At 46.0% G+C, this 56,841-nt stretch carries 48 protein-coding genes and 1 riboswitch; of the genes, 4 read left to right on the top strand and 44 right to left on the bottom strand.

Features of this window, described 5'->3' with window-relative positions; all coding sequences use genetic code 11:
• Positions 1–100 precede the first annotated feature (100 nt).
• From MMY95_RS09370 to dnaE, 31 genes are all read right to left on the bottom strand, one after another.
• Entirely contained in the window at positions 101–1,579 is a 1,479-nt protein-coding gene (locus MMY95_RS09370) for a S41 family peptidase (RefSeq protein WP_003640573.1), read from the bottom strand.
• Between the two features lie 29 nt (positions 1,580–1,608).
• A complete protein-coding gene (locus MMY95_RS09365) occupies positions 1,609–1,830 on the bottom strand; it encodes a YozE family protein (protein ID WP_003640574.1) in 222 nt (73 codons plus the stop codon).
• Positions 1,831–1,841: 11 nt separating this feature from the next.
• Positions 1,842–2,486 carry a YpmS family protein gene (locus tag MMY95_RS09360; RefSeq protein ID WP_085439335.1) on the bottom strand — a complete coding sequence of 215 codons (645 nt, stop codon included), beginning with the start codon at positions 2,484–2,486 and terminating at the stop codon, positions 1,842–1,844.
• Positions 2,487–2,498: 12 nt separating this feature from the next.
• Positions 2,499–3,464, bottom strand: a complete 966-nt coding sequence (locus MMY95_RS09355) for an SGNH/GDSL hydrolase family protein (RefSeq protein ID WP_241277616.1) — start codon at positions 3,462–3,464, stop codon at positions 2,499–2,501.
• A 128-nt stretch (positions 3,465–3,592) separates the two neighbouring features.
• The gene (locus tag MMY95_RS09350) at positions 3,593–4,444 is read right to left on the bottom strand and encodes a DegV family protein (protein WP_003640577.1); all 852 of its coding nucleotides are present in this window, start codon (positions 4,442–4,444) and stop codon (positions 3,593–3,595) included.
• Positions 4,445–4,550: 106 nt separating this feature from the next.
• Entirely contained in the window at positions 4,551–5,042 is a 492-nt protein-coding gene (locus MMY95_RS09345; RefSeq protein ID WP_003640578.1) for a dihydrofolate reductase, read from the bottom strand.
• Between the two features lie 9 nt (positions 5,043–5,051).
• Positions 5,052–6,002, bottom strand: a complete 951-nt coding sequence (locus MMY95_RS09340; protein WP_013355564.1) for a thymidylate synthase — start codon at positions 6,000–6,002, stop codon at positions 5,052–5,054.
• A 12-nt stretch (positions 6,003–6,014) separates the two neighbouring features.
• Positions 6,015–7,925 carry an ABC-F family ATP-binding cassette domain-containing protein gene (locus MMY95_RS09335; protein ID WP_024002767.1) on the bottom strand — a complete coding sequence of 637 codons (1,911 nt, stop codon included), beginning with the start codon at positions 7,923–7,925 and terminating at the stop codon, positions 6,015–6,017.
• Positions 7,926–8,110: 185 nt separating this feature from the next.
• On the bottom strand, positions 8,111–8,563 hold the full coding sequence (locus MMY95_RS09330) for a hypothetical protein (RefSeq protein ID WP_003640581.1): 453 nt from the start codon (positions 8,561–8,563) through the stop codon (positions 8,111–8,113).
• Between the two features lie 56 nt (positions 8,564–8,619).
• Positions 8,620–9,843, bottom strand: a complete 1,224-nt coding sequence (locus MMY95_RS09325) for a CCA tRNA nucleotidyltransferase (protein WP_053267883.1) — start codon at positions 9,841–9,843, stop codon at positions 8,620–8,622.
• Positions 9,840–10,625: a 4-hydroxy-tetrahydrodipicolinate reductase gene (gene dapB, locus MMY95_RS09320; RefSeq protein ID WP_003640583.1), complete on the bottom strand. Its 786-nt coding sequence runs from the start codon at positions 10,623–10,625 to the stop codon at positions 9,840–9,842. The genes MMY95_RS09325 and dapB overlap by 4 nt, the downstream gene beginning before the upstream one ends.
• A gap of 285 nt (positions 10,626–10,910) precedes the next feature.
• Positions 10,911–11,708, bottom strand: coding sequence for a Cof-type HAD-IIB family hydrolase (locus tag MMY95_RS09315; protein WP_011101579.1), 798 nt, complete (start codon positions 11,706–11,708; stop codon positions 10,911–10,913).
• A gap of 110 nt (positions 11,709–11,818) precedes the next feature.
• Positions 11,819–13,087 (bottom strand): tetratricopeptide repeat protein, encoded by a 1,269-nt coding sequence (locus MMY95_RS09310; RefSeq protein ID WP_003644434.1) that lies wholly within the window; start codon positions 13,085–13,087, stop codon positions 11,819–11,821.
• 211 nt (positions 13,088–13,298) lie between these two features.
• On the bottom strand, positions 13,299–13,574 hold the full coding sequence (locus MMY95_RS09305; RefSeq protein WP_003640587.1) for an HU family DNA-binding protein: 276 nt from the start codon (positions 13,572–13,574) through the stop codon (positions 13,299–13,301).
• A 250-nt stretch (positions 13,575–13,824) separates the two neighbouring features.
• Complete coding sequence (gene der, locus MMY95_RS09300) at positions 13,825–15,135, bottom strand: ribosome biogenesis GTPase Der (protein WP_016511644.1); 1,311 nt, start codon at positions 15,133–15,135, stop codon at positions 13,825–13,827.
• 134 nt (positions 15,136–15,269) lie between these two features.
• Positions 15,270–16,559 carry a 30S ribosomal protein S1 gene (rpsA, locus tag MMY95_RS09295; RefSeq protein WP_104795723.1) on the bottom strand — a complete coding sequence of 430 codons (1,290 nt, stop codon included), beginning with the start codon at positions 16,557–16,559 and terminating at the stop codon, positions 15,270–15,272.
• A gap of 89 nt (positions 16,560–16,648) precedes the next feature.
• Positions 16,649–17,335 carry a (d)CMP kinase gene (gene cmk, locus MMY95_RS09290; RefSeq protein ID WP_241277615.1) on the bottom strand — a complete coding sequence of 229 codons (687 nt, stop codon included), beginning with the start codon at positions 17,333–17,335 and terminating at the stop codon, positions 16,649–16,651.
• 34 nt (positions 17,336–17,369) lie between these two features.
• Entirely contained in the window at positions 17,370–18,002 is a 633-nt protein-coding gene (locus tag MMY95_RS09285; protein WP_053267881.1) for a LysM domain-containing protein, read from the bottom strand.
• 61 nt (positions 18,003–18,063) lie between these two features.
• Positions 18,064–19,503, bottom strand: coding sequence for a RecQ family ATP-dependent DNA helicase (locus tag MMY95_RS09280; RefSeq protein WP_053267880.1), 1,440 nt, complete (start codon positions 19,501–19,503; stop codon positions 18,064–18,066).
• Positions 19,490–20,533, bottom strand: a complete 1,044-nt coding sequence (locus MMY95_RS09275) for a helix-turn-helix domain-containing protein (protein ID WP_053267879.1) — start codon at positions 20,531–20,533, stop codon at positions 19,490–19,492. The genes MMY95_RS09280 and MMY95_RS09275 overlap by 14 nt, the downstream gene beginning before the upstream one ends.
• Positions 20,534–20,868: 335 nt before the next feature.
• Complete coding sequence (locus tag MMY95_RS09270) at positions 20,869–21,453, bottom strand: Gx transporter family protein (protein WP_003644438.1); 585 nt, start codon at positions 21,451–21,453, stop codon at positions 20,869–20,871.
• Positions 21,454–21,577: 124 nt separating this feature from the next.
• Positions 21,578–21,699: riboswitch (FMN riboswitch) on the bottom strand.
• Positions 21,700–21,753: 54 nt separating this feature from the next.
• Positions 21,754–22,470 carry a pseudouridine synthase gene (locus tag MMY95_RS09265; protein WP_003640595.1) on the bottom strand — a complete coding sequence of 239 codons (717 nt, stop codon included), beginning with the start codon at positions 22,468–22,470 and terminating at the stop codon, positions 21,754–21,756.
• Complete coding sequence (gene scpB, locus MMY95_RS09260) at positions 22,470–23,069, bottom strand: SMC-Scp complex subunit ScpB (protein ID WP_003640596.1); 600 nt, start codon at positions 23,067–23,069, stop codon at positions 22,470–22,472. Before scpB ends, MMY95_RS09265 begins: the two co-directional genes overlap by 1 nt.
• Positions 23,056–23,823 carry a segregation/condensation protein A gene (locus MMY95_RS09255; protein WP_003640597.1) on the bottom strand — a complete coding sequence of 256 codons (768 nt, stop codon included), beginning with the start codon at positions 23,821–23,823 and terminating at the stop codon, positions 23,056–23,058. Before MMY95_RS09255 ends, scpB begins: the two co-directional genes overlap by 14 nt.
• A complete protein-coding gene (locus tag MMY95_RS09250) occupies positions 23,789–24,172 on the bottom strand; it encodes a hypothetical protein (protein ID WP_003644440.1) in 384 nt (127 codons plus the stop codon). The genes MMY95_RS09255 and MMY95_RS09250 overlap by 35 nt, the downstream gene beginning before the upstream one ends.
• A 38-nt stretch (positions 24,173–24,210) precedes the next feature.
• The gene (gene xerD, locus MMY95_RS09245) at positions 24,211–25,101 is read right to left on the bottom strand and encodes a site-specific tyrosine recombinase XerD (RefSeq protein WP_241277618.1); all 891 of its coding nucleotides are present in this window, start codon (positions 25,099–25,101) and stop codon (positions 24,211–24,213) included.
• 7 nt (positions 25,102–25,108) lie between these two features.
• Positions 25,109–25,996, bottom strand: a complete 888-nt coding sequence (locus MMY95_RS09240) for a S1-like domain-containing RNA-binding protein (protein ID WP_003640600.1) — start codon at positions 25,994–25,996, stop codon at positions 25,109–25,111.
• Positions 25,997–26,051: 55 nt separating this feature from the next.
• Complete coding sequence (locus tag MMY95_RS09235) at positions 26,052–26,510, bottom strand: DUF441 domain-containing protein (RefSeq protein WP_003640601.1); 459 nt, start codon at positions 26,508–26,510, stop codon at positions 26,052–26,054.
• Positions 26,511–27,480: 970 nt separating this feature from the next.
• Positions 27,481–29,241 (bottom strand): pyruvate kinase, encoded by a 1,761-nt coding sequence (gene pyk, locus MMY95_RS09230; protein WP_003640603.1) that lies wholly within the window; start codon positions 29,239–29,241, stop codon positions 27,481–27,483.
• 85 nt (positions 29,242–29,326) lie between these two features.
• Positions 29,327–30,289 carry a 6-phosphofructokinase gene (pfkA, locus tag MMY95_RS09225; protein ID WP_003640604.1) on the bottom strand — a complete coding sequence of 321 codons (963 nt, stop codon included), beginning with the start codon at positions 30,287–30,289 and terminating at the stop codon, positions 29,327–29,329.
• Between the two features lie 113 nt (positions 30,290–30,402).
• On the bottom strand, positions 30,403–33,753 hold the full coding sequence (gene dnaE, locus MMY95_RS09220; RefSeq protein ID WP_053267877.1) for a DNA polymerase III subunit alpha: 3,351 nt from the start codon (positions 33,751–33,753) through the stop codon (positions 30,403–30,405).
• A gap of 369 nt (positions 33,754–34,122) precedes the next feature.
• On the opposite strand from dnaE, the gene MMY95_RS09215 reads away from it, so the two are divergent.
• Complete coding sequence (locus tag MMY95_RS09215; RefSeq protein WP_013355569.1) at positions 34,123–34,323, top strand: YjzD family protein; 201 nt, start codon at positions 34,123–34,125, stop codon at positions 34,321–34,323.
• 650 nt (positions 34,324–34,973) lie between these two features.
• Here MMY95_RS09215 and clpB read toward each other — a convergent pair.
• From clpB to MMY95_RS09195, 4 genes are all read right to left on the bottom strand, one after another.
• Positions 34,974–37,577 carry an ATP-dependent chaperone ClpB gene (gene clpB / locus MMY95_RS09210; RefSeq protein ID WP_013355570.1) on the bottom strand — a complete coding sequence of 868 codons (2,604 nt, stop codon included), beginning with the start codon at positions 37,575–37,577 and terminating at the stop codon, positions 34,974–34,976.
• Between the two features lie 113 nt (positions 37,578–37,690).
• Positions 37,691–38,929 carry a peptidase T gene (pepT, locus tag MMY95_RS09205; RefSeq protein ID WP_003644443.1) on the bottom strand — a complete coding sequence of 413 codons (1,239 nt, stop codon included), beginning with the start codon at positions 38,927–38,929 and terminating at the stop codon, positions 37,691–37,693.
• Between the two features lie 38 nt (positions 38,930–38,967).
• A complete protein-coding gene (locus MMY95_RS09200) occupies positions 38,968–39,990 on the bottom strand; it encodes a Nif3-like dinuclear metal center hexameric protein (RefSeq protein ID WP_053267876.1) in 1,023 nt (340 codons plus the stop codon).
• The gene (locus MMY95_RS09195; RefSeq protein ID WP_087509461.1) at positions 39,977–40,684 is read right to left on the bottom strand and encodes a tRNA (adenine(22)-N(1))-methyltransferase TrmK; all 708 of its coding nucleotides are present in this window, start codon (positions 40,682–40,684) and stop codon (positions 39,977–39,979) included. The genes MMY95_RS09200 and MMY95_RS09195 overlap by 14 nt, the downstream gene beginning before the upstream one ends.
• A 553-nt stretch (positions 40,685–41,237) precedes the next feature.
• Between MMY95_RS09195 and MMY95_RS09190 the strand changes: the two genes are divergently transcribed.
• On the top strand, positions 41,238–42,443 hold the full coding sequence (locus MMY95_RS09190) for an O-antigen ligase family protein (protein WP_053267874.1): 1,206 nt from the start codon (positions 41,238–41,240) through the stop codon (positions 42,441–42,443).
• 105 nt (positions 42,444–42,548) lie between these two features.
• Here the strand turns inward: MMY95_RS09190 and MMY95_RS09185 are convergent, their stop codons facing one another.
• Both MMY95_RS09185 and MMY95_RS09180 read right to left on the bottom strand, forming a co-directional pair.
• The gene (locus tag MMY95_RS09185) at positions 42,549–43,319 is read right to left on the bottom strand and encodes an ABC transporter permease (protein ID WP_053267873.1); all 771 of its coding nucleotides are present in this window, start codon (positions 43,317–43,319) and stop codon (positions 42,549–42,551) included.
• A gap of 14 nt (positions 43,320–43,333) precedes the next feature.
• Positions 43,334–44,275 carry an ATP-binding cassette domain-containing protein gene (locus MMY95_RS09180; RefSeq protein WP_053267872.1) on the bottom strand — a complete coding sequence of 314 codons (942 nt, stop codon included), beginning with the start codon at positions 44,273–44,275 and terminating at the stop codon, positions 43,334–43,336.
• Positions 44,276–44,449: 174 nt separating this feature from the next.
• Here MMY95_RS09180 and MMY95_RS09175 point away from each other — a divergent pair, with 174 nt between their 5' ends.
• Entirely contained in the window at positions 44,450–44,956 is a 507-nt protein-coding gene (locus MMY95_RS09175; protein WP_053267871.1) for a MarR family winged helix-turn-helix transcriptional regulator, read from the top strand.
• 154 nt (positions 44,957–45,110) lie between these two features.
• Here MMY95_RS09175 and ppsA read toward each other — a convergent pair whose 3' ends face one another.
• From ppsA to MMY95_RS09160, 3 genes are all read right to left on the bottom strand, one after another.
• A complete protein-coding gene (gene ppsA, locus MMY95_RS09170; RefSeq protein WP_053267870.1) occupies positions 45,111–47,507 on the bottom strand; it encodes a phosphoenolpyruvate synthase in 2,397 nt (798 codons plus the stop codon).
• A gap of 429 nt (positions 47,508–47,936) precedes the next feature.
• Positions 47,937–48,305, bottom strand: coding sequence for a rhodanese-like domain-containing protein (locus MMY95_RS09165; RefSeq protein WP_003646027.1), 369 nt, complete (start codon positions 48,303–48,305; stop codon positions 47,937–47,939).
• The gene (locus MMY95_RS09160) at positions 48,298–48,831 is read right to left on the bottom strand and encodes a MarR family transcriptional regulator (RefSeq protein WP_003640618.1); all 534 of its coding nucleotides are present in this window, start codon (positions 48,829–48,831) and stop codon (positions 48,298–48,300) included. Before MMY95_RS09160 ends, MMY95_RS09165 begins: the two co-directional genes overlap by 8 nt.
• 342 nt (positions 48,832–49,173) lie before the next feature.
• Between MMY95_RS09160 and MMY95_RS09155 the strand changes: the two genes are divergently transcribed.
• Positions 49,174–50,319, top strand: coding sequence for a hypothetical protein (locus MMY95_RS09155; protein ID WP_053267869.1), 1,146 nt, complete (start codon positions 49,174–49,176; stop codon positions 50,317–50,319).
• Positions 50,320–50,652: 333 nt separating this feature from the next.
• On the opposite strand, the gene MMY95_RS09150 is transcribed toward MMY95_RS09155, so the two are convergent.
• The 4 genes from MMY95_RS09150 to eno form a co-directional block, all read right to left on the bottom strand.
• Complete coding sequence (locus MMY95_RS09150) at positions 50,653–51,753, bottom strand: acyltransferase family protein (protein WP_033099039.1); 1,101 nt, start codon at positions 51,751–51,753, stop codon at positions 50,653–50,655.
• Positions 51,754–52,089: 336 nt separating this feature from the next.
• Positions 52,090–53,064 carry a zinc-binding alcohol dehydrogenase family protein gene (locus MMY95_RS09145; RefSeq protein WP_053267868.1) on the bottom strand — a complete coding sequence of 325 codons (975 nt, stop codon included), beginning with the start codon at positions 53,062–53,064 and terminating at the stop codon, positions 52,090–52,092.
• Between the two features lie 110 nt (positions 53,065–53,174).
• A complete protein-coding gene (locus tag MMY95_RS09140; protein ID WP_241277614.1) occupies positions 53,175–55,442 on the bottom strand; it encodes an HAD-IC family P-type ATPase in 2,268 nt (755 codons plus the stop codon).
• 67 nt (positions 55,443–55,509) lie between these two features.
• The gene (gene eno / locus MMY95_RS09135; RefSeq protein WP_241277617.1) at positions 55,510–56,799 is read right to left on the bottom strand and encodes a phosphopyruvate hydratase; all 1,290 of its coding nucleotides are present in this window, start codon (positions 56,797–56,799) and stop codon (positions 55,510–55,512) included.
• Positions 56,800–56,841: the final 42 nt, after the last annotated feature.

The following is a 56,841-nucleotide window of genomic DNA, read 5'->3' as shown; positions in this document are numbered from 1 at the left end:
TTGCCAATCAGTTAGCAGCTTAATTTAGTTGTCCAAACTTGTGGGTTCACTTCATGCGGATTTCGGTTACGCCTTTTAAAATATACGAATCAGCTTTGAACTAATTTGTCTTTTCAATCAATTTCATTGCTGCATCGTAAGCCCGATCATTATCACTGATCTTATTAGCTAATTCAGTCTCGATCTTAGTCAGTGTCTGTTTATCGACCTTGCCATTGACCGTTAACTTGGCATGCTTTTGATACTGCTTGACCGCACTGGTGGTTGAATCACCAAAGTAGCCATTAACGGTTCCTTTAAAGTAACCTAAGGCTTGCAAGTACTTCTGGAACGTCTTGACATTGCTATTGACCTTGTCAGCTTGTAAATCACTGACCTTGCTAATAACCGTCAAGCTTGCATAACTCGGCTCATCAGCTTTAACATCAGGTGTCAAGCCCTTCTTGTTGATCCAAGTGCCGTTTGGTGTCAGCCACTTCGCGACCGTGATCTTCATCTCAGTCTTATCATTAAAAGTCGTCACCGTTTGAACGGTCCCCTTACCATATGACTGTGACCCGACCAGTTTAACACCTGCCGATTGATGCAAGGCTGCGGAGAAGATTTCAGCTGCCGAAGCACTCCCACCATCAATTAAGACGGTCGTTGGCTTCGTTTCTTTAAAGCCACCATCATACTTCTTGGACGCCGTGTATTTTTCGGTCGAACCATCGCGTGCTTGGACCTGCATGATCGTCTTACCATTCTTCAAGAAGATTGAGGCCATCTTCAAGGCAGCCGTCATCAACCCGCCAGGATTACCACGCATATCGATGACTAACTTCTTGGCCCCCTTCTTATCGAGTGCCTTCAACGCCGTCTTAAATTCCTTAGCAGTATTCGTCGAGAAGGTCGATACCGTAATATAACCGATCTTCTTATCGCCACCGACTAACTTATAATCAACGGTCGTCACTGGAATCTTAGCCCGCTTCAAACTTACGGTAAAGGTTTGACCACTGCGTTCAATCGTCAATTTGACCGTCGTACCGATCTTACCACGCATCATGCTAACGGCTTGTGTCAAGGTCTTACCGGCCACTGACTTGCCATTGACCGCCTTAATAATGTCCTTCGGTTTCAAACCAGCTTTCTTAGCTGGCGTACCAGCAATTGGTGAAATAATTTGAACATAGTTGCCAGATTTTTGAACCTGGGCACCAATTCCAGAAAACGAACTGTCGATCGTGTCATTCAAGCTTTCCGTCTCGCTCTTGTCCATGTACTCGGAAAATTTATCACCTAACGAATTGACCATGCCGTTAATGGCACCGTTGGCCAACTTATTCGCATTGACCGGTTTGTAGTAATTCTCATTGATCGTTTCATAAACTGATTCGATCTTTTTCATTGCTTTACTAGTCTGCTGCATACTGCTGAGCTGGGCATTGACTTGCCGACCAATCAGCCAGTACGTCCCACCAACCCCAATGCCTAATGCGACGACAATGGAAATAATATAGGTCCATAGACCAACGCGTCGCTTGGGCCGGGGCACTTTTTTTATGTGCGGATTAGTTTGTTTGGGTTCCTCTGGCATACCGAACGTCCTCTTTCCTACAAATTAATTTAAGCTTCACTTGCCAAATAGGCTTGCCACGCGTCATCAAAGACCGTCATCGTTGGCAAATAACCAGCGTTCAATTCCAAATATTGTGAGAGTTCGTGAAAATCTTTACTCTGCTTTGGAAACGATTGATCCAAAAACGCATTATTGGCAAATTCGGCAATGGCATCGGTACTGTCTGGGTTCCGTTGCGTCATCAAGAATGTATAAAATGTTTTATGCATGAATTCACTCCTTAGTCACTAGTTTTTGGAATATGCATTTCGAACTTGAACTGATTATTCTTCAAATCAAGCTTATCTACACTATAACGAACATCATGTTTACCAACTAATTTATTCAAGTAGAGGTCGATTGTCTTCTTCTTGGCATTCAACTTGACCCACTTAGGTGTCTTGTAATTATTATTAATATAATTAATCACAAAGCTGATTGGCAAGGACATCGTCCCGACCGATAAATTGGTTGCTTTCAACGAAATATTGCCGTTATCGATGACACTTGGTTGCATCGTGATCACAAACGACACGTTCTGACCCAGTACCTGCGTCGTTCCGAGCAAATAAGCGCCGGTAGACCGGACCACGAAGCGATATTTCATGTCTTGGCCCTTTTGTAGATTATTCAAATAATAACTCGCAAGGGCGTTTAATTGTTTTCGATTCATTGTAATCGGCACACTAGCCGCATCCGTATTGCTTGCAGCCGTCAAACTAGTGCTTTCGCTAGGCGATCGTAAGACCTGGGTGCCGACGTAAGCACCGGTGCCGACAATCAACGCAATCAAGACAACGGCGACCCATTTCCAAACATTGATTGGACCATTTGTCTTCGGATTTTTAGGTGCTGATGCCTGCTTGTTTCGTTGTGCTTCCCGCATCTCATTAACTCCCTATTTTTTGATTAACCACGCATCATGGGCCATCATGGTCTGATACAGTTTGGTTGTAAACACACGATACCCCCGCTTATTGGGATGGAAATTATCAGCAGTCGAAATCAAATCATTCGTCTTGTTTTCCGCCTCTAAAACGCCAGTAATGGCCTTTGAGCTGGTTAAGCTAGTTAAGGTCGTGGCACTCGCTGCTTTCTTCAACTTGCGAATCTGGGCTGCCGTCTTGTACTGGCCGTGTGACATGGTCCAATTGATATCCATAAAATACGTGTGCTTGTATTGACTAACCGTCGTCTGTGTCTGATCATTCCACTGGCTAATGTAGTGCGTGATCGACGTCACATTTGGAAAGTTCACATAAATTGGATTATAGATGCTAAAGACAAAAACTGACGCAGTGCCATTCAAACTTTGTAATTTATTAAATAATTTAGTTAGTTTATTCGCATATAAAGTTTGCGCTTTAGCAACCGTCGCGTTATTTTTGGCCGTATTGTTAGAAGTTAGGGACCCTTCGAGCGTTTGCAAGAGGTCGTTACCGCCAACCGTCACGGTAATCACATCCGCCTTGGCAATTTTCTGTTGTAACACTTTCAACTTATTAATGCGTGCTAAAATCTGGTCACTCCGATCACCGGACTTACCAGCGTTCGTGGTCGTCACCTTCAGCTTTTGCTTAGTCGTCAACGTTTTTTTGATCTGACCAACGTAGCCACCCTCGGACTCATCGCCGACCCCTTCGGTTAAGGAGTCACCGACCGCGACCAAGTTGATTTTCGCCTTTTGGGGCGTCTTCTTGGCAGTGGTCTTTTTAGTCGTTGTTGGGGTAGTCGTCGCCGATTCATTTTGCGGATACAGCAGATAATTGACCCCGAAAAACACCCCGACCGATAACACCGCCACCACTAAAATGATTTTGATGGTTTCTTTAACTTTGGACATTGGCATCCAACCTTTCTTCACCGTTGAGCAGTCCATTTAATCAGAGCTAACTCATCTTTGAACAATAAAATGGTCACCATCCCCTGTTGGGACGATCACCATTTGCCATTAGTGCTCGTAGACAAGTCGCCTGTGGGACACCGCTCACTTTACGCTGGCGCTTGCGTATGATATTCCACGGCAAACGCACCCGGGCCACCATGGGTCGCAATAATTGGCACCGTTGGTTGAACACTGATCTTGAGACTTGGTAAAGCCGCTTGTAGGCGCGCCCGATATTCTTCCACGCGCTCCGTGGCGCCAACGTGAGAGATTGCAACTTCGGCGACGTTCGGCGTTGCAATAATATCGTCGAGAACCTTATCAAAAAACTTATTAATCGCCTTAACACCGCGCCCCTTCATCTTCACATCTAGGGTGCCGTCATCAACTTCCAAGGCAATCTTAACATTCAGTAGCGTACTGATTGCCCCCGTCAGACGACTGATTCGACCACCAGCAACGAGGTTATTCAGGGTCATTACGCCCATGAATAGCTTGGTATGGGCCTGAGTCGCATGAATCTGATCGATGACCGCCTGTTTGTCAGCACCACTCTGGGCTAACTTAGCAGCAGTCAAAACTTGAAAGGCCATCGCACGGTCGGTCGTCCGAGCGTCGATCACGGTGACATCGGTCTTCGTAATCGAAGCCGCTTGTTCCGCCGTGTGCACTGTTCCTGAAATGGCTTCGAGCATATTGATACAAATCACACTCGCGCCATCCGCACCTAACTTATCAAACGTTTCAATGAACGTTCCGAGTGCCGGTTGGCTCGTCTTTGGTAAAGATTTAGCCGTTGCCATCTTGTCAATAAATTCTTCACGCGTAATCGTTTCATCTTCCACGTAAATGGTGCCATCGATCATGACAGTCAACGGAATCACGGTAATATCGTATTTTTTTACCTCGGCATCCGTCAAATTTGCCGAAGAATCGGTCACAATCTTGATTTTCGTCATACTTTGCCACGCTTTCTTATACTTGTAACGTTTAAACGATCGTTACAATAAAATTAATGCTTTCAGTATAGCAGAAATCTGCCTGAGTTTCACGGTTGCCACTGAATTAACGACGGCGGAAATCATCAAATTCGTACGGATATTGATTTTTCTCATCCACCGTCCCAATTTGTTGGCTCACCAGCTGCCACTGCGTGTAATCTACGGCCGGCATCCAAGTATCACCATCAAACCTTGCGTTGATACGCGTCCGATATAAATAATCGGCCACCGGTAACACGGCTTCAAACACCACCGCACCACCAATGACAAAAATCGGTTCATCCGGATGGGCAGCCGCGAGTGTTTGGATCGCCGCCACATCTGCTAGTTGATGGACTTCCGGTGGCAACTTTAAATCAGACTGACGTGAGAGCACCCAATTGGTCCGCCGTGGGAGCGGGCGTTTAAAGCCCGCAAAAGTCTTGCGCCCCATCACGACATGGTGTCCGGTCGTCAGCGCTTTGAACCGCTGCATATCTGCTGGTAAATGCCAGGGAAGCTGGCCCTGGTTGCCAATCAGGCCATTTTGATCTTCTGCCCATATCAATGCAATCATTGCGGCCTCCTAAATCGCGACCGGCGCTTTGATTGCCGGTGCGGGATCATAACCACTGAGCTTAATGTCACTCATTTGGTAATCAAAAATACTGTCATGAGCCCCACTTAAAGTCAGCTGGGGTGCTGGCCGAGGTTGCCGGGTCAACTGCGTTTTAACTTGTTCCACATGGTTAGTATAAATGTGCGCGTCACCCAACGTGTGCACGAACTCGCCCACTGCTAGGCCCGTCTCCTTAGCAATCAGATGTGTTAGTAACGCATAACTCGCAATATTGAATGGCACACCTAGGAAGACATCGCCTGAACGTTGGTAGAGTTGGCAAGAGAGCTTACCATCCGCGACATAGAATTGAAACAGAGTATGACACGGTGGTAACGCCATGTTCGGCACATCTTCTGGATTCCAAGCGGAAACGATTAACCGCCGCGAATCCGGATGCGTCTTGATCATTTCAATCACATTGGCAATTTGATCGATCGTCTTTCCCTGACGCGTTTGCCAGTGACGCCATTGCGCACCGTAAACGTCACCCAAATTACCATACTTGGCCGCAAACGCGTCGTCTGTCAAGATCTGGTCATCAAAGGTCTGCATCTGAGCTTGATAAATCGACGCAAAATCGGGATCATCTAGCCGGCGGTGTTCAAAATTCGTCATATCAGGGCCGTCATAATCGGCACTCGTAACCCAATTTTTGAACGCCCATTCGTCCCAGATATGGTTGTGATGTTGCAATAAATACTGAATATTCGTATCACCATGCAAAAACCATAGTAATTCGCTCTTGATCAGGCCAAAGGGAACTTTTTTGGTCGTCAATAACGGGAAACCTTGACTCAGATCAAAGCGCATCTGATAACCAAACACACTGTATGTTCCCGTGCCGGTACGGTCATCCTTATACGTGCCGTGTTCTAAAATGGTGCGCGCGAGTTGTAAATAACTATCTTCTAACATGCGATCATCCTTTCAGGCTTCTGCATACTGGCTGAGGTAGTCCCAGCGATCCATCTTCTCATCAATCGTTTGTTCCGTCTTAGTCAATTCTTTTTGCAAATCAGCCAACTTGCCATAATCACTGGCATTGGCAGCCATCGCCGCTTCGATCTCACTCTTATGGCTATCCAATTGCTCGATAACCCCTTCGATCTTGTCGTATTCGAGCTGTTCCGCGTAAGTCAGCTTGACTTTGGCTTTCTTGGCCAATGGTGCGGTCGAGTCATCCGTGACCGGCTTAGCCGTAGTTTTTATCGCAGTGGCCTTGGCTGCGGGCTTGGCCGCGTCTTTTTGATCCTTCAAATAACTGGAGAAACGGCCAGAATAGCGTTCAATATGCCCCTGACCATCAAAAATCAGTAGTTTCGTGCCGACCTTGTCCAAAAAATAGCGGTCATGGGAAACGGTGATGACGGTCCCGGCAAAATCATCGAGGTAGTTCTCCAACACCGTTAACGTACCAATATCCAAATCATTAGTCGGTTCGTCCAATAAGAGGACGTTCGGCTGTTGCATCAACAACTTCAGCAAGTATAACCGGCGCTGTTCGCCCCCAGATAACTTGCGAATCAGCGTGCCGTGCATCGAACGTGGGAACAGAAACTCTTCTAGTAACTCAGTCACTGAAACATGCTCGCCCTGCTTATTCAAGACCGTCTCACCGACATCTTGCAAGTAATTAATGATGCGCTTGTCGCCCGGAATCGGTTCGGTCTGTTGAGTATAATAGGCCATCTTGACGGTCTCACCGATCGTCACGGTCCCACTATCAAGTGGCAGTCGACCCGCAATCACATTCAATAAACTAGATTTCCCGGCACCGTTTATTCCAGTGATGCCGATGCGGTCATTGGCTTGGATCAACATCGAAAAGTGATCCAGGATGGTTTGCCGATCAAACTGCAAGCTCGCGTCCTTTAACTCGATCACTTTCTTACCCAAACGCTGCTGACCGAGCGAAATATCAACATCGTTATCAACTTGGAGCGTATTCAAATTATCCTTCAAATCATTGAACCGATTGATGCGCCCCTGTTGCTTCGTGCTACGCGCGGGTGCTCCCGCACGCATCCAAGCCAGTTCCTTTTTGTACAGCTGCTGTTGCTTATGTTCAGCTAACACGTCACGGGCGACCCGTTCGGCTTTCGCTTGCACGAAATCTTGGTAATTTCCCGTATATTTATGCAGCTCGCCAAATGACAATTCAAACATCTGGTTGGCGACTTGGTCCAAGAAATACCGGTCATGGGTCACGACGATCAAAGCACCCTTATAACTAGCTAAATAGCTTTCTAACCACTCAATTGAGTCAAAATCAAGATGGTTGGTCGGTTCGTCTAGTAATAAAAGATCCGGTGATTGAATCAACACTTGCGCCAGGCCCACCCGCTTCTGTTGGCCCCCCGACATCTGACTGACGGTCTGCGTCAGGTCGGTAATGTGCAGTTGTGTCAAAATCGTTTTGACATCACTTTCAGCCGTCCAAGCATCCTCTTGGTTCATACGATCCTCAGCGGCCACGTAAGCTTTTTGGGTCGCTTGGTCTTCGGGATGATCAGCATAAGCGGCCAACGTTTGCTCGTAGTGGCGAATCGTTCGAAAGACTTGCTGACTACCGGCCAAAACGGCATCAATGACTGTCAGATTCTGGTCAAGTTCCGGCTTTTGCTTTAAATAACCAATCGTATAATTTTTGGGCATCACCAGTTGACCGGCTTCCGGTGCCGTAATCCCGGCTAATACGTCTAATAAATTCGTTTTCCCGGACCCGTTAACGCCAATGACACCAATCCGGTCATGTTCATTCACAATAAATGAAATATCGTGAAATAACGTCTTCTCACCATAAGTTCGGGTCAGATTTTCTGCTCTTAAAGTTTGCATTGTTACGATCCACCCTTTTTTTACATCATTAAGTTCTATCTTAGCTAGAATCGGCTTAAAACACAACTGACAAACGCGCAAATCAACGTTAATATTTCCTAACGATCATCGATTTGATTGGGGCGTGAGTCACAAAAAAACTCCTGAGGCTCACTCGGCCCCAAGAGTTGTTTGGCAACACCTTATTAGTTATGATCACCATAAACATCAAAGACGGTCCGTTCATCATCAACGACTAAGTGTAATTTTCCATCGCTGGCTAATGAGCTCGTCTGATAGATGTTGTCGATACCATCCGCATCCCGTGGCTTGAATGGCAAGTAAATTTGTTCACTACCACGTTCGTCGCCAAACAGGATGTCAATTTTTTCAATGTCTTGATAATGTGTCACCCGTTCAAACATCCCACTTGTCACGGATGATAGTTGGGTCGTGTCCGGATCGATCGCATCAGCGTCAGGTTTAAATTCAGCCTTAAATGATTTACAAGGATGAATGATGGTCATATGGCCACCCTTAATTCGACCGTAACTCGTCGTTACCCGGCCGATCCACAGGTCAGAGATATCTTGATGATGAACTGTCCAAGTGTCACCATTCCGAAAATGAAATTTCAATGCTTCTAATGCTCGTTCCATTCAAATCACCTCATTGAATTAGTTTCACTTTAATCGTAACAGATTCATAGAAAATATCAATGGTTTTTTGAATCCGCTACCATCCTTGCAAAATCAAGCAAAGCATCCTGCTGATTTGGGACCTGTTTCATCACCACGGCCTGTAAGCAAGCCGCTAGAATTTGACCCATCATTGGCCCAGGCGTCACCAATTTAGCTTTCAATAAATCGCCACCGTTAATGGCCAATTCATGCTTGTCATGGATTGGTAAGTTAGCATAAGATTGCACCAATTGTGCTTGGTCCTGGCCAAAGCCTAAAATCGTAGCCACCTGATTAGCCGTTTTCAGCGCCTCTAAGCCCGTATAAAAGTTCTCCTGCGCAGTTAACTGACCGTTGTGTTTTAACGCCATCAGCGCTTTAATAGCAGCCGTCACGTGATTAATCAGCTCATTGCTCGTCTTCCACGTCTTTAACAACTGGCGAACAGCCACTTCGTCAGTCCGTTGCATGGTCCAGCTAAGCAAGGTCCAAGTACTTTCAATACTCGGCAAATGCCAAGCTGGAAGTGCCATTAACTGCCGCAGCATCGCTTCTTGATCAGCCATTGCGGGCATATAACGATACAAGTCAGTGGTCAGCAAGCCGGTCAAACCAGCAACTGGGTGCTGCCCCATCAGCAGCTTCTCCCACTCGACACGCGTCCGTTCCACGGCAATTTTCGCCAACAACGCCGCATTATCGGCAATCGCTTGTTCGGTCTGTGATTCAATGGTAAAGCCTAACTGACTTGCAAACCGAACGGCACGCATCATCCGCAGCGCATCTTCGTGAAACCGTTCTTCAGCCACTCCAACGGCGCGTAAGATTCCTTGTTCCATATCTGCTACCCCGTCAAACAGATCAATCACTTCACCGTTAGCAGTCATGGCTAAGGCGTTGATTGTGAAATCCCGGCGCTTCAGGTCCTCTTTCAATGATCGGACGAACGTAACATGATCAGGGCGGCGAAAATCTTGGTAACCAGATTCAGTCCGAAACGTCGTCGTTTCATAACCATTGCCGTGATCTAAGATCATCACCGTTCCGTGCTCGATTCCCGTATCAACCGTCCGTTTAAATAATTGTTTGACTTCAGCCGGAAACGCGCTGGTCGCAATATCGACGTCATGTAGGGGCTTGCCCAAAATCGTATCGCGAACACACCCACCAACAAAGTACGCCTCATAGCCGGCCGCTTCGATCGTCTCAATAATCGGCTTAGCTGCTTGAAACTCAGCTGGCAACTGCGTCAAAATCATAGTAAGTGCTCCAAACCAACAAAGAGTTCGTGATACTGGTTAACTTTTTCAACCGCCACTTTGACACCAGTCATAAATGAGATCCGGTCAAAGGAATCTTGGCGAATCGTTAACCCTTCACCAGGGCCGCCAAACATGACCTCTTCGTGCGCCACTAGTCCAGGTAACCGAACCGCGTGAATCCGCATCCCTTCATATTCGGCACCACGTGCGCCAGGTAGAGTTTCAGTTGCGTCAGGATTACCTTGTTCCTTTGGTTGCCGAACTTCAGCAATCTTCTTAGCAGTACTGATAGCAGTACCACTTGGCGAGTCAATCTTATCGTCATGATGCATCTCGATAATTTCAACATCTGGGAAGTACTTCGCTGCTTGTTGGGCAAATTGCATGAGTAAGACGGCACTGATCCCAAAGTTAGGCGCAATGAGGCCGCCCACTTGCTTGTCCTTTGCTAATTTTTGCAACTCGGCAACTTGTTCATCGGTCATCCCAGTAGTCCCAATAACAGGCGAAATACCATGGTTAAGTGCAAACTTTGCATTTTCATAAACGGCGGTTGGAATCGTAAAGTCGATCCAGACCGTGGCATCCGTCTTAATTTGGTCTAAATCATGAAAAGCTGGCACGTCTTGACCCTTAAAGCGGTCGTCCTCACCTAGATTTTGTTCTCCACTGCGCGCGTCATAGACCCCAACTAATTCAAAATCAGGATTATCAATGACCATCTGAGCAGCCGTACTACCCATCCGACCCTTATAGCCGGCAACAATTACTTTTACCACAATAAATTCCTCCTCAAGATTAAGCTAATTATATTTTAGCAGACAATTGCCAAATTAGGCAGGAGAATCCTCGCCGAACCTGTTTAAACTGTTAAACTAGCCCCATTTTGTTCGTACCCAATGGCTAAAACGGTCCCGCTAATTAACTTGCTACTTTGTGAGACGAGCCACGTCCGTCCTATAACACTGATATGAATAAAAAATAGTGTCTGACTCAAAGCGTAGTCCCGCTCGGTCGAACACTATTTGCTTATATATTTCGGCCGCCAACAACACCTGGTGACGCTAAATTAACGTGTCAATCGTCGCTAACACCCCATCATGATTATTGTCATGTGACGTAAGATACGTAGCCATCTCTTTGACGGGTGCAATCGCATTTTGCATCGCAAAACTGTAATCAGCCTCCCGTAGCATTTCAAGATCATTACCGTTATCACCGAACGCGGCCGTTTGACTAGGGGCAACGTGCCAATGTTGCTGGAGATAAGCAAGCCCGGTTGCCTTGTTAACATGTGGTGGAATGACGTCAAGCCCATTACCACCGCTGACAGTCGCACGTAACCGGCCAGCAAATTGCTGATTGATCAAAGCGGCGTGCGCATCAGCATCCGTGGCTTGCCAACTAAAAGTCGCTTTATAGATATGGTCATCAATTGCTGATAGCGATGGCACCACTTGCAGCCGGCTCAAATAGTACCGCATGATCGGACTGTCATCTTGGGGCCGAATATATGCCCCTTGCTTGCCGGAGACCGAGATCTCAGCACCAGCCAGTGCTGGTTCAGTCGCCACGTAAATTAACAGTTCCTGATAAAGCGCCGGCTCAATCAAGCTTTCAGCCAACACGTTGCCGTGATTATCAATGACTAACCCGCCATTTTCAGCCACATAGGTCAATTCACCGTTGATCCCGTCAAAAACATCAATACAATGTTGCAGCTGATTGCCGCTCGCCACAACAAAGTGCTGGCCCTGAGCATTCATTTGATCCAACTGGGCCTGAAACCGATGGTGATCAAACTGATGGTCGTCTCTCAAAAACGTGCCATCTAAATCGGTGGCAATTATAGCTACTTTCACGATAGTAAACGCCTCACTTGAATTTGATATACGTTCATTTTACCAAAATTGAAAGTGGTTTCAATAACTTTAGGAATGAAACTCTCAGCAAGCGGTGAAGAACTAAAGGCCTAGTAGCCCTGATCCTCGTAGTCTTCTAGCATCGCAACCATTTCACCATCATCTGGTTCAATCGTTAGATAATTCCGCAACGCTGCCACGGCACTGTCGGCCATTCCTGCTTCGCGGAAGAAATAAATTGCTGGTTTAAGGAAATCTTTGTTATGTTCAAAGAACGGATAAGCCGCTTCGTAATTATCCTTAGCCGCCTGAAAATGATCGAGCCGGTCATTAGAGATTGCCAAGTTCCAGTAGAACTGTGGATCAAACTCATTACTTTGCAAATATTGATCCAACAAGTCGATATTGTCTTGATAACGTTCCCGCTGAACTAACAAATTAGACAGTTCCAATACCGTAGTCAAATTATCAGGGTCAATACTCAAGCCTTCCCGTAAATACTTTTCAGCTAATTCCTGATCGTCTAATTTCAAGGCTAAGCGGGCAGTTTGCAAGTACAGCTGCTCATTGTACTGGTCGACCGCTAAACCTTCTTGTAAGGTTAATAACGCCTTGTCCAGTTGATGAAGTTGTTCTTGGGCCTGGGCCAAGTATGGATACAGGGACGCATACTGATTGTCTTGTTCCCGCAGTTTGTCGAAGATATCAACAGCCTTCTGGGGTTCGTTTAATTGCAAATAAGTGAAGCCTAATTCAAACTGGCTGTCCGGCGTGAGCTTGGCAGGCTTGATTTGTTCTAAATAGCCCACCGCCTGCTCAAAGCGCCCGGACTCAGCATAAGCCACCCCTAGTCGTTCAACTAAGTTAACTTTAGAGATCTCTAGTTGTCCCTGCTTGATCAAGTCCAAGTAGAAGCGAGTCGCCTGACCGTAGTTACGAATCAAGAAGTAAAATTCTGCGAGCGCAAATTCGACAACTGGTTCGTCCGGTGCCAGCTGATAGGCTTCCTTGAGTTTTTGCTCACTGACTTCAAATAACTCTTGGGTCTGGTATAGATCGGCCTCAACTAACAACGCTTGAACGTATGCCGGTGAGTCTGGCTTAACTTGTTGTAAATAGTCGAGTGCCAGGTCCGTATCGTCCTCATCGATGGCAATATCAGCCAGACTTGTCCGTAAGTCGTCCTCATCGGGATACTTAGCCAGTAACTTCTTATAAGTCCGTTCCGCTTGCTTTAAAAAGCCCAAACCGTACAATTCTTCAGCCAGACTATACAGCGTCTGGTCATCGTCCTTACGTAAGGCCCATGCAAAGTGCTTTTTGGCCGTGTCAATTTGCCCGTTTGATAGTGCTGCGAGCATTTTTTCTGAATAACTCATTACACCCATCCTTTAAACCACTAAGAAACGACTTCATTTAGTCGCCATGGTTTCATCATTTATTTCAATAGTCAGCCTGATATCGTCACATGGGATACCAGCTGTTAATCGCTTGACCTGACAGTCTATCATACCGCAGACGACAGCAAAAAAGCCAGTATAACGGTCGCTATACTGGCTTTCATGTTTGCATTTCATTAACTGATATGCATTATTTAACTGCGTCCTTTAAAGCTTTCCCTGGCTTAAATGCAGGTACTTTGCTTGCAGGAATTTGGATTTCGTCACCAGTTTGTGGGTTACGGCCCTTACGAGCTGCACGTTCACGTACTTCAAAGTTACCAAATCCGATCAGTTGAACTTTTTCACCCTTTGCAAGAGTGTCTTGGATTGATGCAAAGACTGCGTCAACTGCAGCAGTTGCGTCTTTCTTCGTTAAGTTAGTTGCCGCAGCAACGTTGTTAACTAATTCAGCTTTGTTTGCCATGTTTGATTCACCTCCCCGTTACAGAGTGAAGGATCGCCGTGCTTTTTAACATCGTTGATCCAGATGATCATTTTTGAGTGGTCCAAAAATGAGAGAAACGATAACAAGCATCATTTCTTCATCAAAGATAGCATAGGAATGCTGTAATAGCAAGCTTTTTTAGCCTTTTCAGCGAAAATAGCGCAAAAAGATGATAATCGTTTACATCAATCAAATAATGTGCTAAAATGCTGATTTTACGCGCTTTAGCCTACTTACGTCGCCGTTCGATCATGTGGATCGGCGTACCACTAAAATCAAAGGCATTCCGAATTTGATTTTCAAGGAACCGTTCATATGAAAAGTGCATCATATCAGGGTCATTCACAAAGACCACAAAAGTTGGGGGTTGAATCGCCACCTGAGTGGCATAGTAAACCCGTAGCCGCTTACCATTGTCACTCGGTGTCGGATTCATCGCAATCGCATCCATAATAACGTCATTTAAAACGGACGACTGAATCCGCCGCATATGGTTCATATTGACTTTCTTAATCAACGCGGGTAGTTGCTCCAAACGTTGATTAGTCTTAGCAGAGACAAAAATAATCGGCGCATAGCTCAAGTAAACGAACTGATCACGAATATACGCTTCGAATTCTTGCATGGTGTGGTTGTCTTTCTTAACCAGATCCCACTTATTGACCACGATGATAATACCCTTACCCGCTTCATGCGCATAACCAGCAACCCGCTTATCCTGCTCACGAATGCCTTCTTCACCATTGATGACAAAGAGTGCCACGTCACTATTATCGATTGCCTTGAGTGCACGCATGACGCTATAACGCTCGGTATTTTCGTAAACTTTTCCTTTTTTACGGATACCGGCCGTATCGACCATCACAAACCGGTCACCATCCTGATCAGTAAACTTGGTATCAATGGCATCCCGGGTTGTCCCAGCCACGTCAGAAACGATGACCCGGTCTTCACCCAGCAAGGCGTTGACAATTGATGACTTACCCACGTTCGGGCGGCCAATTAAACTGAAACGAATCGTCCCCGGTTCGTCCTCCCCACTTTTTTCAGGAAAGTTTTTGATAACAGCATCGAGCAAGTCCCCAAGTCCGAGTCCATGCGCACCTGAGATAGGGTACGGATCGCCAAAGCCAAGGGAATAAAAGTCATAGACTTCACTCCGAAGTTCAGGGTTATCGACTTTATTAACACCCAGCACGACCGGTTTGTTCGACCGGTACAAGATTTGGGCAACGTGTTCATCAGCGTCCGTGACGCCTTCTTTGATGCTAACTAAATAAATAATGACATCAGCTTCATCGATTGCAATTTCGGCTTGCTGTGTGATCTGTTTAATGAATGGGGCATCTTCGATATCGATCCCACCCGTATCGATCAAACTGAATTCTTGACCAAGCCATTCACTGTTAGCGTAAATCCGGTCACGAGTCACACCCGGTGTATCTTCAACAATCGAGATCCGATCACCCGCAATCCGATTAAAAATCGTGGATTTACCAACGTTTGGTCGCCCAACAATGGCGACGACTGGTTTTGCCATATTAATTCCTCCTTTACCCTCGTAGCGTCAGGTTCCTGCTACGAGTCTCAAATTAATTGGTAACACCAACTAATCTGTTCCTAAAAAAATATCCTTCAAGGCAAGCTTGAAGGGTATTTTTAATCAATCAATGATTAGTTTTCATCATTGTTGCTTTCAGCATTCTTCAATTCGTCACCGATCAAATCACCTAAAGTGAAACCAGTTGATTCTTCAGGAGCATTAGCCGTTGAACGTTCGCTAGCAGTCCGGTTGTCCCGGTTGTTGTTACGACGACGGTTATTGTTACTCCGACGTTCTGGTTGACTTTCGTTGTCATCGTCAGCAGTTTGTGGCTTTTCTTCCAAAGCTTTAATTGATAAAGCTAACCGCTTTTCGTCTGGACGAACGTCTAAGACTTTGACTTTGATTTCTTGACCAACTTTTAAGACATCGTTTGGTGTTGCAATGTGTTGGTGTGAGATTTGTGAAATGTGAACTAACCCTTCAACACCAGGGAAGACTTCCACAAAGGCACCAAAACTCGTCAAACGCTTAACTTTACCATCAAGTACAGCCCCTTGTGGTGCTTTTTCTTCAATACCATCCCAAGGTTCTGGTAAGGTTGCTTTGATTGATAATGAAACCCGTTCGCGGTCAGCATCAACGGATAAAATCTTAACCGTGACTTCTTGACCAACCTTCAATACATCAGCAGGCTTTTCAACCCGTTCGTATGAGATTTCTGAAACGTGAACCAAACCATCAATTCCGCCGAGGTCAACAAAGGCACCGAAGTTCGTTAAACGAGCAACTTTACCTTCAACGACATCACCAGCTTGTAAGGTCTTCAAAGCTTCTTCACGTTGTGCTTCGCGTTGCTTTTCAACAACGGCACGGTGTGATAAGATCAAGCGATTTTCGCTAGGTTCAATTTCAATAATCTTAAGTTCAAGTTCTTGGCCTTTATAGGCATTTAAATCTTCAACATAATGATCATCAATCATTGAGGCAGGGATGAAGCCACGAACACCAGCGTCAACGACTAACCCGCCCTTAACAACTTGCGTTACCGGAGCTTTAATCATATGACCTGCTTCGTATTCTTTTTCAACATCGTCCCAAACTTTGCGAGCTTCTAACCGACGATGTGACAGTAAATAACTGCCGTTTTCCTTGTCGCTGCCAATTCGAGAAATGACAACCAAGTCTAATACATCACCGACTTTAGCGGCTTCGTTGACATCGTCAACCCGTTGTGTTGAGAGTTCCTTCAAAGGAACGACCCCTTCAACACCGGTACCTTGGATACCAACAATTACTTGTTTGTCGTCGTCGATTGCTAAGACTTCACCCTTAACAACGTCACCGACGTTTACTTCTTCAACGCTGTTTAAAGCGTCTAAAAGTTCATTTTTCTCTTGGCTGTTTTCGTTTTCACTCATGCAAATTTCCTCCTGTCAACAATAACTCTAACCTATATCATAGCTGAAAATGCAATGAAAAGCTAGCTAAAAGCATTAAGTTAATGCAATTAGATTGTTGAACTTTGTTTTTTTGTAATAATTTTGGCAATGGCAGCAACAACTTCATCGATTGACATTGGCGTCGTATCAACAAGTGTGGCGTCCGTTGCTTGTGTTAATGGTGACACTTTACGCGTTGAATCTTTGTGGTCACGTAATTCGATCTCAGCCTGTAGCTGAGCCAAGGGCGTGTCGATCCCTTTTTTTACATTTTCGGCGTATCGACGCTTAGCCCGTTCAGCCGCTGAAGCAAATAAAAAGATCTTAACTTCAGCATTTGGCAATACCGTTGTCCCAATATCACGACCGTCCATCACGATCCCACCTGCATTGGCCATCTCTCGCTGTTGTTCAGTTAAAATCGTACGCACCTGTGGTAACGCCGCAATCGTCGAGACGTTATTCGTCACGTCTGGTTGGCGTATCGCCGCCGTAATATCTTCCTGATTAGCAAAAACCAGTTGATCCGGCTCGCCGGGTTTAAAACTGATCTTGAGCGACTTCATTGCCGTAATCACAGCCGCTTCGTCTGCTAAATCAACGTGCTGTTGCATTGCCCAGTACGTGACTGCCCGATACATGGCACCAGTATCCACATAAATATAGCCAAACCGTTTTGCAACGAGTTTGGCTACGGTACTCTTGCCAGCTGAAGCCGGACCATCGATGGCCACCTGTAATGCTTGCTTAGCCATTAACTAACCCCTCACAATCTGAAAAAATCGTGTATTAACGGACACGTAACCGTTGACCAGCCGAAATCGTTGCATCAGAGGATAACCCATTTAATTCCAATAGCTTATCCACTGAGATTCCAGCATTCGTAGCGACCCGATAGACCCCTTGACCGGCTTCTACCGTGACGTACTTAGTCCCTGAAGATGATTCTGAGGAGCTACTACTACTGCTAGCGCTGCTGTCGTCAGTACTCGCACTTTCTTCCGAGCTGGCAGCAGTAGAACTAGCAGCCTTGGAACTGGCAGCTTTAGAGCTAGCCAAGGCTAGGCTACTACTTTTAGCAGCCGCCTTTTTCGACGATGCGGCCGCCTTCTTCTTGCTAGCAGCAGTCGATGACTTACTGGCAGCAACACTGGCCGATGACTTCTTCGAGCTCGAACTAGCAACTTGTTCAGTCTGTTGCGGATTATTAAGCGAATTCTTTTTCACCAAGAAATAACCAATTGGTGCCAAAGCAAGCAACAATATTAGTACGACTAACACGGTCGTTAGCGTAGAGTTGCTACTGTCTTGTTTTCGTTTTTGAGTTCGCGATAAATTGCCCGAGTCATCCCGATCGTCTTCAAAAGTTTTGTCCCACGGCTTATCCACTTGGGATTTGTCATTATCATTTTTTTGACTCATAGGGTGTTCCTCCTCAAAAAACTTTCAACCAATATTGTAACATAACCCGGAATTGATTTCTTTAAGAATTTGGTAAAAACAATTGAGCTAAGTGCTGATCCCACGACATTATCGTGGCTGTTGGCTCATCATGCGTCGCCATCAGCCCTAACGCAGCCAGCGGTAGGGGTTCACCAGCCAACTGACAACACTGATCTGTATGGGTAACAGCTGGCTCACCAAAGTAAGTTAACATCACGGTCCGATGACAAGTTGTCGTTTGGACGTAACTCATGAGTGCCCGCAATTCTCGTTCCTTAGCTACTTGGCGATCAGCAAAAATCGTTGCCACGGTCGTTGGGCGAGTTCCTTGTAGCCAGTATGACTGCAAAACCTTACTACGATCATCAGTCGGTGGCTGCTGCGCTTGATAACGGCTATAATCTTGCTGAATTTCATTGGGAGTCGCAGCCGTCAATTCGTTCAAATTCCGCACCAGGTTTTCGTCACCTGGTGCGTACAACATAATCGCCATCGCCTGCTGACCATCACGACCTGCGCGCCCAATTTCTTGAACATAGTCGGCCAAAGTCGTCGGTAAATGATAGTGGATCACTAAGCGAATATCAGCTTTGTTGATACCCATTCCAAAAGCAGATGTAGCACAGATCACATCCAATTGTCCTGCCATGAACTGCTGCTGGATCTTGAAACGGTCATCAGTCGCTAAGCCGGCATGATAAGCCGCGACCCGTAACGTGGTTGTCGTTCGTAGCCATTCCGCTATCAAATCAGTTTGCCGCTTGGAAGTAAAGTAAACGATGACTGGTCCGCGCGCACTCGTCACTAAATGTTGCAAGGTCGCGCGTTTACTAGCGTCATCATTGACCTGTTCGACTGCTAAGTAAATATTAGGACGATTAACCGAATATAAGACTTGCTGGGCATCTGGAACGGTTAATTGTGTCAAAATATCTTGTCGAACGCGTTGTGTAGCTGTTGCCGTGAGCATTAGCGTTGTCGGTGCCTGTAACCGTTGTCGAATTTGACCAAGGCGACGGTAGTCAGGGCGAAAATCTGGTCCCCAAGTTGAAATGCAGTGGGCCTCGTCGATAACTAATAACGCCAGTTGCACTTGCATCAGCGCTGTTTGAATAATGTCTTGACCCAACATTTCCGGCGAAATGAACAAGAATTTAAGCTGTCCTAAATGATTCAGCAGATACTGGCGAGCACCATAATCTAGTTGGGAGGTCAAAGCAGCAACTTGCTTTTCGCCTTGATAGTTTAAGCGCGCCACCTGATCTTGCATCAAGGAAATCAGCGGTGAAACCACCACAACTAGCCCGGGCAGTGCGGTTCCAACGAGTTGATAGATCAATGATTTGCCGGTCCCAGTTGGTAACACTGCCAAGACATCTTGACCTGCTAATAATTTCTGAATGACGGCTAGCTGCCCGGGGCGAAATTCATCGAAGCCATATTTCGTTTTCAACAGCTCATATAATTCATCTTCTGACATGCTGACACCTCATAATCTGAAATAGTCGAAATTCAAAAAAATCTAGCGTGGGTAGCGCAGTTTGGGCCTCTTGGAATGACCAGTTTGCAATGTCGGACTGGGCTGCAAAGATGGTGGCCAACTGCTGAGTTAATTCATGATTCAACACCATTTCAAACGGAAAATCAGGCGACCAAATCGCCACCTCCAACAAGTGCTCCCGTACCGTACTCATCTTTAAGTGCCGCGTCTGCGCAATTGCTGCAAGTTGCTGGGTCTTCAAGAAAGCTTGGTAAGTTTGCTCAGCGCTTTGACTGATGGCACTCGCTTGAGTGAGCACTGACAACAACTGGGAAAATGGATCACGCGGGTGTCGCTGAATCCAAGCAATCCATTGGCATATCACGTCTGTGTGCATCAAGCTAGCCTCCCAGGGTTGTCGACCTAATTGTGCCGCTAATTGCTCATTAGTCAGTCCCGGTTCTTGATACCCCGTTATACCTTGAACAAACACCGCTGGCAACTCTGGGTCTGCCAAACTCGTCAAGAAGGCAGTCAAGGCCGCATGAATTTGCTCGCCAAGTTCCACCTTCGACTGCTGACGTAGCCATTGTTTGACCTGGGCTTGAATCCCCGGATCAGTCGTCACCGGATAATAATGGCGATTATGATGTACGAGTTCGGAAACGACTTGTAGGGCTAGCTGACTGACGATTCTAAATCGGCGGACATCAGTGGTTTGAAATACTTCAAAATTTTGGGGCATGTATAAAGTCTGTCGGAGTTTGGCTTGCCGATGTTCCCCCGCCTGCGTTAATTGCCAGCATCCCGTGGCCGTACTCGTCAATTGACCGTTTTCAGTCAAAGCCGCAGTTGCTGCCATGAAATCTTCCAAGGGAACCTCGTGGCAACTGTCGAGCAAATCCAAGTAGCCGGCAGTTAACCCCGCAAAAAGCGTGGAGACCGTACGGCGGCCGCGCAAGACATTGAATAGGCCCTTTGCTCGTCGCGGCGTCGTACTGAATAACAATAAAACGTAGTCTGTAAACACGCTAAGGCCTCCCTTAAGTCTTGCTGTTGTGATTGTTAATTGCGCACTAAATGTGCCAGTTTTTAAATTAAGTCGTGATCAGCCCAAATTTACGTGCGTCAGTGTCGCTGACAGTGACCCGCGACACAGCATAGCGGCCGACAGCTTTTTAATCTTTCTAAGCCTTGATTGAAGCTTCGAATTCATCAACTTACTGCCACATTAAAGCTCATGGATAACCATCCGCCAACCGGCAGTGTGCGTCTTTAAGAATATCACGGTGGCACCAATATAAAAAGGCAGTCACCCTGCAGTTACGCAATTAGTGACCACCCACATTATTTTAACGACTTAGATTAAATTCGGCTCATAAGCTGATTATGGTTGCCTAACCACTTAGCTAATCGCTGATAGACCAGCCAGAAGACGTTGCCCACTAGCAATCCCTTGATCAAGTTAAATGGAATGACTGCCACTAACACCACTGTATTCAGCGACATGCTGAGCTTCATACCCATTACTTGCAAATAGAATGGCAAAACAAACGTTAAGTTAGCCAACGATTCAATCACCACCAGGCCGATTGTGGCGACCACAATCGCCACAGGCATCCGCCACTTGGGATTGCCCCGATAGTAACGAAGTACTAATGCAAATGCTAAAATCAATACTGCCGTACCTAAAAAACTAGCAAAAGAACCGATTAAGTCATAAATGGCAAAGCCCATCATGGCTGAATGTAGGAGCAGTTTGATGATAGTGATGACAAACGCGCCCCCGACACCAAAGAGAAAGAGCCCAATCAGAATTGGAATATCTGAAAAATCAATCTTCATCCATGGCGCTACCGGTAAAATCGGAAACTCCAGTAACATTAAAATATACGCAATGGCACCGAGTAAGGCTATGCCCACTAGTCGGTGTAACGTTGTATGTTGCATAACGCACCCTCCTATGGGTCATCTTCAATGAACCGCATTACCATTTGTTCAACTAAAAAAAGTCCGCCCGATCACACTAACTGTCATCTGGGGGCGGACTTACTTGCAACGCTTGGCAAATAAGCTCGATCTTCTTTATACCAGACTTTACTGTCGACTTTGGAATTGCACCAAATCACTATGCACACGCATAGGTCGCGGGTTATTACCGCCGGTCGGGAATCACACCCTGCCCTGAAGATGAACCAATATTTATTTTTACAAATTCATTTTAACGGCTTTCGTTCAAAAATGCAAGCGCTATCGTTCACCTTTTAACTTACTAATTTCAATCGGCTTCAATTTACGGTATTCGCCCGGTTGTAAGCTTTGCAAATCGAGAACCCCATAACGTTCACGTTTCAACTTAGTCACTGGGTGACCCACTGCAGCCAACATCTTTTTCACTTGGTGGTTATGACCCTCGTGAATCGTTAGTTGGACCAGCGCATTATTCTTCTTGTGATCACTATCTAACAAGTTCGACTTCGCTGGAGCTGTCTTACGGCCATCGATTTCAACACCCAAGCGCAATTGCTTGAGATCAGCATTGGTTGGTACCCCTTCAACTTTGGCCAAATAAGTTTTTTTGACTTCGTACTTCGGATGAGTTAGCCGATTAGCGAGAGCCCCATCATTTGTCATGATCAACAAACCTGAAGTATCGTAATCCAAACGTCCCACCGGATAGATTCGTTCCGGTACGTCTTCAAAGAAGTCTAATACCGTTTTACGGCCCTTCTCATCATGAACAGTTGTAACGACCCCCCGCGGCTTATAAAATAAATAATACACGAGTTTTTCTGCATTCAATGGCACGCCATCAACCTCGACATGGTCACTAGGCTCAACCTTTACACCGAGCGTGGTGACCGTCTTCCCATTCACCTTAACGTGACCAGACGTGATCAACACTTCTGATTTACGCCGCGAAGCGATGCCCGCTTCCGCCATTACCTTTTGTAATCGTTCTGCCATTATTCATCCTCACGTTCTGCTTGTAATTTATCCTGAAATGCATTTAAAAAGAGGTCTGTCTCTGGTGCCGGATGCTCAGCGTCACTTAAAGCAGCTAGGTCAATCGCTGGTAAGTCATCCAAAGACTTTAGTCCAAAATAATCTAAGAACAGTTCCGTCGTTCCGTATAAAATTGGCCGTCCTGGCTCACTTAAACGCCCCGTCTCGGTAACTAGTTGTCGCAAAACCAGCTTTTGAATCGTTGATCCACTGTGTACGCCACGAATCTCATCAATTTCAATCCGCGTCAAGGGTTGCCGATACGCAATGATTGCTAACACTTCCAACGATGCTTGCGACAAACTCGTGGTGAGTGGTGCTTCAAAGTAGCGCTTTAACACCGGCGCCACCGCGGCCTTAGTTGCTAGCCGGTAAGTATTCGCCGTTGATAAGATCATTAAGGCACTGTCTGGGTCGGCTTGATACTTCGTGGCCAGTTGTGTGAGCATCGTTGTAATCGCCGGCTTAGCAAACCCCGTGGCGTGCTCGATTTCGGCGACCGTGATGCCCTCATCGCCAGCCACAAATAATAGTCCTTCAATTTGTTCAATGTTCGTCATGCTGTTCATCCTGTCGTAAATATAAATGAATCGGACTCAGTGGCTCAGCTTGCTGCAGCGCCACTTGATCCTGCTTGGTTAATTCTAACACAGCCATAAAGGTTGTCACTAACATTTCATCGCTGGCACTAACCGTAAATAGGTCGGCAAAATCCAGTCCTTGTGGTTGATGTTGCAATTGTGTCGTAATTTGTGTCATCCGCTCATCAATGTTGATGGTTTCAGCCACAACCGTTTTCGTTAGTGGCCGTACCCGCCGCCGTTTAGCCACTAATTGTCGAAAAGCTGCTTGCAGATCATCTAATGTAATCCCCGCAGTCAGCTTGGGCGCACTCAGATCAGCTGGTACTAACATCGCTTCACGCGTAAAATGTTGATGGCGCGCCTGTTCTTTTTCTCGCAATTCACCAGCGGCTTCCTGATAAACCTTGTAAGCCAACAGTTCAGCTACAAGTGAGTCACGAGGATCATCGTCCTCATTATCTTCGTCCATCTCATCTGGTTCAGGCTGTGGCAATAAGAAACGGCTCTTGATCGTCATCAAAGTCGCAGCCATAACCAAATAATCACCAGCAATATCTAATTTTAGCGCTCGCATAGAGTGTAAGTAATCCAAATATTGCTGCGTAATTGCCGCAATTGGAATGTCATAAATATCCATCTTGTTTTGGCGAATGAGGTGCAACAGCAAGTCGAGTGGCCCCTCAAACTCCGAAATCTTAATGGTGATTGGTTGTTGTTGGTTGTTTGTCACGATTACGCTCCCACGCGCCAATGATTGGCGCCATTTCTAAAGTTCCCATGACCCGTTGTTTGGGATACAACGCGGCCAACTCATCCAACATTTGATACTGGTTGGCCGCCGTCCGTTCCTCGGGTGATAATGAATCGTGATGCAGTAGAATAAAGTCACTGCCGACTTCAATGCCGATAATACCACAGAAATCGCCGTCACCTTGCCGCCATAGTAATAGTTGATGGTCTTCCGTTGACTGATACCACTGCATCTCAGTTTGTAGATGAATTAGGTCCTTAAAATCTGGAATAAATGACAGTAGCCCCATTGCTACCTTTTCATAATCCTTCCGATATTTAACGAGCACGGTATTGCCTCCCTTGACTGCTTGATTCCGCACCGCATCTATGCCCGCGGATGATATTTATTATAAACCTCAGCTAGGCGTTTTTTCGAAATATGCGTATAAATTTGAGTCGTCGAAATATCGGCATGCCCTAAAAGCTCCTGAACGACACGCAAGTCCGCACCATTTTCTAAGATGTGAGTCGCAAACGAGTGGCGCAACGTATGCGGCGTCACGTTTTTTTCGATGCCAGCCGCCTTGACTTCTGCCTTCAGATTTTTCCAAACCCCTTGCCGACTTAATTTACCACCGTGATTATTAATAAACAAATAGCTATTCCGGCGTTTGGCAGAGACGAGTTTGGGCCGAGCCGTTTTTAAATAACGGGTAATAAAATCAATGGCAACATCACCGATAGGAATAATCCGCTCTTTATCACCCTTACCGATTGTTTGAATCAATCCCAAGTCTAAGTGCAGATCATCCATCGTTAAATTAATTGTCTCGCTGACTCGCAGACCGGTCGCATACATCACTTCTAACAGAGTTCGGTCTCGTAATCCTAACGGGGTATTCAACTCAGGCACCGCTAGCAACCGTTCGACCTCGCGTGGTGACAATACTTGCGGTAAATGCTGCGCCCGCTTAGGCGTGTCGATTTTTAGCATCGGATCAGTATCGATAGCGTGCATCTGTGCTAAATATTGAAAAAACTTACGTAAACTAGAAACACTGTGAATGATTGTATTTCGCGATTTACCAGCCTCATCTAGATACTGTAAATAATTCAATAGGACGTACCGATCAACCACCCGATAGTCCGTGATTTGCTGACTCATCAAGTATTCGCTAAACGTAGTCAGGTCCTGAGAATAACTCTTAATCGTATTCTCAACTAACCCCCGTTCAACACGCAAAAAATGCAGGTAATCAGCAAGCTGGTCCTGCATTTTTTGATCAATCGTCGGCTTGCTCATCCGCATTTTCCAGTAACTTGATCTCGCCTGGTTGTTGACTGATCAAGCGTTGCTTCAAGAGATTACCCACAGCGCGCTTAAATTGTGATTTGCTGATACCAAAGTAATTCCGAATATCATCGGGATCACTCTTATCCCAAAATGGTAGCGCGTGGTCAGCTTGATGTTGCAATGCTGCTAATAACATTTGGGCATCATCGCCAATCTCTTCGTATCCCCGCGGCTTCAAGGACAAATTCAATTCACCATCGCGCAAGAAACCAATGACCCGCGCCTTGACGTGTTGCCCCATGCGTGGTTCCTGTTCACGTTCTGACGGATGAACAAAGCCCAGATGATTGTCATCTGTAATAACCGACGTACCGGCCATCTTCAAACGAAAAACGGTCGCCATGGTATCCGTATTCTTAACTTGAGCCCGGTCATATGGCTTGGCAATTGCTTCAAAATCCGTCAATTCTGCCAGCGTCGCCCATAGCCGTTGCTTATTGTCACGGGCTAACTTAACGTATAAACGATCATCTTTTTTAGGCCATAGTCGACTGATGGTCGGTAATTCGTCTAATGACACCACCAAGTCCTTATTTGGTAAACCAACATCGACAAAGACACCCAGATCATGCCGCGTCCGGACAACCGTTCCCCACACAAAGTGATCAAACGAAATTTCCGGGACGAACCGCGTCATCTGCAGATGATGGTCTTCATTCTCATAAACAAAACCTTCGTAAAGCCCGCCAATGTGCAATGGCTTCTCTGGTTCAGTTTTATCGACCCACAACGTCTGTCCATCAATCTGTACGAAGTATGCTTCATCGTTTTCATCGGTTACCTTCGCCGTAACCACTGTTCCAATAATACTATCCATGTGATAACTCCTCTAATATACCTGTCTATAAATATCAACGGATGGTTCTTTTAAATTACTGTAAGCTCAAATGCAAGACTTGAATAATGCAATAGGTTATACCAGCCGCAATAATTGGCCCGGCCGCGATTCCCTTGAGCAAAACAACACCCATAATGGTCCCAAATACTAATGCCACGGTAATCTCTGGTGTCGCTGACAAAAGCCCGACACCGTGAAATGAGAGCACTGAAACCAACACTCCACATGCAACCGCAATCCAGCCAACTGGCGACTTAAACGCATGCCAAAGGTCCCGAAATCCAATCTGACCAGTCGCAATCGGAATTAAAATTGCGACGGTAATCACCGTCACACCCCAATTGATCCCCTTCTGACCAATCGTCGTCAGCAATTTACTCGTATTAGGAATCAATTTGATAAGCAACACAACCACGGTCGCAATTTGTAAGGACTGATTTTTTCCTAACCATGCCACCACTAAAATCGCTAATAAAAATAACCAACTTTCCATACGACACCTCACGTGTTATCAATTGTAACTGAAAATGGCCCGAATTACGAGGGGTGTTGGTCGTTACTCACCAATTTCACTATCCCCCCCTGATCAATAACCAATTCCTGTTCTTTAATTTAGGCGGGAACATGATTAAAAGGTGCCAAATCGTTTGGATTCCAGTTCGTCCTATTCCAACTTACGGGGCCGGGTGACAATTGCTGGAACGTAGCCGACGTCGATTTGAGCTCACGCAGCAACCCACTGCGCAATCTCAAATACGAGTCTTATTCTAGGCCGGAAGCAACCCACTTCCAGCCAAGAATAATTTGGCTACTGAGCATTGTCACCCACCCCCTCCAGTCGGTAAGCCGGTCGAATGGCTGATGAACGACCATCTAACTTGGTGCAACTTGTCGCTAAACGAGTTTACTACTTAGAATTTTGAACATACGTTAATGCTGTCTCAATTGTTTTGGATACCTCAGTACTAATACGGTGGAGTTAGAAATAATCGTACAATCACAATTATATTATCAAACTAACTGTTGTATGATAAAATTGCTGTCTAGAAAATAGCAACGTCTAATTCGTTCAATGCTGGGTCCACTCATGTCAGCCATTCGAATACCATCCCGACTGGAAGGCGTTTCGGCCAATGCTCAGCGGTGAAATTCCACTTAGCAAGCGTTTTTGGCTTGGTTAGTGGAAGACCAGTATTTAAGACGTGATCTTCGGCTTAAATCTGTGTCCACCGCGTTCCAGCAATTGGCCGAAATGCCTGGAAGTCGGTATAGGACGACGTTAACTAAGTAAGTTTAAGCTAACTAGATCTTTTTCCAGTGGGCTTAAGCTGGATCATTTGACGTTGACGATTTGACACCTTTTAACCATGTTTCATATTAATTTAACTGGGGATGAAGCACTTTATGTAATATAAAAAGCCGCCGCAAAGCGACGACTTTTCAATATCAAATTAGATTTGATCTTAAAGGGCGTTTGAAGCACCGCGGTATACAAGGCCACGACGTGAATCAACTGTGATCAATTGACCATCAGCAATAACACTAGTAGCGTCCTTAACACCAACGATAACAGGAATTCCCATTGAGATACCAACAACAGCAGCGTGTGAAGTTAAACCACCGTTTTCAACAACTAAAGCACTAGACTTTTCGATTGCTGGTAAGTAGTCTTTGTCAGTCGTCTTAGTAACTAAGACGCCACCTTCAACGGCCTTGTCGATAGCTTCTTGAGCAGACGTTGCGATTACGGCTTTACCGATAACCGTTTCATCACCGACACCTTGACCATCAGCTAACTTAGAACCAATTAATTGGATCTTCATGATGTTAGTCGTACCGCGTTCGCCAACTGGCACACCGGCAGTGATCAAGATTAAGTCGCCTTCCTTAGCAAAGCCAAGTTCAACAGCCTTAGAAGCAGCTAAATCAAACATGTCATCAGTGGTTTCTGGTTTTTCAGCCACGATTGGTTGAACACCCCAGTTAACCATTAAGCCACGTTGAGTCCGTTCGTCAAAAGTGATTGCTAAGATATCAGCATTTGGACGGTACTTCGAAATCATCTTAGCAGTGTAGCCAGATTCAGTCGCAGCAACGATCGTCTTAATGTTCAAGTTCTTAGCTGCCCGAGCAATCGCAATACCGATTGTTTCAGTAACACTAGTCTTGTCGAAACGGTTTAATTGTAACGTACCGTTTTCAGCCAAAGTGTTTTCAGCCTTTTCGTCAATCTTAGCCATCATGGCAACAGATTCAACAGGGTAAAGACCGTTAGCACTTTCACCAGAAAGCATCGTTGCGTCAGTACCATCAAAGACAGCGTTGGCAACGTCAGAAGCTTCGGCACGAGTAGGACGTGGGTTTTCTTGCATTGAGTCTAACATTTGAGTAGCCGTGATAACAGGCATACCTAAAGCATTACACTTCTTGATTAAACTCTTTTGTACCAATGGCACATTTTCAGCAGGAATCTCAACACCCATGTCACCACGAGCAACCATCAAACCATCACAAACCTTAAGAATTTCATCGGCGTTGTCGATACCTTCTTGTGATTCGATCTTAGGGAAGATTTGAACGTGTTCCATGTGCTTTTCTTCAAGTAATTCACGAATGTCTAAGACATCTTGTGGCTTACGAACGAATGAAGCAGCGATGTAGTTGATTTCATGATCCAAACCAAAGCGAATATCACTTGAGTCTTTTTCAGTGATCCCAGGTAAGTTGATTGAAACGCCAGGAGCGTTAACACCCTTACGTGAGCCTAAAACGCCGGCGTTTTGAACAGTTGTAACCAATTCGCGGTTAGCTTCGTCCTTTTCGTCGATCTTCATATCTAATAAACCATCATCAAAGAGGACATGGCCACCTACATGAACATCATCATAGAGGTTCTTGTAAGTAACGGCAATCTTATCATGGGTCGTATCTAATGAATCATCCATGGTGATACGAACCTTGTCACCGATCTTGTATTCAGATTTTCCGTTAGCTTGAACGGTCGTCCGAATTTCAGCACCCTTAGTATCAAGCATGATACCAACGGTCTTACCCGTAATCTTTTCTGCTTCGTGAACTTTGTTTAAGCGATCTAAATGTTCTTCATGATCACCATGTGAAAAGTTAAAGCGGAAAATATTTGCGCCGGCTTCGATTAATTTAACAATAGTGTCAGTATCGGTGCTGGCAGGACCAAGTGTTGAAACAATCTTGGTTTTTTTCATAAGAAAAATCTCTCCCTTAAAAGTTTTTATAAAAAGACATTAACGTCATTTTTATCAAATTAAAATAAGAACTAACATGCCATGATTACTTGAATGAAATTTCTTCATTCAACTTATCTAATGACACTTCAACGTCATGCTTAGATTCAAATAAATCTAAGATGTTGTGGTTGACTAATTGGTTGTTTTGAATCCCAACCGCTAAGCCACCCTTGCCGGCAAGCAAGAGTTCCACAGCGTAGGCACCCATCTTGCTGGCCATGACACGGTCTTTAGCAGTTGGATTCCCACCACGTTGCATATGAGCAATGGTATTCCCACGAGCATCAAAGTCACCATATTCGGATAACTTCTCAACAAACTCCTGGGCACCCATCACACCTTCGGCTAACACGATCAAGTTGCTCCGATGACCATTGGCCCGGTTATGCTTAATCTTGTTGGCGATTTCTTCCATGTCCCAATCAACTTCGGGGACCACGATAGCAGTCGCGCCGATTGAAACACCGGACCATAAGGCTACGTCACCAGCGCCACGACCCATAACTTCCACAACGAAAGTACGGTCATGACTATGAGCCGTATCATAAATCCGGTCAAGGGCTTGCACGTTGGTGTTGACAGCAGTGTCAAAACCAATTGTGAAGTCCGTGTAAGGAATATCATTATCGATCGTCCCTGGAAGACCAATCGTGTTGTAGCCGTGTTCCGTTAAGCGCAATGCGCCATGGTAAGAACCGTCGCCACCGATAACAACTAAAGCATCAATCCCAAACCGCTTCAATTGTTCGATCCCTTTTAATTGACCTTCTTCATGGGCAAATTCTGGATAACGTGCGGAGTATAGTAAAGTTCCGCCGCGTTGAATCACACCATCTAAGTCGGCTGCTTCTATTTTGTGAATGTCACCGGCAACTAATCCAGCAAAGCCGTAATTGATGCCGTATGCTTCCAACCCTTCAGCCATTGCTTTACCAGCAACTGCACGAACGGCCGCATTCATACCAGGAGCGTCGCCGCCACTGGTTAAAATACCAATGCGTTTCATTTTTTCACCTCAGGCAATAAATTGAGTTCGTAACTCCATAAGTGATTCTAACACTTTTCACGTGGATTGTCTGTTATTTTCTAAAATTAAATGCGTTAAAAAACGCCGTCGTATCAAGGGATAGCGTTCTTCATCACCACATTATCGCGACCTAATAAGGTTGTAAGCGCTCCAACCAAATCTGGATTTTCTGCAACCCAATACTGTGAATTTAGTTCAACCGTTCGATGTGCTGCTACCGAGTAAATTAGAACTGGATTAGGACCTCGATATTGACTTAAGATCCTTAAAATTTCCTTTTGCACAGTCGCCGTTGCTTGCTCAGGTTGCAACCGCAAAAAGAGTTGGCCGGTTGGTTTGGGTAATTGTTCCGCCAACTGCCAGGTGTTTACGATCACTTGCAAATCCCGCTGTTGCTCGACCTTACCAGTAATTAACACGATTGCTTCTGGTTTCAATTCCGCCTGAATCCGTTGATAGGTGTTGGGAAAAATCGTCAAGTCAATTTCGCCGGACAAATCACTTCCCGTTGCAAATGCCATTGGTTGACCACGTTTGGTCCGAATCGTTCGGACCTTAGTAATATAGACCAGTATTTGTGCCGGTTGTTCACTCGTGAGCGTGCTGACTAATTGTGTATGTCGTTGTTGCGCGAGCCAATCATACGTTTCCACAGGGTGCCCTGAAACGTACACACCAAGATACTCCGCTTCTTTGGCCAATCGCTCACCTAACGAAAACTCCGGCTGTTTTTTGATCTTAGGGGCTAATGATTCAAATAAACTCATACTGCCACCGGCTAACTCGGCACTTGACATCAATTCAGGCACACTGGTCAGTAGCTCTGCACGGTTCAAACCAAAGTGGTCAAAAGCCCCCGCATAGATCAGTGCATCCATCAAATCGGCTTTGAGCCACTTCGCGCCAATCCGTTGCATGAACTGCTGAAGACTTTTAAACGGTCCGTTCGCCTGCCGCTCGTCTAACACACTCGCAATAAAGTCACGGCGCAACCCTTTGATTGAACTGAGTCCAAACACAATGGCTTGACCATTCCAATCAAAGTATTGACCGCTCCGATTAATATCCGGGGGAATAATCGCCACTTGGTGCTGACGAGCTTCCGCTAGATACTGTTTCAGCTTCGTTCCATTGCCCAACACAGAATTCATCAATGAGGTAAAGAACGCTCCGGAATAATGGACTTTCAAGTAAGCAAGTTCAAAAGCCATCTTACTGTAGGCAATCGCGTGTGAGCGGTTGAAACCATAGTTCGCAAATTGTTCAATATATTGATAAACCTGTGTCGCAACTGCTTCGGAATAACCATTCTGTTGTGCACCAGCGATAAATTGTTGCCGCATTTTATCAATCACAGCACGTTTTTTCTTGCTCATCGCCCGCCGCAATAAGTCGGCTTCACCTAGTGTAAAGCCGCCCATGACCGCGGCGACTTGCATGACTTGTTCTTGATAGACCAGAATACCGTACGTTGGTCCTAAGATGGGCGCAAGTTGTTCCGCCGGATAACTGACCGGTTCTTGGCCTTGTTTGCGGGCAATAAAATGGTCGATATTTTCCATGGGCCCCGGCCGGTAAAGTGCATTGACCGCGGCGACCAATTCAAAGTTATCCGGGTGCAGACGCCGTAACACGTTTCGAATTCCCGCCGATTCAAATTGGAAGACTCCGGTCGTGTCGCCCGCCTGAAATAATTTCAGGGTCGCTGGATCGTTCAAATCGATTTTAGTAATAGCCAGTGGCCTGCCAGTTTGACGCTGCACATAATGTAGCGCACTTGCCATCAAAGACAAATTCCGTAATCCTAAGAAGTCCATCTTTAACAAACCAACCGCTTCAACAGTGTCCTTAGTATACTGGGTCATCATCATAGTTTCACTACCTGCTTGTAGCGGTACGATCTGAATTAATGGTTTTTGGCTTAATACCACCCCGGCCGCGTGTGTTGAATAATGTCGTGGCAACCCTTCCAAACGGCGAGCTGTTTCAAATAATAATTTATTTTTAGATGAATCAGCAACGAGGTTTTGTAACCGTTGTGAGCCCTGGTAGGCCTGGTCAAGTGTAATATGCAATTGGTTTGGGATTGCGGCACTCCAGTCACTCATCTCGTAAGTTGAGAGGCCAAACACACGGCCAACATCGCGCAGTGCTTGCTTTGCTGCCAAGGTCCCAAACGTAATGATTTGTGCGACGCGGTCATGACCATACTTATCATGAACATAATTAAGTACCTGTTCACGGCGATTATCTGGAATATCCAAGTCAATATCTGGCATATTCGCCCGTTTAGCGTTCAAGAAACGTTCAAATAGCAAGTCATATTTTAAGGGATCGACATCCGTAATATTGAGTGCATAAGCAACTAATGAGCCTGCTGCAGAACCTCGCCCAGGTCCAGTTGTAATCTGGGCCTCATGCGCAAAATTCATGACATCCCACACGATCAAAAAGTAATCATCAAAGCCCATCTGATCGATCACGGTCAGTTCGTGATCCAAACGGTCCTGGTAAGCCTGCTGATCAACCGACGGCGTTATTGCCGCCAATCGCTCCGTTAGCCCAGCCGTGCATAACTGCCGTAAATAAACGTTCGCTGGTTGTCCAGCGGGCGTTGGAAATTGCGGCAACTGTGGCTGTTGAAATTGTAATTCAACTTGACACTGTGCCGCAATTTCGGCCGTAGCCGCCACCGCCGTCGTCAATCCCAGTTGCTCATAGTCAGCCGTTACGGTGTTGGCCGGCCGTAAGTAGTGACTGCCTTCGATACCTTGTAACGATTCGGGCTGTTCGATCTGTTGGCCCCGATCGATTGCTCGCAAAACTGAAACGGCAAAGTAATCCTTTGCTTGGACATAGTCGACTGGATCTAACGCAACTACCGGCAATTGATGCTGTTGCGCAAAGGCCGTCATTGTTGTTCGCAATGCAGGGGCCTGATCCAAAGAAATCCCTAAGTAAAGGCTAGCAGAGTCGACCGCCTGCCTCAGCGTGGTAATCCAATCAGCAGCTCGCTCAGCGGTGTTTTGTAACAACAGCGCAGCTAGTTCACTGTCTTTAGCCGGGGTTAAGACCATTAAATGGTTCAAATAAGGTAATACGGCTGTTAGCGACAATCCTGCATCCGTCGCCGTCTGCTTCATCGTCGACAACCGCATCAAGTTTTGATAGCCAGCTTGATCTTTCGCAAGCACGACCAGACTAAACGTTTGCGCCGTTAGTTCACGTCCTAATAAGTTCAATGTTATTCCCAATATCGGGTTAATTTCTGCCTGGCGACAGGCATTATAAAAATCAACAATACCGTACATGATATCAACGTCTGTTAAAGCCAACGTGGAATACCCCTGTTGCTTGGCAGTTTGGACTAGCTCACTAACTGTACTAGTGCTGTGAAGTAAACTAAAAGTACTCAATACTTGCAATGGAACATATTGTGCCACTATCGCCGCCCCCTTTCATAAAATATCAGCTTTCAACTCGCATCGAAAACGTAACATCAGATCAGCTACGTCAAGCCCGCTCCAAATTGATGGGTAAACAAAGAATTTACCAGTCTATTCAATGCCAGTTGATGACCAATCTTGTCCTCAGATATATTCGTTACTATTCATTATACCAAACAGTTGTTCTAAGCGGCAGTTTTAAGTCATCAGATAACGTGCACGGTTATTTTTAGATGGATAACTAGGGTTTCACCGCCGTCTCGTCGTAATTATATCAACCTAATTAAAGCCTTAATATCCCGTTATTACCTAATTGCTTTTTCCTGTCGGTGTGTTAAAATAATTTTCATTGGGAGGTGTCGGAAAATGATGAGACAACTTACGATTATCTTTTGGAGTGTCCTCTTCGGTGAGGTCATCGGCTACATCGGTGGTGCTCTTGAACAGTTGGACTATAACTTTGGTGAAATCGGCATCGTTGCTGCAATTTTCGCGCTAGTCGTGGTCAACAGCATCACTTATATTACTAATCATTCCCAACCCGCTAAAGGTTCAGATAATAAGTAATTAAAAACAACCAGAGGCTTCGCTTAGTCTCAGCACAACAAAAAAAGACGAGTATCCCGATTGCGGTTACTCGTCTTTTTTTGTTGTGTGCTTGACGCGCCAGCCAACTAGAATGCTGGTACATACCCGACCCTAACATTCAGATTAATGACGCTTACGATCCATCACTTGCTTTGAGCATTTGCAGCGTTTTGGCATATTTCTGCTTTGCGCGTTGTGCTGCTGCCCAAAATGCCAAATCGGCCGCTGATAAAGAACCACGTTGTACATTAATTTTTCAATTCATTTTTTGCATACTGGTCAAACCTTTTACGATCGTCGTCCATGTTCGCTTACTCCTCGATTTTGGAGTAGCTTAACACGACAGCGTCGGCGGTAACAACTCTTTTCTCAGTATGAGGTTAAACGCACGGGCGCAAGGTCCCCCTCGTCCGAAGCTAAGCGCGGCTACCATCATCATAAACCAAAGATAGCTGCCTCACACCTACACGATCAAGCCATCCAGAATCATAGGCTCAACCAAGTCACAATAATAATCCGCCTAAAAAAAGCTGGCCCGTGAGCATCGCAAGGTGCTCACGGTCCAGTTTTTATTGGCCCAATTATCGTCACTGAAACGCATTATCACGCGTTCAAATCAGTGATTACGCTTATGCCGGCTGGGTCGATTGGTTTTCGAAGACTAAGTGATCGTCCATCAAATTAATGGCGACTGTCGATTTTGGTGCCACGCGCCCCGCAATGATCTCTTTTGCCAGCGGTGTTTCGACGTGATTCGTGATAAAGCGCCGGAGCGGCCGGGCACCGTATGCCGGTTCATACCCCTGCTTAGCGATCCACTTCTTCGCTTCGTCAGAAATTTTCAGTGTAATCTCACGATCTTGGAGACGGGCAGACAACCGATCAATCAATTTCACCACAATTTCCTCAATCGCGCCCAATTGTAGTGGCGTGAACATAATGATGTCATCGATTCGGTTCAAAAATTCCGGTTTGAATCGACTTTGAACCAGCTGCATAACCTGTTGATGGGTGTCGGCCGACAAGTGACCCTGGTCATCAACCCCCGCCAGTAGCAACTCTGATCCTAAGTTCGACGTCATAATCAAGATGGTATTTTTGAAGTCGACGGTCCGCCCTTGACCATCCGTCAACCGACCGTCATCCAATACTTGTAACAAGATGTTAAACACATCTGGATGCGCCTTTTCAATTTCATCGAATAACACGATCGAGTACGGATTACGCCGGACAGCTTCGGTCAACTGACCGCCTTCTTCGTAACCAACGTAGCCCGGTGCCGCCCCGACCAATCGCGAAACGGACTCTTTCTCCATATATTCACTCATATCGATCCGAACCATATGATCATCGGCGTCAAACAAATTCTCAGCCAATGCTTTCGCTAATTCCGTCTTACCAACCCCAGTTGGGCCTAAAAACATAAAAGAACCCAGGGGACGATTAGGATCTTGCAAACCGGCCCGCGAACGTAATACGGCATCCGAAACGGCATCGACCGCCGCATCCTGACCAACCACTCGTTCATGCAAATGGTCCGCCAAGTGTAATAATTTCTCCCGCTCACCGGCAACCAGTTTGGCTACTGGGATTCCTGTCATCCGGGAAACCACGTTTGCAATCTGATCTGGCGTGACGGATTCCTCAACTAACCAATCTTCATGATGATCATTGGCTTCCATGGCCTTCAACTCTTGTTCCAGCTTTGGAATCGTCCCGTGCTGCAACTTAGCTGCTTGTTCCAGATCATAATTATTTTCAGCATTTTCCAAGTCGTGCTTAGCTTTGTCTAACGCCGACTTTTTGTCGCTTAACGCTTGGAGACTCTTCTTTTCACTGTCCCAGCGTTCGGATAAAGCCCGCTGTTTTTCCTTTGCGCTGGCGAGTTCTTTTTGTACATCCGCTAGCCGTTTAACGGAGGCATCGTCAGTTTCCTTCTTTAAGGCGGCTTCCTCGACCTCTAAACGCATTAATTGTCGGTTGACTTGGTCTAATTCCGTTGGGTTGGAGTTCATTTCGACCCGAATTTCAGCAGAAGCCTCATCTACTAAATCTAAGGCCTTATCTGGCAAGTAACGATCCGTAATATAACGATCAGATAACTTGGCAGCGGCCACTAAGGCGTTATCATGAATCCGAACACCATGATGGATTTCAAAGCGTTCCTTTAAGCCACGTAAAATACTAATTGTATCTTCAACACTCGGTTCAGCAACCAATACTTTTTGGAACCGCCGCTCGAGCGCCTTGTCCTTTTCCATGTACTGACGATATTCATCTAACGTCGTGGCCCCGATCAAATGAAGTTCTCCCCGCGCCAACATTGGTTTCAACAAGTTACCGGCGTCCATACTGCCTTCTGTCTTACCAGCACCAACGATATTATGGATTTCATCGATGAACATGATGATCTGCCCATCGCTCTTCTTGATTTCCTTGAGGACGGCTTTGAGTCGTTCTTCAAATTCACCACGATACTTCGCCCCGGCAATCAGGGACCCCATATCTAGCGAGAACAACGTCTTATCTTTTAAGTTCTCCGGCACATCACCACGAACAATTCGTTGCGCTAGGCCTTCCACGATGGCAGTTTTCCCAACTCCCGGTTCACCAATCAAGACAGGATTATTTTTCGTCTTTCGTGACAAGATCCGAATAACATCCAGAATCTCTTCGTCCCGGCCAATTACTGGATCTTGATTCCCCTGGCGCGCCTGCTTAACCAAGTCGACGCCGTACTTTTCCAAAGCTTGATACTGATCTTCCTGATTACGTGACGTGACCCGTTGGCCCCCGCGAATACGATCAACGGCATTCTTGACTTGTCCTGCCGTGATGCCTTGCTGATTCAAGTATTTGGTCAACTGATCACCAGTTTGATCCATCAGCGCTAAAGCCAAAGTGTCGGTCGCAAGGTAATCATCACCTAACGCTTTGCGCTTAGCATCGGCAGCCTGCATCAGCGTAGCTAGACTACTGCTCATACTGCCACCGTACTGAACGTTACCACCGCTAACAACGGCAATGTCATCCAGCTCACGGTCGAGCTCTGTTTGTAATTGGTCTAAATCAGCGCCGGCCTCACTAAAGATCTGCCGAACCAGTTCGCCTGGTTGCGTTAAAAACTTAAATAGATGGGGCACCCCAATTTCTTGATGGCGCCGTGTTTGTGCGATTTGTTGTGCCTGTTGTAAGGCTTGTTGTAAACTTTCTGTAAATTGTTCTGGATTCATATTGTACCTCCTCAAAAACGGTAGCAAAAAGGCAGCCGTCATAGCTGCCAATTTTTGTTTGACCTTTATTGACTATTAGAGTATAACCCGTAAGGTCAAACAAGGTCAAGGATTTAGTCCTGGTCATAATTATCCTGAACGATTTGTAAGACAACGTCCACGGCTTGGGCCATCACTTGTTCTGAAACGTATTCAAACCGACCGTGCATGTTCTCACCGCCAGCAAACAAGTTTGGTGTCGGCAAGCCCATAAATGAGATCTTGGAGCCATCCGTCCCACCACGAACCGGATAAATGGCTGGCGTGATACCGAGCTTGAGCATGGCTTGTTTGGCCAATTCAACGACCCGCATATCTTTTTCAATGATTTCGCGCATATTGTAATACTGGTCCTTCATGTCGACCTTGATCCGGGCCACACCGTCAGCCAAATTCAGCCGATCCGCAACCGCCATAAATAACCGTTTACGTGCTTCGAACTTATCGCGGTCATGATCACGAATAATGTAAGTCATCTTAGCGCTGTCAACGGTCCCGTCTAAACTAAGCAAGAAGAAGAACCCTTCACGGCCTTCCGTGTGTTCCGGGACATCATGTGCGGGTAACGCCGATTGAAAATCAACGGCTAACTGCAAGGCGTTGACCATCTTATCCTTAGCTTCCCCTGGATGAACGTTGACACCTGTAATCGTCACCGTCGCTTGGGCCGCGTTGAACGTTTCATACTCCAGTTCACCAAGCGGACCACCATCGACGGTGTAGGCATAATCGGCGCCAAAGGCAGGCACATTAAAGTGATCAGCACCAGTCCCAATTTCTTCATCGGGACCAAAAGCTAACCGAATCTTGCCATGTTTGATCTCAGGATGGGCCAACAAATATTCCGCAGCACTAATGATTTCAGCAACACCAGACTTATCATCAGCTCCAAGCAGCGTGGTTCCATCAGTTGTGATCAGCGTGTGACCAGCATAGTTCTTTAAGTTTGGGAAGACCGCCGGATCCAGCACATAGTCCCCGTTTCCGAGCTTAATAACTGATTCACCGTCATAATTGTCAACAATTTGTGGATTGACATTTTCCGCGTTAAAGTCAGCCGTATCAATATGTGAAATGAAGCCAAGGGTTTTAACAGCTTTGTCACTATTCGCAGGAATCGTCGCAAAAACGTACGCACTTTGCGCATCCTGTTCAACATCGCTCAAGCCTAAATCAGTGAGCTTACTCATTAATTGCTTTAAAAAGGCCGTTTCACGTGGTGACGAAGGAATTGTCGTTGATTCCTCATCTGAACGACTATTAATTTTGACAAAGGTTAAAAAATCTGAAATTAAGTTTGGATATTTTGACATATGATAACTTCCTTTCCTTATTAAAGTTCATGATTAACTTAGATGAAGGTAAACGGATCAGTATTCAGCTGAGACGCCACAATCTCGATTGGCCAGCCAGCTTGTACACGCCATTGATCAAACAGCTTAGTGAGTTGTGACTTACAAATACTCTCGATATGGTGGCCTGGATCAATGACCGTCAACCCGGCTGCCAGCATATCGTGACCGGTGTGATAATAGACATCCCCGGTCACGTAAGCTTGTGCACCTGCTCGCAACGCTTGGGGATAGAACTTACCACCATCGCCGCCCAGGACGGCCACACGGGTAATCCGTTGTCGGGGATCGGCACTGACTAGTCGCAGGCCGCTGACACCAAATACTTGCTTACACTGTTCGGCAAATGCCTGCGCTGATAACGGTGTCGGCAAATCACCGACTCGGCCCATATAATACTGATGACCGCCAGACAACAGTGGCACAACCTGGTAATCCCACGTGTCAGCGGCTAAGTCATTAATGCCCGCTACCGCAGTTGGAATCTGATCGGCTAGTAAGTCGACGCTGAACTGTTCACCCGAGTTGACAGCGTAACGATCTAGCGTGGCACCCACGGTATTCGTTAAGTATTCCTGTACCGTTTCAACTTGATTGGTCGGTACCGTTAAAGTCAACTTAACAGCCTGTGCCCGATACTCAGGAACCAATCCCTGCACATTTTGCAAGTCTAAGGCCGCCGCAAGCCAATCGTTCATGCCGCCCTCAGCACAGTCCAGATTCGTATGGGCCGCGTACACCAAGATGTGGTGAGCTGCAAGTTTTGCATACATTGCTTTCTGAGGATCCTGATAATCAAGATTGTTGGCCGGTCGAAACATGACGGGATGATGAGCAAAAATCATGTCAGCACCGATCGTGATGGCTTCTTGGACAACTTCCGGCCGCACATCCAGGGTAACTAACACCTTGTGGATGTCCTGATGAGGATCACCGATTTGTAATCCGGTGGGATCATGCTCCCACTTCAACTTGAGTGGCGCAAATTTTTCAAAACGCGCAATTAATTCACTTGCTTGCATCCGTCAGGACTCCTTCAATCAATTTGATTTTAGCGTGAGCCAGCGCTAACTGTTCCTCTGGTATCACTTTAGCCCGTTGCATTTGTGCAACCGCCGCATTTACTCGTTGTAACTCACGTTGCCACTTAGCGATAAACACCGGCGACTTCTCAGCTAGCAGAAACGGGCCAAACATCTGTTCAGTCGTCGTATACGTCACCTGATGATCAACCCGATCAGCACAAAGAATCTCATAAGTATGGCCATCTTCAGCTAGAATTCGTTCAGCTACAATTTGAAACTGATTGGCCGCCAGCCATTCCCGCACGGTCGCTTCACCAACATTAGGCTCGAGTACCAACCGTTGAACACCGGCGAGCTGGGTCGGCCCCTGTTCAAGAATATGGCGAATCAAAGGGCCCCCCATCCCGGCAATCGTGACCGTATCAATACGATCAGCTGGTTCAATCGCAGCAAGACCGTCAGCTAGACGGGCCACTAAGCGATCCGTTAACCCCAGCTTTTGAATCTCATGACGCGCATTTTCAAAGGGCCCCCGGACGACTTCACCAGCTACACCATAACTAGTTTGATGATTTAATGCGAGATTAGCTGGCAAATAAGCGTGATCTGACCCAATATCGGCCACGCGGGCGCCCGGCTGAACGAAAGCGCCAACCGTTGCTAATCGTTTTGATAATTGTTTTGCATCCACATACAGTTCCCCTTTAATTCGGGAAGATTTACCCACACGACTAACTTTCAATGGTTGTGGTCAAATCCACCCGGCTCAATTGTTTTAATTATTCAGTTTAACTAACCACGCACGTCACTCGCTATCCTTAGTATGCACCAAAATCGAAACGTGCTGGTCGTTGAATTACGGGTCGGCTCTTTATCAGAAATACCCAACGAGGTTCAACTAAGATCATGGCAATACCCAATGGCCTGGAAGTTAGCAGTCTGAACAAAGGTCGCACACTAGATTAGACCTTTGTTGGCCAATCATCTTTGACCTTAAAAACCAACGCATTTCAATGGTGATTCAGGATAGCACCCGTATCACCGTACGTCACTAATCATATTTTACCATGCTTCACTGTGAATACGCATTCAGCTGGTTAAATTTTCCTGAAAATTCCTAAGCTTTGTTCAAACTAACTAAAATTCTATTAATGCAAGTTTGTATGACAGGCAGACGTGCCATAATATGGCTAATGTCGACTGGCAAGCGACATATTATTTAATGAGAGAAAGTTTGATTAACCATGCGAAAACGTCTTTTAACGACGTCGCCATTTTTGACTGGCCTAAAATTATTAGCTATTCTGCCGCCGGTAGGTATCGGATGGCTGATTTATTTAAGCCGGTGGCAATGGCTGGCGTTACTCAAACATCCACGACAATTCAGTCGGCACGACCCGTTGCTAGGGTTTATCGTCCTATTAATGGGCATCACGACGCTCAATCTCAAACACCACGATTATCGTAGTGTTATTCTGTCTGTCCTAATGCTTTTTGTATTGGGCAATCTTTGGTTGTTGTGTCGTGAGTCCACGCAGTCGATTGCTTGGCACGAGCTTCGTAAATTTATCATCCAATTTGGCTTGTATATTACAATTAGTGGTTTTGCTTTCCACTGGCTTAACCAAGTATTGACATTACCAACGTGGCTGAAGTTCATGCTGGGTGACCTATTATGGGGCTATGCTGCTAATCAGAATCGCTTGTTCGGGTCCGCCTATAATCCAAATGATGCCTGCTGTTTATTATTGATTGCCCTCGGCTTACTATTGACACAGTTAAGTCATGGAAGTGTTCACCCCTTCACGCGCTGGCCGCTCATAAACTGGTTTTTGGTTGGCTTACTTTGTGTGGGCGTTTATCAAACCAAATCGCGCACAGGGCTCATGATCATGATCGCCATTCTGATTATGACGACTTACCAGCTTTGCCGTCACCATCGCATTTTGGTTACAACAATCTTGATTGCTGGCAGTTTAATTGTCTGGCACGTTTTCCCCAGAAGTGCTTCGACCATCACCGCGCTTCAAAGTCGCTTGACGATTTGGCACAACAGCTTCACCGTTTTCAAACAGGCCCCGTACCTCGGCGTGACGTATTTTGGCTTTGCCCGGCACTATTTGCAATTGACGGGAACCTACGTCCCACACGCCCACGATATTTTGCTCATGCTACTAGCTTCTTTTGGTATCCTAGGCGGTGCCGGCTTTATTTACTTAGTCCTCAGCAGTGGCTGGCACTTAACCAAATATTGGCACCAGTATCGTACGCCAAATTTGCGTTACTTTATGATGACTTTGCCCATCATTCTAGCCTATGGATTGACGGACTTCGTTTTATCTTCTATGCAAGTATTGATTATTATTTTGCTCATTATCGCTTGTTGGCACCACGAACAACAATTGCGGCCAATCATTAGCCCTCGCAAGTATCAGTCTCCACTTATCTGACACTTTTCATCGCCATCAATTTCGAACGGGCAGTAATGCCCCATTTCAAAAATAGTGTGCGCTGCCGGTCATCAAGCCGCAACACACACTATTTTTAGCGTACCGTTAACCAAATCGGCGATATGCCAACACAGTTAACGGCATAAAAATCACAATAATAAGGAAACCACTTAACAGTACACCAAATGCATCGGGCCCCCAATGGCCAGTCCGCAAAATTGTGCGCATCGCGGTAATTGTTAGACTGACCGGATTCAATCGGACAATTGTTTGCAACAAATGTGGTAACGTCTTAGTCGGAATAAAGGCGTTAGATAAAAAGGTCAGCACTAAAATAATGATCATTGACAGGCTGCCAATCAGGGCCGCATTTTTGACCATTAAACCAACTAAAGCAAAGACCCATGAAAGCGACCATCCAACAAATACTGCCAGCAGTAAAACGCCGATCAATACTAGCGGACTAACAACGGGTCGCCAGCCCATCATAAAAGCTGTCACCAGTGCCATCAAGCCAGAAACAAGCAATCGGAAAACATCCCCCACTAACTGACCGGCTAACGGTACGATCGGTGAAATCGGTAGCGTCTTGAAGCGGTCAAACACCCCCGCGTTAATGTCTTCACGTAATTGCTGTCCAGATCCCGATGCTGCATTCAAAATACTTTGAATCAAAATACCGGTAACTAGCATTGGTAAATAGGCCTGGACACTGCCCGCAATGGCCCCCCCAAACAAGTAACCGAATAATAGGGTAAAAATAATTGGTTGTATCACCACGTCACTAACATTATCTGGATTATGCCACATTTTTAATAAGTTCCGATGCGTCATTGTCAAAACATGACTTAACTCTGCTGGTTGTTTGATTTCCATCGCTTTGACCTCCTCTAATTTGTGCCCACGGTCAGTTTAAAAAACACATCATCGAGCGACGGCGCGTGCATCGCAAAGTTAGTGACCGTGATTTGAGCAGCTTGTAACCGCATCAGAATTTCAGTGACCGGCGTCAAGCTAGCGGTATCCAACGGCACTGTTAGTGTCCGTTCCGCAACACGGACATCTTGACCGAGCATGGCTTGTAAGATATCCTTAGCAGGTGTGACGGCCGTCGTCGCACTGACTTCCAATTCAAGCTCTTGACCCCCTACTGTTTGTTTTAAAGCGGTGGGCGTCCCACTGGCGACTAACTGGCCATGATCTATGAGCGCAATGTGGTCGGCTAACTGGTCAGCTTCCTCTAAGTACTGAGTCGTTAGCACCACAGTCGAACCATCGGCCACTAGTTGACGAATCGCTTGCCACATCTGCGCTCTTGTCCGCGGATCCAAGCCCGTGGTCGGTTCATCGAGAAAAAGAATGGCCGGTTTACCAATCAAGCTAACCGCCAAATCTAATCGTCGCCGCATTCCGCCAGAAAATGTGGTCAAAACGTGATCCGCAGACTGCTTCAAATCAAAATCCGTCAGTAATTCCATCGCTCGATGCTTCGCCGCCGCACGGCTTAAACCATTCAAACGCCCAAAAATCTGCAAGTTTTCCCGCGCACTCAGGTCCTGATCGATACTAGCGGTTTGACCGGTCAAACCAAACTGCTGGCGAACGCGTCGGGCTTGCGACAATGAATCAAAGCCATTGACTAAGATTTTCCCAGCATCTTGTCGCAATAGGGTCGTCATCATCCTGATGACCGTCGTTTTACCCGCACCATTAGGACCCAATAAGCCAAAAATTTCACCCCGTTGGACTTGCAGTGACAAGTCTTGAACGGCGACTTTCGTTCCAAATCGTTTCTGAACATGGGTCATTTGAATCATCATTTCTTCATCCAAGTTAAAACCTCCCGCAAATTAATCAGGTGCCCTGACAAAATATATATTAAGGCCCCCTGACTAAATTGTCAACGATTAATTATTGACCATCAATCTAAAAATCAACTAACCTTAACGTACCGCATACCAAAGAATGTTGTATACTTAAGAAAAGAACGAATGGAATGATCAATCGTGACAACGAATATTAAGGCGGAACTGGTCGCCGGAAAATTGGCCGAGTACGAACAACTAAGCAAAATTTATGATGACATTGTCAAGCAGGCCCGTCCAAGAATAACTGTTGAAGGTCAGGGCAAGATTCTACTAGCACTAGCCGATGAGGACCACCTCTCACAAAAACAGTTGGCAAGTCGCCTTGGCATGTCGCCGCAATCAACGAGCGAGTTCGTCTATAAACTTGTCAATCGTCAGCTGGTCACTTTATCCAAGTCCACCAAAGATCGCCGCGTCAACCTTGTGAACTTAACGGCTGCTGGTCGCAAAGAGATTGCATCCGCAGCCCAGGAGGTCCCCCCATTTGTCAACACGCTTTCTGACGACGAGCTCGATCAACTGGCACCCTTGTTAACCAAAATTACCACCGCGATGTATGTGGATATTGACGCTGCCAACCCGACTTTGGGCGTTAAGTTTCACAAATTATTTGCTAGTCGGTACTTGAAACAGTTTAAAAAGTAAATCATATGCCACCTGCCCGTCATTTTTAGATGACCTTTTGCTCCGAATTAACCCTGAATCAGTATTTGGCTCTAAACAAACTTAAAGGCGGACCAATTCAGTTACGAATTGGTCCGCCTTTAGTGATTATTTAACTTTTAACAGGAATCATAGTTTACCATTTATAATCAATTGGGTCCTGTAAGCCCCGGCCAGTCGCTTTGTCCAACATAATGCGTTGTTCAAAGTGCGCCACATTTCGTTTAGTCTCCTTGACCATATCCGGATTGACTGAAACATAGTCGATGCCGCTTTGAATCAGGAAGTTAGTAAACTCTGGGTACTCTGATGGTGCTTGACCACAAATCGAAACCGTCTTGCCATCTTTATGGGCTGTCTTAATCAGGTGCCGAATCGCTCGTTTAACGGCCAAGTTCCGCTCATCAAAGAGGTGAGCCACCGTATCATTATTACGATCACAACCCAGAATCAACATTGCAAGGTCATTCGAACCGATCGAATAGCCATCAACGAATTGATTGAATTGGTCGGCCAAAATAATGTTGGTTGGGATTTCAGCCATCATATAGACTTTGAAGTCAGCACTCCGAGCTAGGCCTTCATCGCGCATAATGGTCGTTACTTTTTGTGCTTCGTCAACAGTTCGTACGAATGGAATCATGACATTTAAATTCTTCAACCCAAATTCGTTCCGAACTTTCTTGACCGCAGCCAGTTCCAACTTGAATGCCTCGATATACTTGGAATCATAGTACCGAGATGCACCCCGCCAACCCAGTAAATCAGCTGGTTCATGCGGCTCGTATTTGTCGCCACCCTTTAGATTACGATATTCGCTCGACTTAAAGTCTGAGAAGCGTAGGACGACTGGCCGTGGTGCCATTGCCCGAACAACCTTCGCGATACCATCCGCCAGCATATTGACCACCTTTTCAGGGTGCCCCTGCTCGATCAAGTATAGTGGATGTTCATGAATAAAGGTTGTCCATAGGAACTCTTCGCGCATTAAGCCGATTCCATCAGCTGGTAAACTTGAATATTTGTCAGCCAAATCAGGATCACCCAAATTCATCATCACGCCCGTAGCAGTTGGAGCAAAGCTCTCGGCCGCAACCACCTGACCAGCAACCGCCGTAGCACCACTCTTTGGCTTCAACATGCTAGCGACTTTACCTTGATAAACAACCCCGTTCTTAGCATCGACCGTTACGACATCGCTGGTCTTCAAGACGTCGGTTGCCGCGACTTCCTTACTTTTAGTGCCGACAATACATGGAATCTGCATCTCACGAGAAACGATCGCAGCGTGACAAGTCATGCCACCGTTATTAGTCACGATCGCTGCAGCTTTCTTCATTGCCGGTACCCAATCTGGTGATGTCATCAACGTCACTAACACTTCGCCTTGCTTGAACTGATCAATGTCTTTCGGATTATCAATGACATGCACGACCCCACTGGCTAAGCCCGGACTAGCTGGTAACCCCCGGACGATAACTTTGGCATCCGCCTCATCCACAACATCTTCATCGTCAGCTGCATCTTTGTGCTTATTACGCTGTGACCAAACTGTTTCTGGCCGCGCTTGAACGATCCATAGCCGGTTGGTATTCGTGTCCAAAGCGTATTCCATGTCCATATAACAACCGTAATGCCGTTCGATTTCTTTAGCGTAGCCGGCCAATTCAATGACTTGCGCATCTGTTAATACTGGCTGACCCTGTAATTCATCGGGGACGGACTCTTCCTTAGTCCCGCCACCCGGTAACCGCATTAATTGGACAGGTTGTTTGATAATATTCTTTTCAACGATTTTCATTGATTGTTTATCGATAACAAAGTGATCCGGCGTAACTTTGCCCAAGACAATATATTCACCCAAACCATAAATGGCATCGATCACGATCTTGGAAGCATCCCCATCCGCTACATTGACGGAGAACATGATCCCGGAAGCCCTAGAAAAGACCATCATTTGAATCGCCGCTGAGAGGGCCACTTTTTCATGTGGAAAATGCTGTTTGTGCCGATAATATGTCGCGCGATCCGTGAACAGTGACGAGTAACATTGTTGAACCCGATTAACGACATCGGCAGCACCTTTAATATTTAAGTAAGATTCTTGTTGGCCGGCAAATGAAGCGTTTGGTAAGTCTTCCGCAGTCGCTGAAGAGCGAATCGCCACGAACGGATCATTTTGCCCCATTTTCTTAGCGAGATCCGCATAGGCTTGTTCAATATCAGCCGCCAGATCTGCGGGCATTGTCGCGTTCACGATCAAGTTACGAATTTGTTCGCACGCAGTATGCAATTCATCAGAATTTTCATAATCCTGAATGCTGGCTAACAAATCATTGACCTTATCATTCAATCCCGTCTGGGTCATGAAGTACTGATACGCCCGGGCGGTGGTCGCAAAGCCATATGGGACTGGAACATCCATCGATGACGTCATTTCACCCAGTGAAGACGACTTACCGCCCACTAGGTTCACATCTTCGCGGTGTAATTCATCAAACCACAAAACGTTTGCCGTATCACGACTACTCATAAGATTACCTCCCTATGTTCCTGCACTTGAATATCATCATTATCAAACTTAAGTTCTGTAAGCGTTTACATTAACCATTTATATTGTAGTTCATTTTTACACAAAGTAAAACCCATTTTCATTATTTTATCGGCAAAATATAGTTGGTGATGTTGACTGGTTACGCCCGTTAAAGTTCAACACAGGCTTGAAATAAAAGGCATTTAATGGGGACATGTTTTCAAATCAACTCGGATTATAATGATAAACTGTAAGGCCAACTAATTAACGAACTTATTTCACAATATACGAAATCAACTCATTGTGGACGACACAACCCAGTGTTTATCACAAAAACGCAAAGTAGCCAGCAGTGATTACTTTCATCACTGCTGGCTACTTTTAGCGTCTAGCACTATAACTATGACTTAAGTCTAAATCGATATTTCACTAATCCGCAAGCACTTCAACTGGCAGTTGCATCCCTTTCCAGCCTTCCAGCGCTCCTGCTAATTCATACGCGTCAAAGCCTGCGGATAGTAGCACGAGTAACGCCGTCTTGCCTAGGGTTGTTCCCCCCGTCCAATCGTACACGACATAGGTCTTCGCCGGATCCAGTTCACTGATTCTGGTTGCCAGATCCTTGGCAGGCATCGCGATTGCACCCTTGATTTGATCTTTCTTCACTTGGGCCGGTGCATTCCGAACATCTAAGACGACGTACTTGCCCGTCGCATTTTGCATATCGGCTAAAACGGTGTGATGATCGATGTATAAGCTTAAATATGTTGTTAACAATTCAATTTTCTTGTCATTCATGATTAATTGCCTCACTTTTTAATTGTTGGGTGCCTTGCTTGATTTTATCCAATAAGCCTTTAAACTGCTGCTGCTCTTGAACCGTAAACGACGCAAAAATTGTTGTAACCGCCTTAAAATTGGCCGGTAAAAATTGCGTCAAAACACTACTACCGGCGGCGGTCAAATGAATGGCAACCGTCCGCTTATCATCTTGTGGATGCTGCTTTTCCACCCAGCCTCGCTTTTGCAAGCCGACCAGTAACTTGCTCACAGTCGCCCGAGCAGACCCTAGCTTTGTGGCTAACTCCGACGGCAATAGCGTGTGATCAGTTTCATTTTCCAGCAACATTAAAATAATAAACTTGGATTCTGAAAGTTGATATTGATCGAGTAATTGTTCATAGGTGGCTTGCATGGTTCGAAATGTCCACTGAAAATCCAGAAAAGCCAACACCTGCTCAGCATCCGCCGAGCTACTTGCTTTGCCCAGTGTCAATTGCACTCGCTGTTTATCTGGTCGATCACGAAACGAAAAGTCAGGCATTGAAATCCTTCTTTCTAAAGTTAATTAGCCGGCTAACTACTTTTAGAAGTATACACGCTTTTTCATCATCGTCAACCCTTAAATCGGACTAGCTGTTATTCGAAACACTCACCATCCAAATAACCCTAGCCATCAAGCACCACGACATTTTTCGTTTAAACTGATGCAGATTGAAATCAATAGATTAGCGTGCGCGACTCAACAGAAAACAAGCAGTCAGTTGTGAAACCTCCCAACACTCATGAACCCTGCGCACACCAGGTCCAGTACAATTGACACTCACCATAATCGCATATGCTATACTGATGATCACGATACCTATTGATTTGGAGGAGTACCCTAATGCACAAATTAGCTATTTTGGTGATGACAATTGGCCTTGCACTTGCTGGTTGTACGGCCCAAACATTCGCTCCAGTGAAGCATCATCGGTCCGTCAAAGCGACGACCCAAAAAGTGATTCAAGCACCAACCAAAACATGGACTTTTGATCAAGCCGTTAGTTCCAGCCAAACAAAACACGGCGTCGCCAGCAATTTAGACATTTCCGTGGTTGACAAAACTACTGCCCAATCAAGCTGGACCACTAGTAACGGCCAATTTTTGTCCGCCGGCGTCAAACATCGTCAAGTTTCGTACGCCAAATGGCACCATGATCAGCAACGCCATATCATGAAAAGTTACCGACACCGGCTGCATCACATGTCAGTTAGTCAGATCAACGCGGTTTTGAAAAAGCTCGGTGCCTCAATCCAGATTAACAAACTGACTGACTTGATTTACTTGGAATCCGGCAATCACACCGATCCGTTACCAGTCAACACCGCCTTTGCTGCTAAGGGGCACCACCTCTACGCTGTCAATATTCAATATTCAGATACTGAACAGGCAACGACCATTGAACGGGGCCGCGCTTTCACTGATACTAGTGCCAAGGCGGCGCCTAAACACGTCAACGTAGCGAATTTGAATGGTACCTGGATTGCTGCCGAAACTACGACTAGCGCTAGCGATACAGGCAAGTTGCTGATCAAAGATGGCTATCTATATCAGCATCGTTATGATAGTTATGAACGATCTGCTATCCAGGACCTCAGTCACTATTCATTAGGCTCACTGAATCAAAACGTGACCTATGCGGCCTTCAAAACCGATGCAGCCCACGCTGGCTATCAATTAACACATACCGCCGTTGCCAGTGGTGATAGTACCGGTATGTTATATCTCATCATCAACGCTAATAAAATCATCCGTATCAATCAGCAGATTGTTACGACCTATACGAAAACCAGTGCCGTCGTCGCTGCTAACGACCTACCGAAAACAGACGTTGATTTATTTAAGCAAATGGATCAAAAAAAAGCTGGTGAAGTCGCCACGACGATTACGGTAAAGGCCGGTCCCGCGCAAGTTGGCATGACCAATAGTATTAACTATCTAACCGACCCCAATGCTGGTCAAATTACAGAGACAATCGTGGTCAACTAACAACCAAACAACCAGGCGCTTCATTTGAAAAATTATCTGGTAGTCACTTATCAAAAACGCTACTTCATAAAGCGCGCAGCAAAAGCCCTGTTGACCTAATTCCCACATCAAAATAAGCACGTTGTAAAACCACACTCTGGTGATTTTTACAACGTGCTTATTTTGTCATCGAACATCTGCACAGCATCAATAATTTTATGATTAACACAGTAACGCAATTTCACGACACCTCAAGCCGATTCAGAAAGTGGTCTGGTCAACTTACATCCCAGTTTGACACGACAATTGTCCCGCTTTAATCATGAAGAATACGACTAATTACGAGGTTAGCCCCTAATCATGCTCGTATTCACGTTTTAGTCGCATCCATCCTGCATGCAGACCAAAAGCCGTTGTAAAGGACAATAACCAGGTCAAACCATAACACAGCGCAATGCTCAGCCAGGGAGCCTTGACCATCAAAGTACGACCAAAACCGCGCCACAACAATTCAGACCAGAAAACATTCGCTAAGTATGCCTTATAGGCCATACCAGCAAAGAAATGTACAAATTTGCTAAAAGGCCGTTGACGACGAACTTGAATCTCACACAATGCCGCCAACAGGCCGATGACTGCTAGCGCATACCCCGTCATTGATGGTTTGTAATACGGGGCGTTGCGCAAATTAACCGGGAAGCCGTAACTGAACAGTTCCCAATTAGTCCAGATCAGGCCAACTAACCATAGACCAAGTAATCCCGGCCACCACTTGTTAAGCATGCGCTGAAAGGTATCTCGAAACACCCAAGCTAACATGCCATAGAACCCGAAAATCTGGAAACTGATAAAAAGCCGGTCCAGTAAATACCAACCACGGCTGTGAGGACCATGGAAAACTTGTTGGTTATAAAACCACAACCAAAGAACGGCGACCAGTGTTGTACCGCCAAATACGATCCAGCCGCGTCGAGGTCGAGACTGACACCAACGGCCAAGCGCCCAGAATAACGGCATTAATATGATAAATTGTAGCATCATGGTGTTATACCACAGATGAGGCGCTGCATTACCATTAACGAACTGCCAGAAAAATCCCCGCCAGTCATGATACTGGCTACCTTGCTGCAATTGTGGCATCAAGATTAAGTAGATCGTGGTCCACCAAATCGTTGGAATAAACAGCGCATGCCATTGCTGGCGCAGATAGTCGGTATAGGTCAACGCGGTCTGATTAAGCGTCAAACGCGTCGTCGTATAGAGAATGCCAAAAATAAAGGCCGGTGCCGTATACTTGACCAGATTATAAACAACACCAATCCCAGTTTGCATGGCAATCGACGGCCCACTTGCCAATGCGTCTGTGAGAATCGGTTGGGCCATCACCGCAGTACAGGCCCCTAGTTTGAGGTAATCGCCAACGTCAGTGACCTCCATCGACGGACTAGAAATCATCGTCACTGCTAACACCTCTTCGAATTTTTACCAGATCAACCGATGGTCAACCTTAAACCCAGTCTAATAGATTCCCATGGGATTACAAGTACACTTCGCGAACATTACCAGCTAATGATTGTATTTTTTGATACGATTCCAACTGCTTTACCCTTCAAGCAAACCATACACTTAAGCGACCATTTAGGCAAAAAATCGCGTCAGACCAGTCAGCATTAGCCGATTTACGGTCAGACACGATCGTGATTTCTTTATTATAGATTCCTTTACAGATTTCAATCCGGTGGTCTAAGTCCAACTTGCAAGTACTAGGCTGAGCAGTATCCAACCACCAGATTACTCAGCGTTTTGGTCCAACAACACAATGACCTTTCCAAAACTGTCTGCCGCTTGCAAATAAGCATGGGCCGCCGGTACCTGATTAAAGTTAAAAATCCGAGCGGGGGCGACCGACGCATGATATGCTGCGATGAAGTCAAATAAATCTTGCAACAATGTCTGAGAAACATCGCCAGAGGAAAAGCCCGTTAAATAACACCCATTCGGAATATCACTAATCGGGTCAAAATCAGGAACGGTCCACAGCCCACCTAATTCGCCCGTCATATTTACAATGCCGCCTTCGTTGAGATGCGACAACGAATCTTTGACACTGAGCGGACCAATCAAGTCGATAATTTTATCAAAATGAGCCGTTGCGGCTGGTAAACGAGCGCTATCCGGAGCGACAATGGCCTCATCAAAGCCAGCATCAATCAATTGTTGGCGCTTAACTAGCCGCCGAGTAGTCCCGGCCACATGGATCTTCGGATTATAAGCCTTGATCAGATTTAAATCAGCAATCCCAACCCCACTAGTAGCTGCTCGAATTAGCACCCGGTCCGTCACTTTAAGCTGCAAAGACTTAAAAATGCCATAGGCCGTGTAGTAGGTCTCAGGGGTTGCCACCAATGAGGCAATCGATAGATTCGTTTTGATCGGATAAACCTGCTCGTTCGGTAATAATACGTATTCGGCATAACTACCATCATATGCCCGACCCATCTCACCCATGATTGAAACCACACGTTGCCCAGACGTGAATGTTGCTGGCGCACTGGTCTCATCGACCACACCAACTACTTCGATTCCGAGCACTCGTGGGAACTGCACGCTCGGTGACTTGCCTTCCCGCGTAAAGATTTCTGAGTGGTTGATACCAAAACCTAAAACTTTTACCCGGGTCCACCCCGGTTTGACGTTCGGTTTAGGAAGCGTCGTTAATTGTAACGCTTCTGGTCCACCTGGTTGGTTCACGACGTATACTTGCAACTTTGCTACCTCCGTTCGTTTTTAATGCCAATTTAACGATAGCTGAGATTCACGCTTTTCGCAATTAATTAATCCCCTGCGGAATATCACCGTTAATATCAGCATTGTAATCATTTAGTCAATCGTCGCCAGAGGTCGCCGGCCACCGTCAAACCGATACCAGTCATTAACACTAATACGATCACTATTAAAGTTAGCCAGCCACTAATAGCCGGCACTCCCCAATCACTGCTAGCTAATCCGATGGTCAACAAACAGTTCAAGCCGATGGTCACCCCAACTGCGCGACTAGGCCGTCCCCGCCAAAATGGACCACTAGTACGAGTCATCAAGATTGTTAACATTGCACTAAATATGAGATAGACGTAAAGACTAGTGCTCAACTGACCGGCAGACAACCCCAAACCATGCAGCCAGACTATCAAACCAACACCCACAGCTGTCCAACCAGTCGCTAGGAACCCCGCAATTTTGCTTAAGCGGGGCATATCCCACTGTTCGGGACGATGGCGAATGGTTGTGCGATCAGTGCCAAGGACCAATGTTACTAAATCATTCAGAATAGCCACTAATACCATCGCATTCAGCGACAATGGCACGTAATCTAGCCATAAATAGCCGATTGTTAAAAGCACGGTCAGTTCGACCGTCCGAGTGAGTTTGGTAATTGTCCAAGTCAGCATCCGCTGGTAGACGCGATGACCACTGTCTAAAATCGTCAGAATATTTGCCAAACCACCCGTTAACAGGACGAACTTAGCACTTCGTTTGGCTAAATCAGTGGCATTGTCAACGGCAATCCCAACCTCCGACTGCTTTAATGCTGGCGCATCATTAACACCATCGCCCGTCATCCCCACCACGTAACCCGCGCGCTGCATAGCTTTGACAATTGCCAATTTATTCTCTGGAACAACTTCGGCAATCCCGGCAACTTGCGCTAACGGTCGCGAGTGCGTTTTAAAGGTCTGGTAGGAAACCACTTGGCCCTTTAATCCAACCGCATCAGCCACAGCCTGTGCTGTTTTTAAATTATCGCCTGTCAGCATAATCGTTTTAACGCCCCGGTGTTGAATCCTTTTTAAGGCCGCCGCACTATCTGGGCGCGGTTGATCTTGCAAAATCAACACACCTTGTAAAACATTATTAATCATGACCGCCACTGAACGGCCCCGGGTCAAATCCAGTTGGTCGATTGCTAAAGCCGGTTGCTGTGCGGTTAACTCGTACAAACGACTAAGTGCACCAATACGTACCCGCACAACTGTTGGCGCTTCACCAACTAGCGCTTCGGCATAACCAACACTTGCATCAAATGGCTTAAATTCCTGCTGTGGCAGCCGTTTCAACTGATAGCGATGAGCAAAGTTCACAATTGCTTGATCCACCACGCTAGGATGTCGCGAATCGGTCGCGCTAGCTGCTAACCGCAACAATTGCTGATCTGATCTGGCCGACAAATTTTTAAACTGCACGACTTGCGGCTGATTTGTCGTTATCGTTCCCGTTTTGTCAACAAGTAATAAATTCAAATTGGCAGCTTCCTGAATACCCGTTAATTCACTGACCAGAATCCGCTGCCGGCTAAGTTCACGGGCTTCTACCGAATTTGCAACTGCAAAACTTGACGGCATGGCAATCGGAATCGTCGCAATGAACAGCATCGCTAGAAACGGTAACATCTGAATCATATCTGCATGGCGAATTAACGCTATCCCAACAATGATGAGTGCTAGATCACTATCTAACAATGCCAAATAACCAATAATTTTACCCAATAATCGTTGTAAATGACCAGGCGCATTGTTTTGATTAATCAAACTGACTGTTTTTCCAGCCCGACTATGACTTCCAGTCGCCAGTACGCGTGCTAAAGTTTCCCCGGCTACCACCATTGTGCCTGCAAAGGCCGTTTCACCCGACGTATGGATAACTGCAACGGATTCACCGGTTATTGAGCTTTCATCCGTATGAATTGGATTCGTCAACACACGAATATCAGCCGGGATTACACTCCCTACCTGTAAACTAATCAGATCACCCACAACTAAAGCCTTCGCATCAATCAACTGCCCACGACGTACCGAACTGGTTGGCGTCAATTGATGCGCCAGCCCCTGTAAAACCAAGGCCGCACGTCGCGATTGAATTGCACCATTGACGGCTGCAAAGACCAGCATTAACGCAATAAAGCCAGCCTGAATTTCTTTACCCAAAACAACTTCAATAACTAAGGCTCCCTCCAAAATCCATGCCGATGGTTCCCATAGACGACTGACTACAGCCTTAAAAAAGTTAAACGTTGGTTCTGGGACATCATTAAATCCATCTGCCGCTAGTTTAGCGGCTGCTTGTTGCTCCGTTAAATCTTCAATCATGTCTGCACCTCGAATTTGACAAGCACCACTGGCAACCTAACTGTCGAATCAGGTTTATCACAAATAATTAGTCAAACATCACGTTATTTGGGAAGTGTGCCAACCGAGCACCGTCAGCACCTAATTCTTCCTCAATCCGCAATAATTGATTATATTTTTCAACGCGTTCAGAGCGGGCTGGCGCACCAGCTTTTAGCTGAGCCGCATTGGTGGCCACTGTGAAATCAGCGACGAAAGTATCACCAGTTTCGCCAGATCGGTGTGACATCATCGTGGCATAACCATTTTTGCGAGCTAGCCGAATCGCGGCCAAAGTTTCGGTAACGGTCCCGATTTGATTTAATTTAATTAAAATATTGTTAGCCATCCCCCGCTGAATTGCTTGCCGAATTAATTGCGGATTAGTGCAAACCGGATCGTCAGCCACAATCTGAAGCTGGTCACCATGAGCAGCTGTAAAGCTTGCAAAGTTATCCCAGTCCTCTTCCCCGTATGGGTCCTCAATTGAAACGATTTCTGGAAATTTCGCTAATAACTGCAGATAATAATCGCCAAGAGCTGCCGGCGTGTACGTTTTGCCTTCAAAGTCATAATTGTGGGTCGTTCGATTATAAAAATACGAGGCCGCCGCGTCAAAAGCAATCACAATTTCTTTACCAGGTGTATAACCAGCTTTAATAATCGCATCATGTAACATTTGCAAGGCTTCTTCTGAGTTTTTAAGATCAGGCGCAAAGCCACCTTCATCACCTAAACCAGTCGTGTACCCGGCATCTTCGATAACTTTTTTCAAAGTATGATAAGTATTCACGATCTTTTCAAAACCATCCCGAAAACTGGTTCGTTCGACCGGTGTAATCATGAATTCTTGAATATCAATGCCATTATCTGCATGCTCCCCACCATTGATCACGTTATGAAATGTTTGGGGTAGCTCTAAATCAGTGCCACCTAAGTAACGATAAAGCGGCTGCTGTAATGCGTTTGCCGCCGCTCGTGCCGTTGCCATTGAAACACCCAAAATAGCATTCGCACCCAGACGCGCTTTGTTAGGCGTACCATCTAGGTCAATCATGATTTGATCAATATGGGCTTGGTTAAACGGGTCAGCACCATGTAAAGCATGATTAATGACCGTATTAACATTATTAACAGCCTTAAGAACACCTTTTCCGGCTAAACGATCACCACCATCGCGTAATTCAACTGCCTCTTTTTCTCCAGTCGAAGCTCCCGATGGTACTTCCGCGCGTCCTAGCGTCCCATCTGACAAAATAACGTCAGCCTCAACTGTTGGATTACCCCGTGAATCAAAAATTTCGCGAGCCTTTACCGTTTCAATAACGCAAATTGCAATAGTAAGTTAGCCAGTACCGATAAAGCACACAGACGAAAGGGC

It is taken from the genome of Lactiplantibacillus sp. ME-2, assembly GCF_022549155.1.
GTDB lineage: Bacteria > Bacillota > Bacilli > Lactobacillales > Lactobacillaceae > Lactiplantibacillus > Lactiplantibacillus plantarum.
Note: the sequence above shows the minus strand (reverse complement) of the source record. Positions and strands in the feature narration are given on the sequence as shown.

What these genes read in the sequence shown, in the direction of transcription:
- MMY95_RS09370 (WP_003640573.1), bottom strand. Translation starts at nt 1,579, where the DNA reads ATGCCAGAGGAACCCAAACAAACTAATCCGCACATAAAAAAAGTGCCC.
- MMY95_RS09365 (WP_003640574.1), bottom strand. Translation starts at nt 1,830, where the DNA reads ATGCATAAAACATTTTATACATTCTTGATGACGCAACGGAACCCAGAC.
- MMY95_RS09360 (WP_085439335.1), bottom strand. Translation starts at nt 2,486, where the DNA reads ATGCGGGAAGCACAACGAAACAAGCAGGCATCAGCACCTAAAAATCCG.
- MMY95_RS09350 (WP_003640577.1), bottom strand. Translation starts at nt 4,444, where the DNA reads ATGACGAAAATCAAGATTGTGACCGATTCTTCGGCAAATTTGACGGAT.
- MMY95_RS09345 (WP_003640578.1), bottom strand. Translation starts at nt 5,042, where the DNA reads ATGATTGCATTGATATGGGCAGAAGATCAAAATGGCCTGATTGGCAAC.
- MMY95_RS09340 (WP_013355564.1), bottom strand. Translation starts at nt 6,002, where the DNA reads ATGTTAGAAGATAGTTATTTACAACTCGCGCGCACCATTTTAGAACAC.
- MMY95_RS09335 (WP_024002767.1), bottom strand. Translation starts at nt 7,925, where the DNA reads ATGCAAACTTTAAGAGCAGAAAATCTGACCCGAACTTATGGTGAGAAG.
- MMY95_RS09330 (WP_003640581.1), bottom strand. Translation starts at nt 8,563, where the DNA reads ATGGAACGAGCATTAGAAGCATTGAAATTTCATTTTCGGAATGGTGAC.
- MMY95_RS09325 (WP_053267883.1), bottom strand. Translation starts at nt 9,843, where the DNA reads ATGATTTTGACGCAGTTGCCAGCTGAGTTTCAAGCAGCTAAGCCGATT.
- MMY95_RS09310 (WP_003644434.1), bottom strand. Translation starts at nt 13,087, where the DNA reads ATGAGTTATTCAGAAAAAATGCTCGCAGCACTATCAAACGGGCAAATT.
- MMY95_RS09305 (WP_003640587.1), bottom strand. Translation starts at nt 13,574, where the DNA reads ATGGCAAACAAAGCTGAATTAGTTAACAACGTTGCTGCGGCAACTAAC.
- der (WP_016511644.1), bottom strand. Translation starts at nt 15,135, where the DNA reads ATGGCAAAACCAGTCGTCGCCATTGTTGGGCGACCAAACGTTGGTAAA.
- rpsA (WP_104795723.1), bottom strand. Translation starts at nt 16,559, where the DNA reads ATGAGTGAAAACGAAAACAGCCAAGAGAAAAATGAACTTTTAGACGCT.
- cmk (WP_241277615.1), bottom strand. Translation starts at nt 17,335, where the DNA reads ATGGCTAAGCAAGCATTACAGGTGGCCATCGATGGTCCGGCTTCAGCT.
- MMY95_RS09285 (WP_053267881.1), bottom strand. Translation starts at nt 18,002, where the DNA reads ATGAGTCAAAAAAATGATAATGACAAATCCCAAGTGGATAAGCCGTGG.
- MMY95_RS09280 (WP_053267880.1), bottom strand. Translation starts at nt 19,503, where the DNA reads ATGTCAGAAGATGAATTATATGAGCTGTTGAAAACGAAATATGGCTTC.
- MMY95_RS09270 (WP_003644438.1), bottom strand. Translation starts at nt 21,453, where the DNA reads ATGCAACATACAACGTTACACCGACTAGTGGGCATAGCCTTACTCGGT.
- MMY95_RS09265 (WP_003640595.1), bottom strand. Translation starts at nt 22,470, where the DNA reads ATGGCAGAACGATTACAAAAGGTAATGGCGGAAGCGGGCATCGCTTCG.
- scpB (WP_003640596.1), bottom strand. Translation starts at nt 23,069, where the DNA reads ATGACGAACATTGAACAAATTGAAGGACTATTATTTGTGGCTGGCGAT.
- xerD (WP_241277618.1), bottom strand. Translation starts at nt 25,101, where the DNA reads ATGCAGGACCAGCTTGCTGATTACCTGCATTTTTTGCGTGTTGAACGG.
- MMY95_RS09240 (WP_003640600.1), bottom strand. Translation starts at nt 25,996, where the DNA reads ATGGATAGTATTATTGGAACAGTGGTTACGGCGAAGGTAACCGATGAA.
- MMY95_RS09235 (WP_003640601.1), bottom strand. Translation starts at nt 26,510, where the DNA reads ATGGAAAGTTGGTTATTTTTATTAGCGATTTTAGTGGTGGCATGGTTA.
- pyk (WP_003640603.1), bottom strand. Translation starts at nt 29,241, where the DNA reads ATGAAAAAAACCAAGATTGTTTCAACACTTGGTCCTGCCAGCACCGAT.
- pfkA (WP_003640604.1), bottom strand. Translation starts at nt 30,289, where the DNA reads ATGAAACGCATTGGTATTTTAACCAGTGGCGGCGACGCTCCTGGTATG.
- MMY95_RS09215 (WP_013355569.1), top strand. Translation starts at nt 34,123, where the DNA reads ATGATGAGACAACTTACGATTATCTTTTGGAGTGTCCTCTTCGGTGAG.
- clpB (WP_013355570.1), bottom strand. Translation starts at nt 37,577, where the DNA reads ATGAATCCAGAACAATTTACAGAAAGTTTACAACAAGCCTTACAACAG.
- pepT (WP_003644443.1), bottom strand. Translation starts at nt 38,929, where the DNA reads ATGTCAAAATATCCAAACTTAATTTCAGATTTTTTAACCTTTGTCAAA.
- MMY95_RS09200 (WP_053267876.1), bottom strand. Translation starts at nt 39,990, where the DNA reads ATGCAAGCAAGTGAATTAATTGCGCGTTTTGAAAAATTTGCGCCACTC.
- MMY95_RS09190 (WP_053267874.1), top strand. Translation starts at nt 41,238, where the DNA reads ATGCGAAAACGTCTTTTAACGACGTCGCCATTTTTGACTGGCCTAAAA.
- MMY95_RS09185 (WP_053267873.1), bottom strand. Translation starts at nt 43,319, where the DNA reads ATGGAAATCAAACAACCAGCAGAGTTAAGTCATGTTTTGACAATGACG.
- ppsA (WP_053267870.1), bottom strand. Translation starts at nt 47,507, where the DNA reads ATGAGTAGTCGTGATACGGCAAACGTTTTGTGGTTTGATGAATTACAC.
- MMY95_RS09165 (WP_003646027.1), bottom strand. Translation starts at nt 48,305, where the DNA reads ATGAATGACAAGAAAATTGAATTGTTAACAACATATTTAAGCTTATAC.
- MMY95_RS09160 (WP_003640618.1), bottom strand. Translation starts at nt 48,831, where the DNA reads ATGCCTGACTTTTCGTTTCGTGATCGACCAGATAAACAGCGAGTGCAA.
- MMY95_RS09155 (WP_053267869.1), top strand. Translation starts at nt 49,174, where the DNA reads ATGCACAAATTAGCTATTTTGGTGATGACAATTGGCCTTGCACTTGCT.
- MMY95_RS09150 (WP_033099039.1), bottom strand. Translation starts at nt 51,753, where the DNA reads ATGATTTCTAGTCCGTCGATGGAGGTCACTGACGTTGGCGATTACCTC.
- MMY95_RS09140 (WP_241277614.1), bottom strand. Translation starts at nt 55,442, where the DNA reads ATGATTGAAGATTTAACGGAGCAACAAGCAGCCGCTAAACTAGCGGCA.